This window comes from Pseudomonas sp. P135, from assembly GCF_020312125.1.
Taxonomy (GTDB): domain Bacteria; phylum Pseudomonadota; class Gammaproteobacteria; order Pseudomonadales; family Pseudomonadaceae; genus Aquipseudomonas; species Aquipseudomonas fragariae.
On sequence record NZ_JAGPYR010000001.1, the window covers coordinates 517,764 to 566,634 of the forward strand.

Genomic DNA, 48,871 nt, shown 5'->3' on the forward strand with positions numbered 1-48,871 from the left:
GGAACTGCGGTTCATCATCTCGCGCAGAATACCTTCGGTGTTTTGCCACAGCCGCGCCAGATAATCAGCGCTACGCTGTACATACTGGGCGAAGGCATCGGTCAACAGATCATCGATGTCCTTGAAGTAATAGGTGGTTGCCGACAGCGGCACACTGGCTTCGGCGGCCACTGCGCGATGGCGCACGGCGCGTACGCCGTCACGCACCACGATACGCATGGCGGCATCGAGAATGACCTGCCTGCGTTGCTCACTGCCCTCACGCGCAGCCTTGCGGCCCTGATACTTGACACTTTTGGCCACCGCGCTGGCTACTCCGGCGGCCCCTTCTCTGGCAATCGTCACGACAGCTTCCTTATAAGTCGCTCTGAAATGAGTCGATCTGAAAAACACTTAAAAAAAAGCCGCCCATTGAAGGCGGCTGTTTTTCCACTGGTTACGCTTGCGGGCGCATGTGCGGGAAGAGGATCACGTCGCGAATCGACGGCGAGTCGGTGAGCAACATCACCAACCGGTCGATACCGATCCCCTCGCCTGCCGTCGGCGGCATGCCGTACTCCAGCGCACGGACGAAGTCGGCGTCGTAGTGCATGGCTTCGTCGTCACCGGCATCCTTGTCGGCCACCTGAGCCTGGAAGCGTTCGGCCTGATCTTCGGCGTCGTTGAGCTCGGAGTAGGCATTGGCGATTTCGCGACCACCGATGAACAGCTCGAAACGGTCGGTGACGTTCGGATTTTCATCGTTGCGACGCGCCAGCGGCGACACTTCGAACGGGTACTGGGTGATGAAGTGCGGCTGTTCCAGCTTGTGCTCGACCAGCTCTTCGAAAATCATCACCTGCAATTTGCCCAGGCCTTCGAAGCCCAGCACCTTGGCACCGGCCTTTTTCGCAATGGCGCGCGCCTTGTCGATGTCCTGCAGGTCGGCAGCGGTCAGCTCAGGGTTGTACTTGAGGATCGAGTCGAACACCGACAGGCGCACGAACGGTTCGCCGAAGTGGAACACCTTGTCGCCATAAGGCACGTCGGTGCTGCCCAGAACCAGTTGCGCCAGTTCGCGGAACAGTTCCTCGGTGAGGTCCATGTTGTCTTCGTAATCGGCGTAGGCCTGGTAGAACTCGAGCATGGTGAACTCGGGGTTGTGCCGGGTCGAAACACCTTCGTTACGGAAGTTGCGATTGATCTCGAAGACCTTCTCGAAACCACCGACCACCAGACGCTTGAGGTACAGCTCCGGGGCGATACGCAGGAACATTTCCATGTCCAGCGCGTTGTGGTGGGTTTCGAACGGCTTGGCCGCCGCGCCGCCGGGAATGGTCTGCAGCATCGGCGTTTCGACTTCAAGGAAGTCGCGCTTCATCAGGAAGCTGCGGATGTGAGCGATGACCTGCGAACGCACGCGGAAGGTCTCACGCACTTCCTCGTTGACGATCAGGTCGACGTAACGCTGACGGTAGCGCTGTTCGGTGTCGGTCAGGCCGTGGTGCTTGTCGGGCAGCGGACGCAAGGACTTGGTCAGCAGGCGAACGCTGGTCATCTCGACGTACAGGTCGCCCTTGCCGGAGCGTGCCAGGGTACCTTCGGCGGCGATGATGTCGCCCAGATCCCAGGTTTTCACCTCGGCCAGGGTTTCTTCGGGCAGGGTCTTGCGGTTGACATAGACCTGGATGCGCCCGGTCATGTCCTGGATCACCATGAACGAGCCACGGTTGAGCATGATGCGACCGGCAACCTTGACCGGAATCGCTGCCTCTGCCAGTTCTTCCTTGGTCTTGTCGACGTACTGTTTCTGCAGGTCATTGCAGTAGCTGTCGCGGCGGAAGTCATTGGGGAAGGCCTGACCCTTGGCACGGCCTGCAGCAAGCTTTTCCTTGCGCAAGGCGATCAGGGTGTTTTCTTCCTGTTGCAGGGCTTGCGGGTCGAGTTGTTGGTCGCTCATGTCTTTAAATATTCCATCACAGGTTCGCCCTCGCCTGGCGACGAGGGACTTGAGGTGTCGGCTGACGGTTTACAGCCCTTGCTTGAGGCTCGCGATCAGGTATTCGTCGATATCGCCATCAAGCACCTTGTCGCAGTCGCTGCGTTCGATGTTGGTCCGCAGGTCCTTGATACGCGAGGCGTCCAGTACGTAGGAGCGAATCTGGTGACCCCAGCCGATATCGGACTTGGTGTCTTCGAGCGCCTGGGACGCCGCGTTGCGCTTCTGCACTTCCTGCTCATACAAACGGGCCCGCAGCATTTTCATGGCGGTGTCCTTGTTCGCATGCTGGGAACGCTCGTTCTGACAACTGACCACGGTGTTGGTCGGAACGTGGGTGATACGCACCGCAGAGTCAGTGGTGTTTACGTGCTGACCACCGGCACCGGAGGAGCGGTAGGTGTCGATGCGCAGGTCCGCCGGGTTGATGTCGATTTCGATGTTGTCATCGATTTCCGGCGAAACGAACACGGCCGAGAACGAGGTGTGGCGACGGTTGCCGGAGTCGAACGGGCTCTTGCGCACCAGACGATGAACGCCGATCTCGGTACGCAGCCAGCCGAAGGCGTACTCGCCCTTGATGTGCACGGTAGCGCCCTTGATACCGGCGACTTCACCGGCGGACAGTTCCATGATGGTGGCGTCGAAACCGCGCTTGTCGGCCCAGCGCAGGTACATGCGCAGCAGGATGTTCGCCCAGTCCTGCGCTTCGGTACCGCCGGAGCCGGCCTGGATGTCCAGGTAGGCGTTGTTGGGGTCCATGTCGCCGCTGAACATGCGACGGAATTCGAGCTTTTCCAGCGATTCGCGCAGGCGCTCGACTTCGGCAGCGACGTCATCGACGGCAGCCTGGTCTTCTTCTTCGGCAGACATCAGCAACAGGTCTTTGGCATCGGCCAGACCCGAGGACATTTCGTCCAGGGTTTCGACGATCTGCGCCAGCAGGGAGCGCTCGCGCCCCAGTTCCTGAGCGTAGGCCGGGTTGTTCCAGACGTTTGGATCTTCGAGCTCGCGGTTGACTTCGGTCAGACGATCATGTTTGTGATCGTAGTCAAAGATACCCCCGAATGGTTTCGGAGCGCTCGGACAAATCCTTGATGCTGTTTAGGATCGGGTTGATTTCCATGGTAGGCAGCACTCGCAGGCGAAATTTTCAAAGCCGACGAGTATACCCCAGGCAAGGCCACGAAAGCAGCCCGTCGGGCAGGCGTTGTGAGGCCTATTTTACCGGTCGCTGCCGGCGTCAGCCCGCTGCGACCTGATTGCGCCCGTTGTTCTTGGCCTGATAAAGCCCCTTGTCGGCATCCAGAATCAGCTGACGGCTGGGCATTCCGAGCTGTGGCGTCATGGTCGCCACACCGATACTCACGGTCAGGCTGGAGCCCGGCGCTGGCGCAATGTGCGGAATATTCATGCCTGAAACGCTCTGGCGCAGCTTCTCTGCAAGCAGACGTGCGCCGCCGGGCGAGGTATTGGGCAGGACCATGGCGAACTCCTCGCCGCCGTAGCGAGCCGGCAAGTCCGACGGGCGACTGCAACTGTTACGAATGGCCTTGGCGACCTGACGCAGGGCCTCGTCGCCCTCCAGATGCCCGAAGTTGTCGTTGTAGGGCTTGAAATAGTCGACATCGATCATCAGCAACGACAACTGGGACTGCTCGCGAATTGCCCGGCGCCACTCCAGTTCCAGATACTCGTCGAAATGGCGGCGATTCGACAGCCCCGTGAGGCCATCGGAATTCATCAGGCGCTGCAGCACCAGATTGGTGTCGAGCAGTTGCTGCTGGCTGACGCGCAGCGCGCGGTAGGCTTCATCGCGCTGCAGCAGGGTCATGTACGAGCGCGAGTGATAGCGAATGCGCGCCACCAGCTCGATGTTGTCCGGCAGCTTGACCAGATAGTCGTTGGCCCCGGCCGTGAACGCCGCGCTCTTGATCAGCGGGTCTTCCTTGGTGGACAGCACGATGATCGGGATATCGCGGGTCAGCGGGTTGCTGCGGTACTCGCGAACCAGCGTCAGCCCGTCGAGGCCCGGCATCACCAGGTCCTGCAGAATCACCGTCGGCTTGATCTGCACGGCCTGAGCAATCGCCTGATGCGGGTCGGCACAAAAATGAAAGTCGATAGACTCATGGCCGGCCAGGCCGCGCCGTACGGCTTCACCAATCATGGCCTGATCATCCACCAGAAGCACCATTGCGCTGTTTTCATCCGGTGTCTTGAGCTCATCCGTTTGCAGGTCATTCATGATCTTTCTCCTGATCGCCGACTGCCGCTGGGTTCAGCGGAGCAGTCATTGAGTAAATACCTCGATCAAGCGAGGTGCTATGGCGGGCAACGGACGGATTTCCACGGCAGCATCGATGGCTGCGGCGGCCTTGGGCATGCCATACACAGCAGAACTGGCCTGATCCTGAGCGATGGTCAGAAACCCCCGTTCACGCATGGCCTTGAGTCCCTGTGCACCGTCGCGCCCCATCCCGGTCAGCAGAACGCCGATCGCCTCGCCACTCCAATAACGGGTTACGCTCTCGAAAAACACATCAATCGAGGGCCTGTAAACTTCATTCACCGGCTCCGCCGTGTACGCCAGCGTGCCGTCCTTGAGCAAGCGGATATGATGATTGGTGCCTGCCAGCAACACCACACCCGGCTGTGGCGTTTCGCCTTCCCTTGCCAGACGTACCGGCAGGCCGGAGGCGGAACTCAACCAGTCGGCCATACCGGCGGCGAAGACCTGATCGACGTGCTGCACAAGGACGATCGCCGCCGGGAAGCTCACCGGAAGCGCCTTGAGCAGAATCTCCAGCGCGGCAGGCCCGCCTGCCGAGGAGCCGATCGCCACGAGCCGATCACGTCTCGAGGGCGCGGCGCGCGGTGTAGCCGCGACCCGTTCGAGGCCGACACGCTGGCCGATCAGCCAGTCGATATTGAGGATCTTGCGCAGCAGGGGCGCCGCCGCCTCTTTTGGATTGGGACCACCAATGGCCGGCGTGTCCACCACATCCAGCGCGCCGTGCCCCATCGCTTCGAACACGCGGCGCATGTTCTGCTCGTGGTCGACGGTCACGATGACGATGGCGCAGGGTGTTTCGGCCATGATCCGGCGCGTGGCTTCCACGCCATCCATCACCGGCATGATCAGGTCCATCAGGATCAGGTCCGGGGTCTGCTCGACGCAACGCTGCACGGCGTCGGCACCATTGGACGCCACCCAGATGATCTGATGCGCCGGCTCGAAGGCCAGCGCACGGCGCAGGGCTTCGATGGCCATGGGCATATCGTTGACGATGGCAATCTTCATCCTTGCGCGTCTCCTATCAATTCGACGACAGCGTCGAGCAAGGCATCATCGTGGAAACTGGCCTTGGCCAGGTAATAATCGGCGCCGGCGTCCAGGCCGCGACGCCGGTCTTCTTCACGGTCCTTGTAGGACACGACCATGACCGGCAAGGACTGCAAGCGGGTATCGCGGCGCAACAGGGTCACCAGTTCGATACCGTCCATACGCGGCATGTCGATGTCGGTGATCAGCAGGTCGAAGTCCTCGGCGCGCAGGGCATTCCAGCCATCCATTCCGTCCACGGCCACCGATACTTCGTAACCGCGACTGACCAGCAGCTTGCGTTCCAGCTCGCGAACGGTCAAAGAATCATCGACGACCAGCACGCGTTTGCGTGACACCTGATCTGCCTGACGAGCGCGCCGGTCGATGCGCTCCAGACGGCCGGTATTCAGGAGTTTTTCCACCGAGCGCAGCATATCTTCGACATCAATGATCAGCACCACCGAACCGTCGTCGAGCAAAGCCCCTGCCGATACGTCCTGGACCTTGCCAAGGCGCGCATCGAGCGGCATCACCACCAGCGTACGCTCACCGATGAAGCGTTCGACGGCCACGCCATAAACCGCATCGCGCTCGCGAATCACCACGACCTTGAGCGTTTCTCCGGCCTTCTGCGCGGGTGGCCGGTTCAACAGCTGGCTGGCCGAAACCAGACCGACATGCCGCTCTTCATCCCAGAAGTGCTGACGACCTTCCAGTTGCAGAATATCGTCAGGCTGCAGGTCGCGCATGCGCTCGATATGCGCCAGCGGAAAGGCATAGGCTTCACCGCCCACTTCCACGACCAGGCTGCGTACCACTGAAAGCGTCAGCGGCATTTCTATCCTAAAGCGACTGCCCTCGCCTGCCCATTGCTGCAGCTCGACGCTGCCGTGCATCTGGCGAACCATATGCTGCACGGCATCGAGGCCGACACCACGGCCGGAAATCTGCGTGACCTTGTCGCGCATGCTGAAGCCCGGCAGGAACAGGAAACTCAGCAGTTCCTCCTCGCTCAACTGCGCAGCGGTCTCGGCAGGAGAAAGCTTGCGGTCGACGATGCTCTGGCGCACACGTTCAAGGTCCACACCGCCACCGTCATCGCTCAACTCGACGACCAGCAAGCCGGCCTGATGCGAGGCCTGCAGACGAATCAGACCTTCAGGGTCCTTGCCGGACGCCACGCGCTTCTCGGGCGATTCGATGCCGTGGTCCACGGCGTTGCGCAACAGATGGGTCAATGGCGCATCGAGCTTTTCCAGCACATCGCGATCGACCTGCGTCTTCTCGCCTTCGATCTGCAAGCGGACCTGTTTGCCCAGTTCACGCCCCAGGTCGCGAACCATGCGCGCCTGGCCGTTCAGCACATCGGCGAAAGGTCGCATCCGGCAGGCCAGTGCCGTGTCGTATAACAACTGCGCACGTTGCGCCGACTGCCAGCCGAATTCATCCAGCTCGGCAGTGTGCCGGACCAACACCTGCTGCGCCTGGGACAAGAGGCTACGCGCGTCTTCCAGGGCTTTTTGCACATCAGCCGAAGGACCTTCCTCGCCGAAGCTGGCGCCCAGCACTTCAAGCGCACGATCACTGCTGCTTTGCAGACGCTTGAGCCGCTGCATACCGGCCAGCAGCGGCTTGAGTCGCTGAGTCTCGACCAGCGATTTGCTGGACATGTCCAGCAGCCCGTTGAGGCGCTCGGCGGTGACTCGCAACACGCGCTCGCCACCTTCGGCCACACGCCGTTCACGCAATGGCGTGAACGGTGCTTCAGGTTCCGCAGCCGGCATGGCGGCTGGATTGGCGGACGCAGGCAAGTCTGCGGCCAAGGGCTCGGGCACAGACTCCGGCACAACTGCCGCGCTGGGCGTCTCGAACTGCAGCATCGCGCTGGCGAGTAAAGCGTCCGAGGCCGGGTCCGGCAGTGGCGTACTGACCGTTCGCGCCGCGCCAGCACCGGAAGCCAGCAACGTATTGAGCCTTTCGACATAACTGTCGATATCAGGCTGACCAACGCTGTCGCCGCCAGGCGTGGCGATACGCATCAACAGGTCGGTCCCCGACAGCAGCGCATCGATATGCTCGGCCTGAAGCAGCAGACGCCCTTCCTGCGCGCTGACCAGACAATCTTCCATCACATGCGCGACGCTCACGCCGAAATCGACGCCGACAATCCGCGCTGCGCCCTTGAGCGAATGAGCGGCACGCATGCAGGCTTCCAGCTGATCCGCCTGGGTCGGGTTACGTTCGAGTGCCAGCAGGCCGGCACTCAATACCTGGGTCTGCGCGTCGGCTTCCAGCGTGAACAGTTCGAACAGCGAGGCGTCACGCATTTGATCTGGCGTCATGTGAGGCTCCGATACACCGCCGACAACAACTCATCTTCATCCAGCCAGCGCAGGCTGCGGCCCTTCCATTGCAGGACGCCACGGGTGAAACGGGCATTGGCGTGCGTGCCGGATGCCGAAGCGGCTTCCAGCTCCCGCTCGTCGATGGCATGAATGCCGTCCACCTCGTCGACCGGCACCACCACCGGGCCGCCCTCGACGCTGACGATCAGCATGCGCGGTACCACCCGCGTCGACGGGTTACTCACCGCGGTACTGTCCAAGCCGAGCAGCTCGACCAGCGAGATGCACGCTACCAGAGCGCCGCGTACATTGGCGACACCCAGCAACGCACGCGAGCGCTGGTGTGGCAGTGAATGGATGGTCTGGCTGGGGGCGACTTCCGAGAGGCAGCGCGACGCCAGCCCCAGCCACTCTTCGCCAAGACGAAATACCAGAATCGAGCGGGTCTCGAGGTCGCGCAGCAACACCGAGCCCTGAAAATGCTCGGGCGACTCCTGGGCCAGCGAATAGCGGTCCAGCAGACGGGTGGCGGCGGCCGAATAAACCGCGCAGTTGCGGCAGTGGATGTGCTCTGCGAGCAACGGGCAGGAGCGATCGCCATGAATGCCGATGCGGTTCCAGCAATCATCGATATCCAGGGCCTGATCATGGGTCAGACTGGAAAAACCGGACACGCCCGCCATCAGTGGTTTCCTTGTTTATTCGCGCCACGCGCAGCGCGGTCCTGCAAGCGGCGCGCGCCGGCAGTGTCACCCTGCGCAGCCAGCAATGCCGCCAGTTGGGCCAGCGATTCTGAGTGCTGCGGTTGCAGATACAGCGCCTTGCGATAGAAGCCCTGCGCCTGTGGCACACGGCCCTCCACTTCGCTGAGCAGACCCAGCCAGTAAAACACTTGCGCGACCGGCTCATGCTGCTGCAGGTAACGCTCGCATTCAGCCCGCGCCTCGGCACTTTTGCCTTCGTTGGCCAGCCCCGCAATCCTGTCGAGCACTGCCGATACCTCGGTGTTACCCGCCGCAGCGACGGGTTTTGCAATGGGCGCGAATGTCGCAGAGGGGCGCGGCGCAGGCCGTGGCGCGACAACTCTGGCAGGGGCATCGACGACCGGACGGGACGCAACGGGTGCAGGGACCTGCCGAGGCGTCGGAGCTGGCACCGCCGCATCGACAGGTGCGTGCCGGAAGGCGAACGACTGGGCGATCCCCGTCGAGCGCATGCCGATAGCGGCCAGCAGGTTGCCCTCCGCCGGGCCGATAAACAGCAGGCCGTCTTCACGGGTCAGTTGTTTGAGCACCTTGAACACATGTTGCTGGGTCTGCCGATCGAAATAGATCACCAGATTGCGGCAGAAGACGATGTCATAGGCCGCTTGCGAAACGAGTTTGGGGTCGAGCAGGTTGCCCGGCTGAAAACTCACACAGGCGCGAACACTGTCAGCGATTTCAAAGCCGTCAGCGATCGGATTGAAATACCGCTCGCGATAACTGATGTCGCTGCCACGAAACGAGTTTTTGCCGTAAATACCGTGCTCGGCCTTGGCAATCGAAACAGGGCTGATATCGATGGCATCGACCTTGAATTGCCTGGCATCGACCCCGGCGTCGAATAGCGCCATGGCGATGGAATATGGCTCCTCACCGGTCGAGCACGGCAGGCTGAGTATGCGCAAGGGGCGCGCACCGGCAAGGCTGGCGATACGCTCACGGGCCAGCATGCCCAGGGTGACAAACGATTCGGGATAACGAAAGAACCAGGTCTCGGGAACGATCACCGCTTCGATCAGCGCCTGCTGCTCCTGCGCCGACGAGACCAGAAGATGCCAGTAGGCATCGCTGTCAGCGCAGTGGGCGGCCGCCGCCCGCTGACGCAAGGCGCGCTCGATGATCGCTTCGCCGACGGACGTCACATCCAGGCCGATACGCTCCTTGAGAAAGCTGAAGAAGCGCGAATCATCCACCTTCATTGCGCGTCCTCGAGCAGTTCGAGGTCAATCGGCGGCACCGGGTACAACAACTCGCGCACCGGCTCGCTCAACAGCTCGTGAACATGAATCCACTGCAACAGGCCCTGCTCATCCTCACGCACCGGCCCCAGATAAGGCGACAGGCGATTGTCCAGCCCATAGGCCTTGAACTGCGCAACAGGGCAGCGCAGCGTCTCGGTCGCCTGTTCCAGAATCAGTCCGAGCAACTGCGCCGGGTGCGCGTCGTCGTAGCGATAATGCACCAGCACCATGCGCGTACTGGTACGCGAGCGCGCCGGCTGCCCGGAATTCAGCGCACTGATGTCGATCACCGGAACGATCTCGCCACGATGGGCGAAGATTCCCGCCACCCAGTGAGGTGCCCGGGCAATAGTCTTGAGCTTCACAAGCGGCAGGATTTCGGCGATCTCGGTCGCGTCCAGCGCATAGCGGTCTTCGCCGATGCAAAACAGCAGAAAGAGTTTGCTGGCGGTCAGTGGCGGGCCATTGCGCCTCGGCGAGTGATCGCTCATTGATCGTTCAGACCTTGAAACGCGAAACGCCACTGCGCAGCCCGACCGCGACCTGACTCAACTCGTCGATGGCGAAACTGGCTTGACGCAGTGATTCGACGGTCTGGCTGCTGGCATCCGCCAGTTGCACCAGCGCCTGGTTGATCTGTTCGGCGCCGGTGGCCTGAGCCTGCATGCCTTCGTTGACCATCAGCACACGGGGTGCCAACGCCTGAACCTGATGGATGATCTGCGACAATTGCTCGCCGACCTGAGTGACCTCGAACATGCCGCGGCGCACCTCTTCGGAAAACTTGTCCATACCCATCACGCCAGCAGACACCGCCGACTGGATTTCCCGCACCATCTGCTCGATGTCATACGTGGCGACGGCAGTCTGGTCGGCCAGGCGACGCACCTCGGTGGCCACCACTGCAAACCCGCGACCGTATTCACCGGCCTTTTCGGCCTCGATGGCGGCATTGAGCGACAGCAGGTTGGTCTGGTCGGCGACCTTGACGATGGTGACGACGACCTGATTGATGTTGCCGGCCTTCTCGTTGAGGATCGCCAGCTTGGCGTTGACCAGATTGGCAGCGCCCATCACCTGATGCATGGTGTCTTCCATGCGTGCCAGGCCCTGCTGGCCGGAACCGGCGAGCACCGAAGCCTGGTCTGCCGCCGAAGTGACTTCGGTCATGGTCCGCACCAGGTCCCGCGAAGTGGCGGCGATTTCCCGCGACGTCGCGCCGATCTCGGTGGTGGTTGCCGCGGTCTCGGTGGCGGTAGCCTGCTGCTGGCGGGACGTTGCAGCGATCTCGGTGACCGAGGTCGTGACCTGTACCGAAGAGCGCTGCGCCTGCGCTACCAGCGCGGTGAGCTCGGAGACCATGTCGTTGAAGCCGGTCTCGACCGCATTGAACTCGTCCTTGCGCGACAGGTTCAGCCGGGTACTCAGATCGCCCTTGCGCATGACGTCCAGAATACTCACGATCATCTGCATCGGAGAGGTGATCGAGCGCATCAGCAGCAGCCCGCAGGCCGCCGCCGCCATGACCGCGATCAGCAGAGAGAGCACCATGCTGATCTTGGCACCCAGCACAGCGTTGACGATATTGGTGGTGGACTGGTCAGCCAGTTGCTTGTTGGCAACGATCAGGTCTCTGAGCTGCAGACGGCCCTCGCTCCAGACCGGATTGAGCTCGTTGTAAAACTCATCGCGAGCGCCCGCATAATCACCGCGTTCGTACTTGGCGTGAACGTCGGCAAGCATGCGCGAATAGACCTCGCGGCGCTTTTCGAACACCGCGAAGCTGGCCCTGTCCGTGTCATCGAAGATGGATTTCTTGTAGCCGTCCATCTGCGACTGAAGGGCGTCTTCAAACCCCTTGAACTGATCCTTTTCCTGCTTGGTCAGCGGCCGCCCCTGCCCTTCGGCAATCAGCTCCAGCGTGCGGATGTAACTCTCGCCCCAGGCACTGCGCACCAGGGTGCTGTAGTAGACGCCGGGCAACGCATCGAGACGCACATCTTCCTCGCTGGACTCGATGGACAACAACCGTGAATAAGATACAACGACCATCAGTAGCATGATTGCGATGATGACGGCGAAACTCGCCAGAATCCGTTGGCGCAAGGTCCAGTTCTTCACAGTCAGCCCTCAAGAGTTCAACGACGGCGTCGGGCCGTGTTCAAGAAGCGGACCGACGGACGGCCCAAACGGCGTGAGTATAGCCCAGCCGTAAAACGTTACATGGGTAATACAGAACGAAGTCACGGCCGCTATCGATCGCCACTCTTTCGTCCCGCTTCATGTCTTGTCGGCCATCGCCACCACTACTTGAGCAACGGTCTTCAGAAACAGCGGGAGTACATAGATAGTTAGCACTTGCACGGCAAGTCGCGGCCGTAAGCTTTGTCGCCTGTTCATTCACGACAAGGCACTTAAATGCTGGATCTATCTCCGTCGGGCAAGGCTCCTGCACTCCCGCATCTGCAACTGATAAAAGACAAATCCCCCGAGTGGCTGCTTCAGGCCGAGCCGGCGACCCATGCAGCCTTGCGCAAGGCTTCGCGGCGCCCCGTGCAATGGCTGGCGAGCGCACGCAAGTCCAACCCTGATCAGCTCGCCGAGCTGCAGCGCCTGTACGCCGAGCACCGCGAGTACGAGCAACAGGTTCGTCCGACGCTGGATCGCCTGTCGACGCTGGAGGACTTCGCAAGGCCCCTGCTGACAGCCGCCATCAAGGATCGCTTCGGACTGCAGGTGGACGTCGCCGACACCTGGCTGTTCCATGCCAGTCGTGCGCGGGTCGACCAATCATTCAATACGGCATCCAGAGACCCGCTAACGCAGGCAAACATTGCCCTGAAGGCCGCGACCCAGAGCCTGCTCAAGGCCGCGTTGCAGAACTTCGAAGCCTGGGAAACAGTTCCGGGCGCAATGGATTCCAGCACCGGCCTCAAGGCCCAGGTGTTTTCTTCGTTTGAAATCATCGGCCCACAGATCAGCGGAAAGTCCCTGCCGCTCTCCCCGACCGGCTTTGCGGCGCTGTGCCGTGAGCTGGACCTGGGCGGCCAATATCAGGCGCATATCCAGGCCGTCTTCAGCAGGCCTTCGAGCCCCGACGAAACTGCAGACGCTGCGGCATCCAGACTGCGCCAGAGCTTCATGCAACTGGAGGCATCGTCGATCCGGCTGCAGTTGCAGATGGCCTCCCTGCAACAGCAGATCGGCCCGGATTTGCAAAGCGCATTACTGGAGTTTCTCGACGGCAAGCAACATGTCCGACTTGATAACAGGCCGGTCAACTGCAGCGTACTGTGCCTGGGCGATATCGAACTAACCGGTCTTCTGGTGATTGGCAAGGACCGGGATATTGCCACTCAGGCAGAAAGGATCGTGGTGTATATCCCGGATGACCCCGTTGCGCCGCTGAAGGAATACGACTCGGTCGAAGTCTTCATAAATGCGTTGCGTGAGCGGATGTTCATCAACGGCTACCTGAACTTCTTCATGCGCTTCGTACCTGCGCGCCATCGAAGTGCCTTGTTTGAAAAGTTGTCCGAACGCCTGTACCCCAAAGTCAAGAAAGGCGGCATTTTCGAACGTCAGTGGCTGGAGCGTGAAGCGGACCGAAACGCCCGGCTCGACCTGAGAGAAACCGTGCTGCAAGGCCCGCTGCTGGACAACCTGCATGAGCGCAAATGCGCAGCCTTGCGCAACGACGCACTGTTTCATGGTGTGCCGACTGCGGCACAGGACCAGAAGACCTTCGATGAGCGGGTGCAGTACTTCATGGACACCGCCTTCGACGTCTTGAATATCGCAGGCTTCGTCGTTCCGGTATTGGGCGAAGTGATGATGGCCGTCACCGCCATTCAGCTGGTTCACGAAGTGTATGAGGGCATGGAGAGCTGGGCCAGGGACGAGAAACGACAGGCGTTCGCCTACCTGTTCGATGTGATCGAGAACGTTGCGCTGATATCGGCCCTTGGTGCTGCGTCGACGGGCGCAACAGGCATCCCTGCGGTACAGGCGCCCGAGTTCGTCCAAGGCCTCAAGCCCGTGGATTTACCAGGCGGCACGACACGCCTGTGGAAGCCTGATCTGACGCCCTTTGCCCATGACATCGTCCTGCCCAAGGATCTGCAGTCCGATGCCACGGGCCTGTACACTTGGCAAGGCAAACAATGGTTGCCACTTGAAGGACGCATCTATTCCGTCAGTCCTGCCACGACCGGGAACGGCTACCTGATCGAGCACCCGACCCGCGCCGACAGCTATCGGCCCGCCTTGCGACACAACGGCGCCGGAGCATGGCTGCATGAGCTCGATCAGCCGCTGGAGATGGAAGGCCTGACCTTGTTTCGACGGCTGGGCTATTCCAGCGATACGTTTTCCGACAGCACCGCCAGGCGCATCGTCAACGTCAGCAACACGCCTGAATCGGTGATGCGCGAGGCACTGGCCGATCAGCGTCGCCCTCCGGCATTGCTTGAGGACACGGCGCGCCGGTTCAGGCTGGACCAGGAGATCGAGCATTTCATCGAGCAGCTCGAAGCCAACGATATAAACGCAGCGTCCCCCCTTCAACTTGAACTGCTGAGCCAGGACCGTGGCTGGCCGGGCAATCGCGCGCTGGTCCTGGTGGATGCCGAGGGCCACACGCTTCAGACATTCGCCCCGGCCTCTCATCCGGTGGCGGCTGCCAGCCTCGACATCACGGTGCGTGCCGACCAGCCGGATGCCCTGCGCCAGGTGCTGGAAAAGCTCGGCAACAACGAAATACGCACCCTGCTCAACGAAGAGTTCGGCGCGGGTCAGCTCGGCATGTCACCGCGACTGATCACACTACGGGCGCAATTGGCGGCACGCGCCCGAGCCACCCGAGGCTGGCTGTTCGAATCCCGTTACCGCGCATTGAGCGTCGCCGAGGCTGACGGCGTGCAGACCCTGCAGAAGGCATTTCCCGGCCTGCCACCGTTGGTTGCCGAGGAACTGGCCAGCCACGCCTTGCCGGCAGAGCGGCTGCAACTGACGACGGAGCGCCGGGTGCCGCTGCCCGTTGCCGAAGAGGCCAGCGCCTATTTACAGCAGGTGAGACTGGCGCGGGCCTATGAAGGGCTTTATCTGACCTCGGTCTCCAGCGCCGATACCGACTGTCTTGCGTTGCACAGCCTTGAAGCCCTGCCGCAATGGCCTGCACAGGTCAGGCTGGAGGTCCATGACCGGTATTTCGGTGGCCGGCTGATCGACAGCATCGGTCCCGAGGATGCGCCTGTACGCAAAGTACTGATCAAGGACGGCAATCGTTACGAGACCCGTGATGCTGACGACCAGCACCTGCACGGGCTGGACGATCTGTACTCGTCCGTGCTGCACGCCCTGCCCGATGCCGAACGCAACCAGTTGGGCTTTGCCCACACCGGGCAGGGTCAGGCGCTGGCAACGCTGATCCAGGACAACCCCCTGCCCCGCCAGCACCTCGCGCCATTGCTGAACATGCAGGCGATCAAGCCAGGCAGCAGATCCCCCATGCGCCTGGCTGACGGTCGCCTTGGCTACCCCCTGAGCGGTAGCGGCAGGGTCGACTGGCACATGACCGACGAGAGCCTGCTGGACAAGATCCGCATGCTTGAGCTGGAGGACGCGTTTCCCGAAGAGATCCTCGGCCGCCTGCGCCACACTGGCTGGGACAACAGAACCATCGATGCGCGACTCAACGACCTGCTGCACGAGCAAATGCTGTTGCGCGCAAGTCTCGACGCCTGGACCTATGAATCCGTGTCAATGCCGCCCATGACTCAGGCTCATATGGACAGTCGCGTGCGCATCAACGAAGCGATCTGGAGCCACTGGCGCCTCAACAACCTGCCCGAGATAGGACGGACGCTTGAGCCGCTAAGCCTGCAACATGTCTCGCTGAGTGACTTTCCGCACCATCTGCCGGACTTCGTCTTCAATCGCGTTACCGCGCTGCACCTGGAAAACATATCGGTCGAGCCCAGAGCACGCCCCGGTGCAATTGACCTGACGCCTGCCGGCATAAACCTGCCCCGGCAGTCGACCAACAGCGCCGAACTTGGAGCCTTCCTGCAACGTTTCCCGCATACCCGCGCACTGAACCTGATCAGTGAGCCAGCCGCCGGACTGGCCCCCGAGACCTCGGTCTTTCTCAACCTGCCTCAGCAAGTGTCCCGTGTGCTGCCCCAACTGACCGAACTGGCGCTGATCAACCAGGAGATTTTTCTGGATCAGGCGCAGATGGACCACCTGCGCAGCATGCCGGGCCTCAGGATGCTGAACCTCAGTGGCAATCGACTGGTCAGTGTGCTGCCCATGGACCTGAGCTGGCTGCACCTTGATCGGCTGGTGCTGGAGCGGGTTGGCATGAACCGCTGGCCGTCCTGGCTGACCGACATCATTCCGAACAACATTCGTGAGCTGTCGGTGGCTCACAACAACCTGACGGAACTGCCCGGGTGGATCCTTGACAATCCTCCCAGCCCTGAGCACCGGACCTTGATTGACTTGCGCGGCAATATCCTGTCCCGACACACCGCAATACACGCACGTATCAATGAAGCGGTAGCCGGCAGTTCCTTCAGTTTTGTCATGGACACTCCGGTTGCCGTGCAGGCCGCTGTAAACAGGCAACTGAACGAAGGTGCCGAATTATTTGCCGCCGTTGATCAATGGACGCATGCCTCCGGCTCGATGGCCGTACCGAGCGAGCAGACCATCGAATCACGCCAGCAAATCGGCAGGATACTGATCGATCACTGGCGAAATTTCAGCCTGGGGCAGCTCCATAGCCCCCTGCGCCTTGCAGACATCGCATTGATCGACTTTCCGCGACAGCTGCCTGATTTCTTTTATCGCCAGGTACGCTATCTGCACCTGAGCCGAATAACCGGCACGGCCTCTGATCTGGATCAACTGTTGCGCCGCATGACTGATCTGACCTCACTGGAAATAAGCGGACATGTCGCCCCCCTGCTGCAACTGCCACCGGCGCTGCTCGAGCTTCGATCACTTCGTTCGCTATCGCTGATGGATCAGGGAATGCTGGTAGAGCAACAGCACATCGATTTCTTCAGCCGGATTGCGACGCTTGAACGACTGGAGCTGGATGGCAACCGGATAGGCGCCATCAGCGACCTGACCAGCCTCAGTGGCACTGCACTCAACTGGCTGTCACTGAACAATGCCGGACTGGTCGAATGGCCAGCCTGGACAGAGAGCATGGTTCCAGCGCAAATCAGGACACTCTTGCTGGAGGGTAATCTGATCAGCGAATTGCCAGAGCACATACTCGCCAATCCCGGCAGCGAGTTTGCGCACACGGAAATAAGCCTGCTGAACAATCCGCTTTCCGAAGACACCATGCGGCAGGCGCATTTTTCAGAGCGTTATGGACGTTCTTTCACCTTCGACATGGACCTGCCGCCCGAGCTCAGCGCGATGGACTGGACGGAAAACCATGACTCGGACTCATCGTATTCAGAGTACCTGTCCTCAGAGGACAGCCGGGCATCGACTCCGGAACCCGTCACCGTCGAGCCCTGGCTGGACGACAGCAACCCGTTGAGCGCCGGGCGGCGCGAGATCTGGGAGCAGTTGGAGGCCCGCGAGCAGACCCGCAACCTGCTCGACCTGATCGACTCGCTCCGTCACAGCGCCGATTATCGCAACATCACCAGCCGTGCAGCGCTGCGCGAGCGCGTCTGGCGGGTACTGGTCACGGTGAGTCAGGACCCGCAACTCGGACTGACCCTCAACGCTATTGCCGAAGAACCGCTCAGGCTGTTTCGTGACAACCACACCTGCCCGGACGGCATCCTTCTGGAGTTCAACCAGATGGAAGTGCTGGTGTTCATCCGGCAGTCGTTGCAGGACGTCGTCGCGGAGCAGCGCGGTGCGCTGTTGTATCGACTGACCGTCCGGCTGTATCGCCTGTCCGAGCTGGATGCCGCAGCCCGCGAACAGACCGGCAGCCGTGATGAAGCCGAGGTACGTCTGGCGTATCGCACGCACTGGGCCAGCGCGCTGGACTTGCCCGTGCCGCCGGAAGGCATGCTGTACCAGGCCCACGCCGCCATCAGGCCGGGGGAATTCGACGCGGCACTGCTTCGCGTGCAAAACGGCGAACGCGGCGAGCCCTTCCTGCGTTTTGCCCAGCAGCAGGATTACTGGATCAGTTACCTGCGCGAAATCCATGCTGGACGCTTCGAAACACTCGAACGCACCTACAGGACTGAACTGAACCAACTCACCGACGAGTTCGAGCAACGCAATATCAGCCTCGAAGATCCGGAATACGAAGGACGGATTCTAGAGTTCGAAGCCAGGTTCAAGGAGCAGCAGACAGCGCTGATCAGGGAGCTGACCAACGCTGAAGGAATAGAACATCACTGATCGAGCGGGTTGCCTGACACAAGGCGTGTCAGGCAACCCGCTGCTGGAAGCGTCAGTTCACTGAGCGTTCCGCACCTGGCCTTCAAGCTCGGTCTTGAGGCCGGGTTCCAGCTTCAACTGACGCGCCAACTCATCGAGGTAGGCGCGTTCCATGAAATGCTCTTCATCCACCAGCATTACACTGGCGATGTACATCTCTGCCGCCATTTCCGGCGTGGTCGCGGCCCGTGCCACCTCTGCCGGGTCCAGCGGCTTGTTCAGCTCGGCGTGAAGCCACTGCTGAAGTGAATGATCACTATCCAGCTTGGTGAACTCACCTTCGATCAGTTCGCGCTCACGCTCATCGACATGGCCATCGGCCTTCGCGGCGGCGACCAGTGCACGCAGGATTGCCTGGCTATGCTGCTCGGCTTCAGCCTCGGGCAGCCGGTCGATGGTTTGTGGTTCGCGCTGAGCGGCGAGCCCCTGACTGGCCTGCCAGTTGTTGTAAGCTTTGTAAGCCAATACCCCCAGCGCCGCCAAGCCTCCGTAGGTCAACGCCTTGCCGCCCATCCCGCGTGTGCGTTTGCCACGCAGAAGGCTCATGGCACCTGCGGCCAGCGCACCACCGCCGGCGCCGGACAACAGACCACCCAGCCCATTCTGGGAAGCGCCCTGCCCTTTACCACCGCCAAGCAGGCTGCCGAGGCCATTGATCAGTGAATCGCCGCCCGACGATTGCTTGCCGGATTTGCCTTTGTTCTTGTCCTGCAACATGCTTTGTCCGGACTTGAGCAATTGATCGAGTAAACCACGCGTATTCACAGGAAGCCTCCTACAAGGTTTGTCAGATGAGTGATTGACCAACAAGTTGAAGAGAAGTCACTGCCAGGCCCTTACCGGTGTGCTTCCGGATGTTACGGAGTTGCACCGATACCCGTTCGTCAATCTGCCCCGCTTATCGGCGAAATGCGTGCAACCCGCGCCTGTGGCAAAGAGTCAATAAGGACAGGCTGCAGGTAAAGTCAGGTACGCAGCCTCTTTCCTGGACTGATCGAACACACATCCATATTCATATGAATGCCACTGCCCCTCCATGCAGATTTTCAGGAGCTTGTCCGAAGTGATATCGCCCACTGGTTTCCCGACCGCTCACGGCAAGGCCGCCGGGATTATCCGATCCAGGGACTGGAGCCAGACTTCACTCGGACCGATCGAGCACTGGCCGGTATCGCTGAAAAACACCCTGAATCTGATCCTCAATTCCCCGGAGTCCATGTACCTGCTCTGGGGGCCGGATCTGGTGTTTTTCCACAATGACGCCTATACGCCGATTCTCGGCCCGCGCAAGGACAACGCTATCGGCGCACTCATTCCGGATCTGTGGGCTGACGTCTGGGATCAGGTCGCGCCGCTGGTGATCGATGCGTTTGCCGGCAAGCCCTGCCGCTACACGGATATGCCGCTGACCATGGCACGCTACGGCGAGGTCGAACAGACATGGTGGTCATTTTCGTTTTCACCGGTAATCGACGAACACGGCGTGGTTGTCGGCATGTTCTGCATCACCAACGAAACCACCGCGCATGTCCTCAACCAGCAGGCGCTGCAGGATAGCGAACGCAAACGCCTGAAACTGATCGATGACCTGGTCAGCCTGGAACGACAGCAGACCGCCAGACTGGAGCAACGCACGCTGGAGCTGGACACGTTTTGGGAGATATCTCCGGACCCGCTGGCGATACTCGATTTCAACGGTATCTTTCTGCGGGTAAACCCGGCCTGGACAGCGCTGCTGGGCCACCCGGAACACGAGCTGCTGGGCACCTCCATCATGACCCTGCTGCATCCGGATGATGTCAGCGGCACCCAGAATGCTCTGAAACACACCATCAACCATGTGCTGCCGCTGTTTGAAAATCGTTATCAGCACGTCGACGGCAGCTATCACTGGTTCGGCTGGACCGCGGCACCCGGCAATGGAATCATTTTTGCGCTGGGCAAACACCTGACCCACGAAAAGGACCGCATCAAGGCACTGCGTATCGCCGAAGAGGCCTTGATTCAATCGCAGAAAATGGAAGCGGTCGGGCAATTGACCGGCGGTCTGGCTCATGACTTCAACAACCTGCTGATGGGCGTGACCGGCAACATGGAGCTGCTCCTGTCGAGGATCAGACAGGAACGCTTCACAGAGCTGGACCGCTACATCAACGCCGCACTGGAAGGCTCGCGACGCGCGGCATCCCTGACACATCGACTGCTGGCATTTTCGCGCCGTCAGACACTGGCGCCCAAGGCTACCGATATCGACCTGCTGGTCGCGGGCATGGACGAGCTGATCCGACGCACCGTAGGTCCGGCCATCGATATGCAGGTCAATGCCTCACGCGGGCTGTGGGCGACCCTGGTTGACCCGCATCAACTGGAAAATTCACTGCTCAACCTGTGCATCAACGCCAAGGACGCCATGCCCGATGGCGGAAAGCTGCTGATCCAGACGGGCAACCGTCACCTGACTGCAGTCACGGCGACCCGGTATCAGTTGCCTGCAGGCCGCTATGTGGAACTGTCCGTCAGCGACTCCGGCACGGGCATGAGCAACGACGTCATGGCGAGGGCCTTCGACCCGTTCTTCACCACCAAACCGACAGGCATGGGCACCGGACTGGGGTTGTCGATGATTTACGGTTTTGCACGGCAGTCAGGTGGCGGCGTCTACATCACGTCAAAGGTTGGCGAGGGTTCGAAAGTCAGCATTCTGCTGCCGATGCACGAAGGCGAAGCTGAAACAGTGGCCTTCGATGACAGCCCGCTGCAAGTCCCCGCCTCCAGCACCGGCGACGAAACCATTCTGGTGGTCGATGACGAGCCCGCCGTGCGCTTGCTCATCACGGAGTTGCTCGAAGACCTTGGCTATATTGTTTTGCAGGCTGAACGAGGCGCCGATGCGCTGACCATTCTGCAGTCCAAGGCGGCCATCGACCTGCTGATCACCGACGTCGGTCTGCCGGGCGGCATGAACGGTCGGCAGGTCGCAGACGCGGCGCGGGATGTCCGGCCCGACCTGAAAATCCTGTTTGTGACCGGTTATGCTGAAAACGCCGCGTTGGCGCATGACACGCTGGAGCCGGGCATGCACGTGCTGCCCAAGCCCTTTGCGATTGCCGAACTGATCGGCCGCGTCACCGAGCTGCTGGAAGGCGAGTAACAAAAAATGAGCGCCCTACGGCGCTCATTTTTCGGGTATTGCTATCCGTGAGCCGACTGGCGATCAGTCGCGCAGATCTGACTCATGAATCGGCTGATCACGGTGTGTGGCGCGCTGGTACTGCGCAGGCCAGGTTGCCAGGCGCCCACCCAGGTCTTCATCGGCACGCAGCGGCCAGTACGGATCACGCAGCAGCTCACGCGCCAGCAGGATGATATCGGCCTGCCCGGTGCGCAGAATGTGCTCTGCCTGCGCCGGATCGGTAATCATGCCCACCGTGCCCGTTGCGATCTCGGACTCCTTGCGAACCCGCTCGGCAAAGCGCGTCTGGTAGCCTGGGCCGACCGGAATTTCCGCCTTGGCTGACGTACCGCCTGACGATACATCGATCAGATCGGTCCCGATGGCTTTCAACCGACGCGCCAGCTCGACCGTTTCATCGGCGTTCCAGCCGTCTTCCACCCAGTCGGTGGCGGACACGCGAACGAACACTGGCAGCTCTGCAGGCCACACCGCACGCACGGCTTCGGTGACTTGCAGCGTAAAGCGAATGCGGTTCTCGAATGAACCGCCATACTCGTCGGTGCGCTGGTTGCTCAGGGGCGACAGGAACTGATGCAGCAAATAGCCATGGGCAGCGTGGATTTCCACAACTTTGAAGCCTGCCTCCAGGGCACGCCGTGCGGAATCGACAAACGCCTTGATCAACTCCTGGATCTGCGTCTCGCTCAATTGCACAGGGGCAGTGTGCTGCGGATCGAAGGCGATCGCCGAAGGCCCGACCGGCGTCCAGCCACCTTCATTGAGGGAGATACTGCCGTGCTTGCCAAGCCACGGGCGCCAGGTGCTGGCCTTGCGGCCGGCATGCGCCAGCTGGACGCCGGCAACCGCGCCCTGAGCGTTGATGAAGCGGGTGATACGTTGCAGCGGTTCGATCTGCTCGTCATTCCACAGCCCGAGGTCTTCGGGAGTGATGCGGCCGTCCGGCGTCACCGCCATTGCTTCGGTGATGACCAGGCCGGCACCGCCGACAGCACGACTGCCCAGGTGAACCAGGTGCCAGTCGTTGGCCAGGCCGTCGACACTGGAATACTGGCACATCGGCGATACGGCAATGCGATTGCGAAGGGTCAATTGACGCAGGGTATAGGGTTCAAGCAGCAGGCTCATGGCAACCTCTCGTAATGAAAATTCAGGTGTCCAGGTTCCGTTCATTCAAAGAACAGGTTTGACAGACCGTGTAGTGTCGACACCCCGTTAGCGAGAGGGGTTCCTGCTATCGTCAGCGTGGCGCGATATGCACCACCATCAATTGCACGGTTTCGTTACCGCGAAACTCGTTGAGATCGAGTTTGTAGGCCAGCTCGACCCAGCGGATATTCGGATTGGGCCAGATATCCCGGTCGACGCCGAACGCAATGCCATCGAGCTTGACGCTGCCGCATTCGGTCTTGAGCACCATCTTCAAATGACGCTCGCCCACCACCCGTTGCTCGACCAGCTGAAACACGCCGTGGAACAAAGGCTCCGGGAAGTGCTGCCCCCAGGGACCGGCATTGCGCAGTGCACGGGCCAGCTCCAGATGAAACTCCTCGACGGCCAGCGAGCCGTCGGACAGCAAACGCCCGGTCAGGTCCTGCTCATCGAGCTGACGACGCACCTCCTGGTCGAACGCTGCGGCAAATGCCGGGAAGTTCTCTTCAGGCAGCGAAAGACCTGCCGCCATCGCGTGGCCGCCGAACTTGCTGATCAGGTGCGGATGACTGGCCGCCACGGCGTCCAGCGCGTCGCGAATGTGAAACCCTGGCACCGAGCGGGCCGAGCCTTTGAGCACGCCCTCCCCGGCGCTGGCGAACGCGATGGTCGGGCGGTGGTAACGCTCCTTGAGACGCGAAGCGAGGATGCCGATGACACCCTGGTGCCATTCGGCATCGAACAGGCAGAGGCCAAACGGCATCGACTCCAGCGGCAGGTCCTTGAGCTGGGCGAGTGCTTCACGCTGCATGCCCTGCTCGATGGATTTGCGATCCTGGTTCAACTCATCCAGTTGCACGGCCATTTCCCGCGCCAGTGTCGGGTCGTCGCAGAGCAGGCATTCGATGCCCAGGCTCATGTCATCCAGGCGCCCTGCCGCGTTCAGGCGTGGCCCGAGAATGAACCCCAGGTCGGTGGAGGTGATGCGCGAAGGTTCACGTCGTGCCACTTCGAGAATGGCGCGCAGCCCCGGTCTGGCACGCCCGGCACGGATACGCATCAGCCCCTGATGGACCAGAATGCGGTTGTTGGCGTCCAGCGGCACCACATCGGCCACACTGCCCAGCGCGACCAAATCCAGAAGCTCGCCCAGATTGGGCTGGGCACGCTGATTGCTCTCGAACCAGCCGGTCTCGCGCAGACGCGCCCGCAAGGCCATCAGTACGTAGAAAATGACCCCGACACCGGCCAGCGACTTGCTGGGAAAGGTACAGCCTGGCTGATTCGGGTTGACGATGGCGTCTGCGGCCGGAAGCTCATGCCCAGGCAAATGGTGATCGGTCACCAGTACCTGCAAGCCGGCCGCCTTGGCCGCTGCTACACCCTCGACGCTCGAAATGCCGTTATCCACGGTGATCAACAGCTGAGGTTCGCGCTGCAATGCCACTTCGACGATTTCCGGCGTAAGGCCGTAGCCATATTCAAACCGGTTGGGCACCAGATAATCCACATGCACTGCGCCCAGCAGACGCAGTCCCAGAACACCCACGGTGCTGGCGGTCGCGCCATCGGCGTCGAAATCGCCGACGATCAACATGCGCTGGCCCTCACGCAGCGCAGTGACCAGCAGGTCTACTGCCGCATCGATCCCCTTGAGTTGCTGATAAGGGATCAGCCGCGCCAGGCTTTTGTCCAGTTCAGCCTCGCAGGCCACACCTCGTGCTGCGTACAGACGGGTGAGCAAGGGCGGCAGGTCGCCAAGGAACGGCAAGGTGTCGGGCAATGGACGAGGTTCGATGCGCATGCGGGTCAGCTGATTCTCTGTGCAGTGTCGATGAATGTTTTTCGAACGGAACCGGCGGCTGTCAGCCGCGCTCGCCCGCAAGCCATTGCAACTGGACCTCGTGCTGGCCACGGTCGTCAGTGACGAACACCGTCCCTTCACTGATCATCACATCCCACTTGATGACCCGCGGCATGTCTTTGGCCAGCACTTCCAGCACTTCCTGCGGGACGGCGGCGATATTGACGTTTTTCAGGTTCTTGATCGCCGGGATGACCTTGCCTTCCCAGACGCGCAAGCTGCCATAGGCCAGCAGGCTGGTGCGTTCGGTACGGCGCGAGCACCAGGTCAGCCGGTCGGCATCCGGCTGCCCCACTTCGATCCAGTGCAGAACCCGGTCATCCAGGCTTTTTTCCCACAGTGCGGGTTCGTCCACATCTGACAGGCCACGACCGAACGACAACTGTTCGTTGTACCAGAAGGCATAGGCCAGCAGACGCACAGTCATGCGCTCTTCGGTTTCCGAAGGATGGCGGGCAATGGTCTGCTTGACGCTCTCGTACACGCCGCGATCAAGGTCGGTGAGATTGAGTTCGAATTTGTAGGTCGTGGACGGCTGGGCCATGAACGGGCTTCTAGAGTCTGGAGGGAAGACGGCAAGTCTACCCGATGCCGGGCCTGTGAACGAACTTGCTCGCGCAAGGGTGTGTTTGCCCCCCTCATTTGCAGGACGAACAAAAATCGATAGTTTGAAACAAATTTCTGATACATATCTGTGCTAAAGACGATCTGCAGCGAGCACCCGGACTCCCAACCGGGGCACCTGAATGTGACGCCACTGGCGCAGCGCCGTTCAAAGAGCTGCCACCCCTACCTCAGACCGTTGAACCCTTTTCGAGGATGACACCCGCGAATGCCCCTTCCTGCCTCGCACTGCACAACGGCTCGATTGATGCTCGCCCTGTCGCTGGCTGCCACGTCGTGCGTCAGCCAGGCCAGGGAGACGCTGACCTGGCTGATGCGCGACATCCCCCCTTCGACGATTTTTTCCGGTGCCATGCGCGGGCAAGGTGCAATTGATCAGCTCATGCCATTGCTGACTGCGCAAATGCCCGAATACGATCACGTGCTGATGCGGGTCAACCGCGCCAGGGCTCTGCAAATGCTGAGCGACGAGACGTCTCTCAGTTGTGATCCCACCATGCTGTGGACGGCAGAAAGAGCCAGAACCCTGCTTTTTTCCATACCGATCGGTGCGGTACTGAGCAGCGGTCTGATTGTACGCAAGGAGGAGATGTCGAAGTTCGAGCCCTACGTAGAAGACGGAAAAATCGACGTGGCGGCGTTGATGGCCAGCCGGAAGATCAAATTGGGCATCGTTGCCGAACGCAGCTATGGAGAAGTGATCGACCACACGTTGCACGACGTCGATGAAGACGTCCTTGTGCCGCACTACGGTAACGATGCCGTCGGCAGCCTGCTGCAAATGGAGCGTCTGGAGCGTCTGCAGGCCTTTATCAGCTTCTGGCCGGAAGCGCGCTATCACGCCATGCAACAAGGCATAAGGCCCGAGGAGCTGGCCTTCTTGCCGATCAAGGGCAACCCTGCATACCAGTTCGTCTATGTCAGTTGCAGCAACTCACCCAAAGGCCAGCAGGCCATTGCGCTGATCAACCGCGAGATGCGCGTGCTGCGCGAAACCAGCCTGATGGGCTTTTATGCGCAGTGGCTGGAACCCGCGCAACGGGCCAGCTACCTGGAGGACGTCAAGGCGCTGCTGGACAAGGAATGAGCGGACAAAAGAAACCCCGGGCAGAGGGGGACCTGCCCGGGGTAAACATGACCATGCTGGTCAGTACGTCAGCCCTTGATCACCGGAGCACAATGATCAAGTCTGACGTAATGGATAGGAGTGCATAGAACCCGTCAGGTTCCAGAATCGTTGTCGCCGGTTAAGCAACTGTTAAGCAAATGATGGGGTGCCGACAAACGTGCGACTGATTGCAGCATTGCGCATGGCAGCGATGACACAGGGTTCGATTCGACCCTCGGCAACCATCAGATCGCGGCGCAGGCCGTCTACCACGTCGGTGAGCTGACGCTTGTCGCTCAGCTGATCAGCGCCGAATGCGCGCTCGATCACACAGGTGCCCGCTTTATCTTTCAGAGTCACCAGACGTTCGCCCCGAGAACCGGCCGGGCCAATACTGGCCTGATAGGGAGCCAGCGCTTCGCTTAGCAGTAAGCTGATATTTTCCATCCGGATCACCACTCAACAGTTTGAATGCAAAGGTGCTAACCAATGACCATCGGCGACAGCAGAAAGTTCTTTCTATCGCCAGATCGCAGCACCTGTCTGTCATTTCGAGCATGCCTGTTGAATGTGACAAGGAAAAAACCGGACGCCGATGACAACAGAAAGTCAGCTTGTAGGAAGAATCCAACATAATTCCGCTACGCGTCCTACAAGGTGCCTATGCTCTTGATCACTGCGTTAAACACCTCTATCGCATGCAATACCCGTATAGCCTTTTTCACGGAGCCACCTCTTGAGCGATTCCGCTGATCGCCCGTTGCGGGTCATCGTGGCTGATGACCACCCGATTTTTCTCATCGGCCTGCGGGTCGTACTGGAGCAGAACAATCTGGCCAGCGTCGTCGCCGAGGCCTGCAATCCGGACGAACTGCTTCAGGTACTCGAACGCCACGCCTGCGATGTGCTGGTGACTGACTTCATGATGCCCGTTGAACGGCAGAACGATGGCCTGCGTCTGCTGCAGCGCATCCGCCGGGACTTTCCGGCGCTGCCGGTGATCGTTGTCACGACCCTGAGCAATGCCGGACTGTTTCAGTCCATGCTTGACCTGGATGTCCGGGGTCTGTTGAGCAAGGCCAGCCTTGCCGGAGAACTGCCTGCTGCCATCCAGGGGGTCAGGCGCGGTGAGCTTTTCGTCGCCCAATCCGTACGCAGGGTACTCAGAGAGGCCCGGCAGCACGGACACGACACACTTGTGCCGGCAGATCGCTTGTCGCCGCGGGAACTTGAGGTGTTACGCCTGCTCTCGGCCGGCCATACGGTTGGCCAGATCGCTGCGCAACTCAATCGCAGCAAACAGACCGTCAGCGCCCAGAAAGTCGCCGCCATGCGCAAGCTCGGACTGGCCAATGACGCAGCCCTGTTCATTTATTTGCAGGAAAGCGGCATGTCCTGAGGCCGGTCGTCCTTCGAAACGGCGTGCAGGTGGCTGCTATCATGCTCAGCCATCCAGCGCATGAACGCCGAGGCAGGCATCGGGCGCGCAATGAAATACCCTTGAATGGCCGGATCGCCCAGCGCCAGCAGACTGTGGACGTCTTCAATCGTCTCGACCCCTTCAACCACGACCGACATCGACAGCCGCTGCGCCATGAGCAAGGCACCGGCCACTACCGCCGATTTACGCGCGTCGTCGGCCATGCCGCGCACGAACTCGGTCGGTATTTTCAGTTCGCTGAAAGGTAATTGCAGAAGCCGGTCCATATTCGAAGCGCCCATGCCAAAGTCATCGATGGACAACTTGCAACCCTGCATGCACAACCTCAGCAGGCCTTCGAGCTGCCAGGTTTCCGGCCGTGCGGCGTCCTGCTCGATAATTTCCAGGGTCAGCGCGGTGGCCGGCACGCCATGACGGGCAAGCGCCTGCGTGATCTGCTCGGCGAAATCCAGTTGTTGCAGCACTTGTGGATCAATGTTGACGGCAACCGACAGCGGCTCGCCCTGCTCGCGCATGACCTGCGCAGAGAACTGCAGGGCCTGATCCAGCACCCGCCAGGTCAACGCAACGGTCAGCCCTTCAGCCTCGATGGCCTCGATGAATCGCCCGGGGGCCAGCAGGCCATACACCGGATGCTGCCAGCGAACCAACGCTTCGGCCCCCAGCAACTCGCCCTGCAGACTGACCTTGGGTTGAAAGTAGGTGATCCATTGTTCGGCAATGGACGCCACGTCTATCGGTCCGCTGCCTGTCGGGTCAAACAATTCGATGGCGGAAAGAGCTCTGAACGCGCTGCCCGGCGATGCCTGCTCTATACAGTCCGAGCGGCCGGGCCCATACGCCTCGAGCAGCTCGTACAATGCCCCGGCGGAAGCAGGTTTCTGCACATACCCCAGAACATTCAGACCTTGGGCGAGCGCCAGCTGCGCGGCCCCTTCCAGCACGCAGGCGGCGGAACAGCTGACAATGATCAGCGCTCGCGCCAGGCCGTTCTCAGCCATGAAGCGGATCAGTTCCAGACCATCAGGCCCTTCCATCTGCAGGTCGCAGATCGCGATGTCGACAGGACCGCGGGTTTGCAGGGAAAGCCTGGCGACCTCGACGCTGTCGGCCACCAGCACATCGAACACTTGATTGGCGTTGAGCATCTGATGCAGAGCCATCAGCTGGAAGGGATGGTCTTCGAGAATAAGAACCTTGAGTGAGTGCACGATCACGCCTGCGGAGTCAGAGCCATCGGCCCGGGATAGCATTAACTGTAGCTCGTCCCGCAGACCCGCCCCATAGGACATGTCCTAAACACGCCACAGGTTTTCCGCAGGATTCAAGCGCCTGGCACCGCGGTCTCGGGCACGGCCACCAGTTGCAATTCGATATCCGCGCGCAGACCGGTCATGGCCACTTCCAGTACCTGCCAGCGTTCGGCCAGCCTGGCTGCGCTCTGCAGCCGTACACTGTCGTCCAGCGCGGCACACGCCTTGGCGAGCGGCACAGCGTCGACCAGACTCGCCGCGCCCTTGAGCCGATGCAGACAGGCGCCCAGGGTCTTCCAGTCATTGGCCGACACTGCGGGCTCCAGCAACGCGTGCTCATGCCTGAGGTTCTTCCATAACTCGCTCAGCAACCGTTGCATTTGTTGCGGGTTGGCCTGAGTCATGGCTTGCAGCGTGCCGATGTCGAACGTCGGCTCGCGTACCCGATCCGCCAGCTCTTGGGCCAGACGCGCCAGTGACAGCGGCTTGATCAGCAGGCCGTCCATGCCTGCCTGCTCGCAACGTGCCGCCTCGTCACTCATCGCGTTGGCGGTACAGCCAATCACCGGGCAGCGCTGACGCTGCTCTTTCTCTTCGATCTGGCGAATGGCCTGGGTCAACGCGTAGCCGCTGATACCCGGCATATTGCAATCGGTGATGACCGCATCGAACGCCCCTTCACACCAATTCGACAACGCCGCCTTGCCATCTTCGACAGCCGTTACCTGATGGCCAAGAAACTCCAGCTGGCGGGTCAATACCAGGCGATTGGCGGACATGTCATCGACCACCAACAGATGAAGACTACGCGTGTCGACAGGCGCATCCGTCACATCGTCCGCTGGCAAAACCGGCTCGCTCACCCTGGTCAACGGCAGGTCGATGGTAACCAGGGTCCCCTTGCCCGGCTCGCTGTGCAGGCTGATATCGCCCTTCATCAGCGCCACCAGTTGCCGGGTGATGCTCAACCCCAGCCCGCTGCCCCCGTAGTGTGCGGCCGTGTCGTCGTTCGCCTGAGTGAAAGGTTGAAATACCTGCTGCTGACGCTGCGGATCGATACCTTCGCCACTGTCCTGGATACCAATGCGCACATGCGTGGAGTCAGGCGAATCGCTGGTCACATCGAGCCTCACGACCACCGCACCTTGACGGGTGAACTTCAAGGCGTTGCCCAGCACATTGTGCAACACCTGACGCAACCTCAAGGGATCCAGCCAGTAGTCGCCGCGCGCCTGCGCGGAGAGTTCCAGGCGTAGCTCCACCCCCTTTTCCCGAGCCTGTGCGGAAAAAAGCTCGATCACACCGTCGAAAAGCCCTTGCAGGGAGGTGACAGCCAGTGACAACTGCATGCCGCCCGCTTCGATTCTGGCCAGATCAAGACTTTCGCCAATCAGCGCGACCAGCTCCGTAGCCGAGCGGTGAGCCACTTGCAGGCCTTGCGACGGCATCGTGCCCAAGCGCAAGGCCTGTTCGCATTCCAGTTCCAGCAAGCCAATGATTGCCCCCATCGGCGTACGAATTTCATGGCTCATGCTGGCCAGAAAAGCGCTTTTTGCCTCGTTGGCCTGAGCGGCCAGTCGCATGGCTTCCTGAAGCTGCTGTTCCAGTTGCTTGCGTTCGGTGATATCGATCCAGCCGCCGAGCAGCCCCTGCAGCTGACCATCGGCGGCGAAGAAAGGCACCGTCCATTGCCAGACATCCATACGTTTGCCAGGCAGTTCGATGGTGCGATCGGAAAAGACCGGCTGATGATTTTCCAGCAGATTGAGGTAATCGGTATGCATCTGCTCGGCCAACGCACGCGGAATCAGATTGACGTCCGTGAGGCGTCGGCCATTCATCTGTTCGAAACTGATGCCCAGACTCTGCTCGTAGCTGCGGTTGCAGGAAATCAGGCGCCCTTTGAGATCGCGCACATAGATCGGATTGGGGATACCGTCGAGCAGCGCGTGCTTGAAGGCCAGTTGATCATTGAGCTGTCTTTGCGCCCTTTGCCGCTGGCGAATCTGCACCTTGAGGCGACTGCTCCAGGTCAGCGACACCAGCCCGGTCAGCAGCGCCAGGGACACCACCCAGAATACCCACGGCGGTATGCGCGCCCAGAGCGACGGCTGAGGCAGCGCCGATCCCAGCCACTTCAGACGGATCGAGCGCAATTCGGCCACCGGGAACTCCTCCAGCGCCTTGTTCAGAATCCCCAGCAGTTCGGGCTGGGTCTTGATCACTGAAAATCTGTCGGGTGACCATTGACCTTCAACACTTCTGGCGACCTTCAATTCTCCGGACGGAAACAGGTAGGCCCCCACTTCATTCTGAATGGTCGCGTCGGCAGCACCACTTTCCACCAGCGCGCGAGCCTGATCATAGGTATTGACCAGCCGCAGCTGGATCAAGGGGTGTTCGCGCCTGATCAGGTCTTCGAGCGCATGCCTGGCCGGCAGTGCCAGTACTTTCCCGGCCAGACTGTCGAGCGATATGCGGGACGAGTGGTCGGAGCGCACCACGAACATCCAGCTATTGCCGCCGAACGAATAGGTAAAGTCCAGAAACCTTCGGCGCTCGGTATTTTCCGCGAGCGTGGTGTTCATGTCGGCCTGGCCGGCGCTCAGCATGTCGATGCTCTGCTGCGTGGAAAGTGATTCCTGATGGACGAACTGCAAGCCGGTCATGCGCGAGATACGTGACAGCACATCTGCGTTCAACCCTACCCAGTGGCCGTTATTGTCTTTGTAGATATACGGTGGGTGCTGCACGGTCGCGATGGTCACACTCGGATGCTTGAGCAGCCAGCGTCGCTCGGCACTGGTGAGGCGAATGCGTTGTCCTTCCACGTCGGCGCCCAGCCCCATGGTCCAGCGGCCGAGCACTTCACGACTGGTCGAAGGTGCGATGCTGTCCAGGGCCCGATTGATGAAGTTCAGCAAGCGCTGCTCATCATCCCTGACCGCAAAGGAAAACCCCACCGGGGGCAGACGACTTTCGAATTTGATCTGCAAACCGAGATAGGGCCGCAGGGCAGTGTAGGTACGGACGATGACTTCGTTACCGATGAACACGTCCACTTCACCCTGACTCAGGGCTTCCAGAGCACTGTAGAGGTTAGGCGCAATAATGATCTGGCTGTCAGGATAAATGCGGTGCAGCACGTCCGAATCGGCATAGCCATCAAGCAGTACGACCTTCTTGCCGGCCAGGCTCGACGACGGGCTCAGATCGTTGCCGCGGCCAACCACTACCGATCGATCGGGCATGTATTCGGTTGAGAAGGACAGTCCTTTCACACCCCGTTCGAAACCATTGGCACTGGTCAGCAGATCTATCTTGCCGTCGCGCAGCGCCTCGATAGCCTCGTCACGCTTGGCAAAACCGGTGACCTGCACCGGGAGGTTCAACTGGTCGCTGACCAGCCCCAGATAGTCGGCACTGATGCCCTGATAACGGTTGCGGTCACTGGTGATGTCGATCGGTTCGTAGTCTGCGATCGCAATGCCGACCTGAAGCACCTTGCGCTGATCGAGCCAGGCCCGGTCCTGATCTTCGAGAACCATATCCGCTGAAGCCACAAAAGGAGCTGTCAGTGAAAACGGCAGGCTTTGCGCCGCATTGGCTGCCCCGGCAAAAACCAGCGCCAGCAACATCCACACCCGGCGCCATGCGCGGCATCTCGATGTGCTGCCTGTCTCCCTGACTACGCTTTGCATACTTGCCTGCTTCACTACGAATGACCCGACTCTATGGTTCGAAAAACCAGCGAAGTTTGGCACGTAGAAACAGAAAGGCCCGCCAGATGGCGGGCCTAAAGTTGTTACACAACGCTTCTGTCAGAGCGGTTTGCCGCGATTGCCGTGCTGGCTGACAAACGCCTGTATGGCTTTCAGGTCATTTGGCAGAACCGTACAGCGCTCGTCGCGCTCGAACAAATCAGACAAATGTGCAGGTAGTTCAAGCGCTTTTCCTACACCGGCTTTCTCAACTGCTTCCGGAAACTTGACCGGATGCGCGGTGCCCAGAATCACCATCGGCGTGTCCAGACTGCGCCGGCATTCGCGCGCAGCCTTCACCCCGATAGCAGTATGCGGGTCGAGCAACTCGCCAGTGCTGGCGAACACTTCGGCGATGGTCGTGCAGGTGTCCTCGTCACTGACCGCCAGCGAATCGAACAGTTTGCGGGTCTCGGTCCAGCGCTCTTCCTCGACGCTGAAACCGCCACCCTGGCGGAACGTGCTCATCAACTCGGCAATGGCAGCGCCGTTGCGACCGTGCATGTCGAACAGCAGGCGCTCGAAGTTGGACGACACCATGATGTCCATGGAAGGCGACAGCGTGGCGTGCAGGGTTTCCTTGACGTACTGATTGCCGCTCATGAAGCGGTGCAGGATGTCGTTGCGGTTGGTGGCAACGATCAACTGGTTGATCGGCAGGCCCATGTTGCGCGCCAGATAACCGGCAAAGATGTCGCCGAAATTACCGGTCGGCACCGAGAACGACACCGAACGCGCAGGTCCGCCCAACTGCAGCGACGCGTGGAAGTAGTAGACGATCTGAGCCATGATCCGCGCCCAGTTGATCGAGTTGACCGCGACCAGAGGAGTGCCCTTCAGGAAGCTCTGATCAGCGAAGCTGGCCTTGACCATTTCCTGGCAGTCGTCGAAGTTGCCTTCGACTGCGATGTTATGAATGTTGTCGCCGAAGAGCGTGGTCATCTGCCGACGTTGTACATCGGACACCCGGTTGTTCGGGTGCAGGATGAAGATGTCGACGTTGTCGCAGCGACGGCAGCCTTCGATGGCCGCAGAACCGGTGTCGCCCGAGGTCGCGCCGATGATCACGACACGCTGGCCACGCTTGGCCAGAATATAGTCGAGCAGGCGGCCGAGCAGTTGCAGTGCGAAGTCCTTGAACGCCAGCGTCGGGCCATGGAACAGTTCGAGTACCCACTCGTTGCCATGCAGCTGGCGCAGCGGCGCAACAGCGCTATGGGCAAACACGCCGTAGGTCTCTTCGAGAATCTTTTTGAAGTCGGCATCCGGGATGCTGCCCGCCACGAAGGGGCGCATCACCCGGAAGGCGAGTTCGTGATAAGGCAGACCTGCCCAGGAAGCGATCTCTTCCTGCGTGAAGCGCGGCAGGTTTTCCGGCACGTAGAGGCCACCATCGCTGGCCAGACCAGTCAACAGCACGTCTTCGAAATTCAATGCAGGCGCTTGCCCGCGAGTACTGATATAGCGCATGGGATCAAACCTTCGGTTCGAGCTGCAAGCTGCAAGCTGCAAGCTGCAAGTCCAAAACGATCGGCGTCTGACTTGTAGCTTGTAGCTGACCGCTTGCCGCTGCCTTAATTAAGATGTTCGACGCGAATACGGACTACCGGGCCCACCACATCCTGCAACGCTTCCAGGGCCTGGATGGCGTCATTGATACGCTGCTCCACTACCCGGTGGGTCAACAGGATCATCGGCACCAGGCCATCATGTTCTTCGACATCCTTTTGCATGATCGATTCGATGTTGATGCCGCGCTCGGACAGGATGCTCGCGACCTGAGCCAGCACGCCCGGGTGATCCTTGGCCTGAATGCGCAGGTAGTAGGCGCTTTCGCAGGCTTCGATCGGCAGAATCGGGTGGGCGGACAACGAATCGGGCTGGAAGGCCAGATGAGGGACCCGGTTTTCCGGATCGGAGGTCATCGCACGGACCACATCGACCAGATCGGCCACCACCGAAGACGCGGTAGGCTCCATACCGGCACCCGCGCCGTAAAACAGCGTCGAGCCGGACGCATCGCCATTGACCATCACGGCGTTCATGACGCCGTTGACGTTGGCGATCAGGCGATCGGCCGGGATCAGGGTCGGGTGTACACGCAGTTCGATGCCTTGAGCCGTGCTGCGTGCAACGCCCAGGTGCTTGATGCGATAGCCCAGTGCTTCGGCATAGTTGACGTCTGCAGTGGTCAGTTTGGTAATGCCTTCGGTGTAGGCCTTGTCGAACTGCAGCGGTATGCCGAAGGCAATGGAGGCCAGAATCGTCAGTTTGTGCGCCGCGTCGATACCTTCAACGTCGAAGGTCGGATCGGCTTCGGCATAACCCAGGGCCTGAGCTTCGGCCAGAACATCGGCAAAGGTACGGCCCTTCTCGCGCATTTCGGTGAGGATGAAGTTGCCGGTGCCGTTGATGATGCCCGCAACCCAGTTGATACGGTTCGCCGACAGGCCTTCACGAATGGCCTTGATGACCGGGATGCCACCGGCAACCGCTGCTTCAAAAGCGACGATCACGCCCTTCTCACGCGCCTTGGCGAAGATTTCGTTGCCATGCACCGCGATCAGCGCCTTGTTGGCGGTCACCACGTGCTTGCCGTTTTCGATGGCCTTGAGGACCAGCTCGCGGGCGACGGTATAGCCGCCGATCAATTCTACGACGATGTCGATTTCAGGGTTGGTCGCAATGGCAAACACATCGCTGGTGGTCGGCGTACCGGTAATCTGGCAATTGGGATTTGCTGTACGAACCGCAATTTGCGCCACTTCGATTCCACGCCCGGCACGGCGGGCAATCTCCTCGGCGTTACGCTGAAGTACGTTGAAGGTACCGCCACCGACAGTACCCAGCCCACATATGCCTACTTTGACCGGTTTCACTGATGAACTCCCCGAAAAACAGCCGAACCTGAATCGGCTGTGGAAAAACTGCCGCATGGCGCCATGCGGCTGAAATTTTGACGACACTTCGGCCACTTGCCCCCTGTCTGCACAAGGCGCGCCTGAAAACACCGGTTTATTTGGCGCTCAATGCCAGCTTGGCAACCTGAGCCGCAGGCTGATAACCCGGAATCACCTGACCATCAGCGAGGACAATCGCAGGCGTGCCGTTGACGCCGATCGACTGACCGAGCTCATATTGCTTGCTGACCGGATTGTCGCATTTGGCGGCCTTGATGTCCTTGCCATCGACCATACGGTCCATCGCGCCCTTGCGATCCTTGGAACACCACACGGCCTGCAACTGCTCGTCACCCGGAGAACCAAGCCCCTGACGCGGGAATGCCAGGTAACGGACTTCGACACCCATCTTGTTCAGCTGGCCGACTTCTTCGTGCAGCTTGTGGCAATACGGGCAGGTCGTGTCGGTGAATACGGTGATGTGCGACTTGGTCTCGCCCACCGCCGGATAGATCACCATCTCGGACGCAGGAATGGCGTTGATGGTCTTGGAAATGGCCAGACGTTCGGTCTTCTCGGTCAGGTTGACCGGCTTGCCGTTCTGCACCTGAAACAGATAGCCCTGAACCACGAACTGACCGTCGGCGCTGGCGTACAGGACGCGGCCGCCCTTGAGCTTCACTTCATAGAGGCCATTGAGCGGGCTCGGCGAGATACTCTCGACCGGCAGCTGCAATTCCAGCGAGTCGAGCGTCTTGCGGATAGCCTGATCGGGGGCTGCATCAGCCAGGGCAGACATACTGAAGGTGCCGGCCAGCATCAAAGCCGCGGCAGCGAAAATCTGTGGCAAACGCATGAAAACTCCTATGACGGCGGACAGGCTGGCAACTGTCGAAAAAAAGCGCGCCAGCCTTGATAGGCGAAACCGGCAAAGCCTACCACATAAGGCTCGCGGGGCCGACAGGCCGTCATGATTCGGGAGGTTTCCCTGATGAATTGCAGATTTTTCTTGTGCAGATCGGGATAGGGCTGTCACAGCCCCTATCCCCGGCAAACGCTTTACCCGCGCCTTACTTTTTGACCGAGCCGTCTGCGTTGTAGCGCTCGATGATCGTCAGCTTCAGTAGCGCATCGGTGCCGTCGCAATCAGTCATCCAGGCGAACCATGACCCGCCTGGAAAATCTTGACGTTTGTAAGTCTGCATGAAGTTCTTGCTTCGCCACGACTTCAAATAAACGTCTTGAGCATCCGTGCGGTCAATCGAGAACTTACTGCTTCCACCATCTGCTATCCCGGCCAGATAAGCATATCCAGATTCTTTTGTTTTATGGACCCAACCGCCGTCGCTAACGGCTAAGTAAATGGGCGGCTCTGGCTCGGGGGATTGAGAGGCCGTTATTTGGTTTACCTGCAGCAGCGCTCCGCCTTCTGAATATTCCCCTGAAGTAACGCCTGTATTTAAGGCAACGCCAGACGACGAGTTAGATTTAACGTCCACTTCTAGCCCTGAGTCCACCTGCGAATCGAGAATTTTCCGAACGAGCCCCATCGAATATTTAGTCTTATGAGGTATTTTATCTGCCGCCGCAAACCCTTTGAAAAACATAACGTAGTAACCCTCATCATTGGGTTCAAAGCGAATCTTGATCGATTGTGTGAGCAATGAATTGGCACACAGCTCCTCCACCTCTTCCGTATCGCTTCCTCCCACAGTAATTTTGGAAAACCCCAGCTTGGTACCGTCCTTGAGGTCCAGCGTCGCCAGAAATGAACGCTCTTTTTTTTCGTCAGACATGTCAATCATCCTTGATAATGAGTTTCAGATAACCTCACCCTGATAGTAGTTGTTCGAAGAAACATCGCCCGCACGTCTCAATAACGATTGAAAATAACCGGCATAAAAACCATCGCACTCCTTCATGCCGCTGACATCAGAACATTAACCTCGAGGATGATGCGTCACATGCATACCCTGCAACCGCTGATACCGGGGCTGCACCAGCCAGGGCAGCATACTGAAGGTGCCAACCAGCATTTAAGCCGGCGGCAACGAAAATCCGGAGCAAAACCTGAAAACGTCTATAACGGCGGACAGGTTGGCACTGTCGAAAAAAAGAGTGCCCACCTTGACAGGCGAAACCGGAATGGGGGCTGTCACAACCCTCATGCCCGGCAAACGCTTTACCCGCGCCTTACTATTTGACCGAGCCGTCTGCGTTGTAACGCTTGATGATCGTCAGCTTCAGTACCGCATCGGTGCCGTCGCAATCAGTCATCCAGGCGAACCATGACCCGCCTGGAAAATCTTGACGTTTGTAAGTCTGCATGAAGTTCTTGCTTCGCCACGACTTCAAATAAACGTCTTGAGCATCCGTGCGGTCAATCGAGAACTCAATATTTTTATAACCTGATATCTGCGCCAGATAAGCCATCGCGGCATTCGTTGTTTTATTGACCCTCCCATCAGCATTGACGCCTATGTATATCGGCGAATCTTGCTCAGCGGCCTGCATCGGATCAATAGCCTTTTCAGCGAGGGGTTGTGGCTGGTAACGTAACGTTAAGTCCGGTGCAAACCCTTTAAACAACATAGCATATCCACTGTCACTTCCCGCCCGGAAATAGACTTCTATCGAGCGACTAGCCAAGGAACTCGCACACAGATAGTCATGCCCCTCAACTTTGGTTCCCCGCTCCACTGTCTTGAAAAAGATAATTTTGTTCCATCTGCAAGATCCAGAATTGCAAGAAACGAAAGCGCTTTCTTTTCACTGTCCATGCCAATCATCCTTGATAATTAGTTTTAGAAACCTCACCTGAATATTAGCTACCTGCGGACACTGCGCGCATACATCAGTAGATCGATTGGTAATAATCATTCATAAAAACACCACCCGACTCTCGAATCCATCAACAGACCACTAACCGCGCGGATGATGCCTGGCATGCATCTCCTGCAATCGCGCACGCGCCACATGGGTGTAGATCTGCGTCGTCGAGAGATCACTGTGCCCGAGCAACATCTGCACCACACGCAAGTCGGCGCCGTGATTGAGCAGATGGGTGGCGAAGGCGTGGCGCAGGGTGTGCGGTGACAGGGATTTGCCGATGCCCGCAACCGTCGCCTGATGCTTGATACGGTGCCAGAAGGTCTGGCGGGTCATCTGGTCGCCACGGGTGCTGGGGAACAGGACGTCGCTGGGCTTTCCGCCCAGCAACTCGTCGCGGGCACCGCGCAGGTAACGCTCGACCCAGACGATGGACTCTTCGCCCATGGGCACCAGTCGCTCCTTGCTGCCTTTGCCCATCACGCGCAGCACGCCCTGGCGCAAGTTGACCTGTTCCAGGGTCAGGCTGATCAATTCGGTCACGCGCAGACCGCAGGCATACAGCACCTCAAGCATGGCGCGGTCACGCTCGCCGATGGGCTCGCTCAGGTCGGGAGCAGCAAGCAATGCTTCGACGTCAGCTTCGGAAAGCGATTTGGGCAACGGTTTGCCCAATTGAGGCATGTCAATCTGCAGGGTGGGATCAACGGCAATCAGCTTTTCGCGCAGCAAGTAGCGGTAGAAGCCACGTGCGCCGGACAGAAAACGCGCAGTGGAGCGTGGCTTATAGGCATTGTCCACGCGCCAGGCAAGATGATCGAGGATGACTTCACGCCCGGCACTGATCAGGTCAACGTTGCGCTCCTGCAGCCAGCCGTTGAACAGCGCCAGATCACTGCGGTATGAGTCGCGGGTATTATCGGACAGGCCCTTTTCGAGCCAGAGCGCGTCGAGAAACCGGTCAATCAGCGGGTGGTCGATGGCAGCCATGTTTACTCAGTGCATGTGTTGGTAGACAAGGGGTGAATCATCAAACAGCAGGCAGCAAAAAGGCAGCCCTGAGGCTGCCTTTTTTATGCATCGAAAAACTGTATCAGGACAGTTTTTCCTTGATGCGCGCTGCTTTACCGGACAGGTCACGCAGGTAGTACAGTTTGGCCTTGCGAACGTCACCGCGACGTTTCACAGCCATGCTGTCGATTTGCGGGCTGTAAGTCTGGAAAGTACGCTCAACGCCAACACCGTTGGAGATTTTACGAACAGTGAAAGCACTGTTCACGCCACGGTTACGCTTGGCAATGACAACGCCTTCGAATGCTTGCAGACGAGCGCGGTCGCCTTCCTTCACTTTAACCTGGACGACAATGGTGTCGCCTGGTGCAAAGGTAGGGATCTCTTTGGTCATCTGCTCTGCTTCGAGGGCAAGAATGATTTTGTTAGTCATGCTGGTGCTCCTAAGGTAATCCGTCTGGATCGACCATCGATACGTTAACTATCGTCCCGCTCGCGGATGTATTCCGCCAGCAGCTTCTTCTCTTCTCCAGAAAGCGAGCGGCTTTCCAGAAGATCAGCGCGTCGTTCATAGGTCCGCCCAAGGGACTGCTGTAAACGCCAACGCCGGATGTGCGCGTGATTGCCACTTAGCAACACGTCGGGAACACGCTGATCCGCATACACCTCAGGTCGGGTGTAATGCGGGCAATCCAGCAGACCGTCCGTGAAGGAATCTTCCTCCGCGGAGTCCACATGCCCTAAAGCTCCAGGCAGCAGCCGCGTAACCGCGTCAATCAGGACCATCGCCGGCAGCTCGCCACCGGAAAGAACATAGTCACCAATCGACCACTCTTCATCGACATGAGCATCAATAAAACGCTCGTCAATGCCTTCATAACGACCGGCGATGAGAATAATCGCTTCCTCCTGCGCCAGTTCGCGTACCGCAGACTGATTCAGCTGGCGGCCTTGTGGCGACAGGTAAATCACCTTCGCCGCATCCCCTGCCGCTTGCCTGGCCTGAACCAGAGCATCTTCAAGGGGCTTGATCTTCATCACCATGCCCGGACCACCGCCAAATGGGCGATCATCCACAGTGTGATGGCGATCAGTGGTGTAATCCCGCGGATTCCAACAAGTGAGCTGCAACAGCCCTTGTTTCACCGCACGGCTGGTAATGCCGTATTCGCTGATGGCGGAAAACATCTCGGGAAACAGACTGATGACTTCTATGCGCAGGCTGGCCATGGCATTCAGAAGTCCGCGTCCCAATCCACCTTCATCTCGCCAGCAGCCATATCGATTGCCAACACGCATTGCTCCGTATAGGGCAACAGGCGTTCGCGATCATCCAGGCTACCCGCGCAGGGCTTTACAACCATTACATCGTTCGAACCGGTTTCGAGCAGGTGATCGATTTTCCCGAGCAGTTGCCCGAGTTGGTCGATGACCTTGAGGCCTTCAAGCTGGTACCAGTAGTACTCACCATCGTCCAGATCAGGGAACAGGTTACGCGGCACGCAGATTTCGTAACCGGACAGAAGACGCGCTTCTTCACGATCATCGAGACCCTTGAGCTTTGTGACCAGAAACTTGCTTTGCAAGCGTCCGCTGACCAGCTCCACCTGTTTATCAACGCTGCCTTCGCGCCGAAGCGTCCAGGTTTTGTAGTCCAACAGGTTTCCAATCGGATCAGTAAAGGAATAAACCTTCACTTCGCCGCGAACGCCATGAACCGAGTAAATCTTGCCAATGACGATCAGATCGTCGGCAGATGCAGGCGTCGCGTTCATAAGACTCAGGCCGCGGCCTTGGTCTTGTTGTGCTCTTTGAGCAGCTGGGCAACGCGCTCGGAAGTTTGTGCACCCACGCTCAACCAGTAGTTGACGCGTTCTTCGTTAACGGACAGACGGATTTCCTGACCACGGGCAACCGGGTTGAAGAAACCAACCTGTTCCTTGTGGGAACCGTCACGAGCGTTGCGGCTGTCGGTTACGGTCAGGTGGTAAAACGGGCGCTTTTTGGAGCCGCCAAGGGCAAGACGGATGGTTAGCATTGAACATCGTTCCTGTAGTCGGTGCTGCAAATCTAAGATGCACAGCGGGCATAGGTGCCCGAAAGGCCGCATATTCTAAGGAATATCCCGACTTTTGCAAATGTCTTTTTCCGGCGCCTATCGGCATGCCTTCCAGATTTGCGAGGGAGCTGTCGGTATGACAGCCGGTAAAAGCCCGCATAGCGCGGGCTGACTGGGGGTCACCCCCCCAGATGGGAAGCGTGCAAAGCGTCTTGCACGCGACGCAATTACATTTTTGGCATGCCGCCGCCGGGGAACATTCCCCCCATGCCGCGCATCATTTTGGCCATTCCGCCCTTGGCGGAGAATTTCTTCATCATCTTCTGCATCTGCTTGTGCTGCTTGATCAGACGCCCGATGTCCTGAACCTGAGTGCCCGAACCCATGGCAATGCGGCGCTTGCGCGAACCGCTGACCAGATCCGGATCACGGCGCTCGGCAGGGGTCATCGAGTTGATGATGGCTTCCATCTGCTTGAACTGTTTTTCCGCTGCGCCCTGGGCGTTGCCCATCTGCGACAGGTTGACGCCGCCGATGCTCGGCAGTTTGTCCATCAGGCCGCCAAGGCCACCCATGTTCTTCATCTGCTGCAGCTGGTCGCGGAAGTCTTCGAGGTCGAAGCCCTTGCCCTTCTTGAGCTTTTTCGCCAGCTTGTCAGCCTTGTCCTTGTCGAGAGTCTGTTCGGCCTGCTCGATAAGGCTGAGCACATCGCCCATGCCGAGGATGCGTGAGGCGATGCGGTCCGGGTGAAACGGCTCCAGCGCCTCGCTCTTCTCGCCCATGCCGATGAACTTGATCGGCTTGCCGGTAATGGCACGCACCGACAGCGCCGCACCACCGCGGGCATCACCGTCGACCTTGGTAAGGATCACACCGGTCAGCGGCAGTGCATCACCGAAGGCCTTGGCGGTGTTGGCCGCATCCTGGCCGGTCATGGCATCGACCACGAACAGCGTCTCGGCCGGCTTGACCGCCGCATGCAGCGCCTGGATCTCGCCCATCATCTCGACATCGACGTGCAAACGACCGGCGGTGTCGACGATGACCACGTCAATGAACTTGAGCCTGGCTTCTTTAATGGCCGCCTGGGCGATGTCCACCGGCTTCTGGCTGATGTCGGAGGCGAAGAACGTCACGCCGATGTCGTTGGCCAGGGTTTCGAGCTGTTTGATGGCTGCGGGACGGTAAACGTCGACCGACACCACCATTACGGTTTTCTTCTTGCGCTCTTTAAGGAAGCGCGCCAGCTTGCCGGCAGTGGTGGTCTTGCCCGCGCCCTGCAAACCCGCCATGAGGATGACGGCAGGCGGCGTGACATTGAGCACCAGGTCTTCGTTGGCGGCGCCCATCAGGCTTTCGAGTTCGGCCTGGACGATCTTCACGAACGCCTGACCTGGCGTCAGGCTGCGCGACACCTCGGTGCCGACGGCGCGTTCCTTGACGTTATTGACGAAGTCTTTGACCACCGGCAAGGCGACGTCGGCTTCGAGCAACGCCATACGCACTTCGCGCAAGGTATCTTTGATGTTGTCCTCGTTCAGCTTGGCCTTGCCAGTAACATGGCGCAGCGTCTGCGAGAGGCGGTCAGTCAGATTTTCAAACATGCGCGATCCTTTCAGGCTCTCGTCGAACCCCGGTTGATGCGGCCCGGCCCGTAATGCAGAAATGGCGCTCGGCGAGCCTGCGGCTTGAGCAGGTCGCGGATTATAGCGAAGACTCCGTCGCACGGACACCACGCAGACTGCTTCTGTGGTCTTTCGTGATTTGCCGGTTCTATGCCAAACTCAGCGTCTTTTCAGGCCCGTCCATCAGGATCTATGTCCCCTTTGCCACCCAGCCTGCTTCCCAGCCTCGCCGCCGCCATCATTTATGCCGCTGCGACCGTCTATCAGAGCCTGCGTCTGAGCCAGGCCGTCAAGCCCGACAAGCGGCTGCTTTGCCTGCTTGGAGCGTTGGCGGTCATCGCACATGCCATTGGTCTGTTTTCCCAATTGACGCATTCCGTCGGTCTTGGTCTGGACTTCTTCAATTCGGCCAGCCTTATCGCGGCGTCGGTGATCGTCGTCACCCTGATCGCCACATCGCGCATCCCGGTGGAAAACCTGCTGGTGTTGTTGTTCCCTTTAGGGATGGTCACTGTACTGCTCGCCCAGTTCGCCCCTAGCGGCACTGTGCAGCCGATCATGGAAGAGCCCGGCATCCTCAGCCATATCCTGCTCTCTCTGCTGGCTTACGGGATGTTTACCATTGCTGCATTCCAGGCGCTGCTGTTGCTGTTGCAGGACTACCGCCTCAAGCACAAGCACCCTTCCGGGCTGATCAAGAACTTCCCGCCGCTGCAAACCATGGAAAGTCTGCTGTTCGGCTTTCTGTGGGCTGGCTGGTCGTTGCTCTCGCTGTCGCTGATTTCCGGCTGGCTGTTCGTCGAAAACCTGTTTGCCCAGCATCTGGTGCACAAGACCCTGCTGGCCTGTCTGGCCTGGATAGTGTTCAGTGTGCTGCTGTGGGGGCGTAACCGCCTTGGATGGCGTGGACACAAGGCCATTCGCTGGACGCTGGGCGGTTTCTGCCTGCTGATGCTCGCCTATTTCGGCAGCAAGCTGGTACGCGAATTCATCCTGCACATCTGACGGGCCCTGATCATGGATAATCTGCCCCTGGGCCCGTTGCTCGGAGTCCTCGCCCTACTGCTGCTGTGGGCCGGCCTGCTGACTGCGGTCGAAGCCGCTCATCATCAAGTCAAGGCGATGCGCTCTGCCAGCCGCCCGGAAAAGTCGGCGCCGCTCCCCGAACTGGCCTTCAACCTGAACAGCGTGATTCTGGGCAATACGCTGATCCGAGTACTGATCAGCGTGATCGCAACGCTGATCGCCGCCAATTACTGGCTCTACAACGGTCCGACCGTGGCATGGCTCGCTACCGTGAGCATCATGCTGGTCTTCGCCGAATACATGCCGCGCCGCCTGGCGAACCGCCACCCTGTCTCGACGCTGCTGCTGGGCAACGGTGTGCTGCGCATCCCGATGAAGATCATCTGGCCGCTGGCCTACGTGTTCAATGTTCTGGCCAAGACACTGCTGCGTCCCTTCCTGTCTCGCGCCGTACAGCAGCAGGATCAGGACTTCGAAGACGACACGCAAAATACTCCGCGCAACGATGCCGCCCAGGAATACTCTCCGCGTGCCAGCGTGCTGTCAGGCATTCGTGCGCTGGACAGCATTACCGTCAATGACATCCTGATCCCGCGCAACGAAGTGGATGGCGTCAACCTTGATGACCCCATGGAAATGATCATCGAGCGTCTGATCATTTCACGGCACACGCGCCTGCCGGTCTATCACAACGATATCAATCAGGTACAAGGCGTCATCAATACCCGAGACATCAGCCACCTGCTGCCCAAGGGCACTTTGACCAAGGAGCAGTTGCTGGCGGTCTGCTACGAGCCTTATTTCGTACCGGAAAGCACCCCGCTGCAGTTGCAGCTGCTGAATTTCCACAAACAGCAGCGGCGTCTCGGCGTGGTGGTCGATGAATACGGGGAAGTGCTGGGCATCGTTACCCTCGAGGATATTCTCGAAGAGATTGTCGGCGAGTTCGAAAGCGAGCAGCGGCTGGATAACCCGCACGTCAAACAACAGGACGACGGGCGTCTCGAAGTCGAAGGCGCAGCGTCCATCCGCGATTTGAACAAGAGCCTTGGCTGGCACCTGCCGTCAGACGGCCCGAAAACCGTCAACGGACTGGTTACCGAGGCACTGGAAACCATCCCGGACGCTCCGGTGTGCTTGAAAATAGGGCCTTACCGGCTGGAAATCCTCGAAACCGAGGACAACCGCGTCAAGCGTGTCGCCATGTGGCAGAACACGCTGGTCCGCACTTTCAAATAGCTGTCTGCGTTCAAATAGATTCCTGAACCGCCCTTGCCTCTCGACCCATTCGGGTTACTCTGCTCGACGCCGCACCCACAATCACAATAAATGCACGCTTGCCGGAATACGGTCGATGCCGACCGGCGAGTCGACTGTCAGGAAATCCGCATGACCAGCACCCCGCTCTCTCGCGAAGATCACGACGCGCACGCAAAGCCGGTGAATTCGACGACCCGCGTCGCCACGGCCAGCTTTATCGGCACGGCCATCGAGTTCTACGACTTTTACGTGTATGCCACCGCCGCCGCCCTGGTGATCGGTCCGGTATTCTTTCCACAGACCTCGGGCACCGCCCAGATGCTGTCGTCATTTCTGACCTTCGGCATCGCCTTTCTCGCTCGCCCTCTGGGGTCGGCGCTGTTCGGTCACTTCGGTGACCGGATCGGGCGCAAGTCGACCCTGGTGGCCTCGCTGCTGTTGATGGGGATCTGCACCACGCTGATCGGCGTATTGCCCGGCTACGCGACGATCGGGGCGTGGGCGCCGATTCTGTTGTGTGTGCTGCGTTTCGGTCAGGGGCTTGGCCTGGGTGGCGAATGGGGTGGCGCGGCGCTGTTGGCGACCGAGAATGCCCCGAAAGGCAAGCGCGCCTGGTTCGGCATGTTTCCGCAACTGGGCCCTTCGATCGGCTTTCTCGCCGCCAACGGCCTGTTTCTGGCGCTGGCCATGACCCTCGATGACGAGCAGTTCCGCGCGTGGGGCTGGCGGATTCCCTTTCTGCTCAGCGCCGTACTGGTCATGGTCGGGCTGTACGTGCGCCTGAAGCTGGAAGAGACGCCCGTGTTCGCCAAGGCCATGGCTCGCCACCAACGGGTCAGCCTGCCCATCGTGGAAACCTTCAGCCAGCACTGGAAACCCATGCTGCTCGGTGCGGCTTCGATGGTGGTCTGCTACGCGCTGTTTTATATCTCGACGGTGTTCTCGTTGAGCTACGGCGTGGCCACGCTGGGCTATACCCGTGAAACGTTCCTGGGGTTGTTGTGCTTTGCGGTGCTGTTCATGGCAGCGGCCACACCACTGGCCGCATTGGCGAGCGATCGCTTCGGGCGCAAGCCGGTGCTGATTGCGGGAGGCGTGCTGGCGATCCTGTCAGGTTTTACCATGGAGCCACTGTTGACCCACGGCAGCACCTGGGCTGTGGCGCTGTTTCTGTGCATCGAACTGTTTCTGATGGGCATCACGTTCGCGCCGATGGGTGCGCTGCTACCGGAGCTGTTCCCGACACAGGTTCGCTACACCGGCGCATCGGCGGCCTACAACCTGGGCGGAATCGTCGGAGCGTCGGTCGCCCCCTTCTTCGCCCAGAAACTGGTGGCGATGGGTGGCCTGAGCTGGGTGGGCGGGTATGTGTCTGCTGCAGCGCTGATCAGCGTGCTGGCGGTGTTGAGCCTGAAAGAGACGAGAGATAGAGAGCTTTGAGCTGCAAGCTGCAAGCTGCAAGCTGCAAGCTGCAAGCTGCAAGAAGAAGCGTGGTGCTCTTTCTTGCAGCTTGAGCCTTGAGGCTTACCGCTGCGCCCCTACAGCTTTACGTTTACCGCCTGCGATGCCCGGGTCGCTTTGGCCCGAGCGGCTTCGATGGACTCGTCACGCGCCAGGGCAACGCCCATGCGCCGCTGACCGTTGACTTCCGGCTTGCCGAACAGACGCAATGCGGTATCAGGCTCGGCCAGCGCAGCGCCGAGGTTGGCGAAAGCGGTTTGCGTGGACTGGCCTTCGACCAGGATCACTGCCGAAGCCGAAGGGCCGAACTGACGGATCAACGGAATCGGCAGCCCCAGAATCGCGCGCGCGTGCAGGGCAAACTGCGACAGGTCCTGAGAAATCAGCGTCACCAAACCGGTGTCGTGCGGGCGCGGCGAGACTTCGCTGAACCACACCTGATCGCCCTTGATGAACAGTTCGACGCCAAACATCCCGCGCCCACCCAATGCCTCGGTCACCGCCTTGGCAACACGCTCGGACTCTGCCAGCGCAACCGGGCTCATGGCCTGCGGCTGCCAGGACTCCTGATAGTCGCCCTTTTCCTGACGATGCCCAACCGGCGCGCAGAACGTGGTGCCACCGATGTGACGCACGGTCAGCAGGGTGATTTCGTAATCGAAGTCGATGAACCCTTCGACGATGACACGCCCTTTACCAGCGCGACCACCCTCTTGCGCGTAATCCCAGGCTTTCTGCACGTCATCGGTGCTCTTGAGCAGGCTCTGCCCTTTGCCCGAAGAACTCATGACCGGCTTGACCACACACGGGAAACCGAGGTCTTCGACCGCCTTGCTGTACGCCTCGAAGGTGTCGGCAAAGTGGTAAGGCGAGGTCGGCAGCTTCAGCTCTTCAGCTGCCAGACGACGAATGCCTTCGCGGTTCATGGTCAGTTGCGCGGCGCGCGCGGTCGGGATCACGGTGAAGCCTTCGGCCTCGAGCTCGACCAGCGTTGCGGTGGCGATGGCTTCGATTTCCGGAACGATGAAGTGCGGCTTCTCGGCCTCGATGACTGCGCGCAGTGCCGCACCGTCGAGCATGTTGATCACATGGCTGCGATGAGCGACCTGCATGGCTGGCGCGTTCTCGTAACGGTCAACAGCGATCACTTCAACGCCTAGGCGCTGCAGCTCGATCACGACTTCCTTGCCCAGTTCGCCGCTACCGCAAAACAGTACGCGCGTCGCGGTGGGCGACAGTGGAGTTCCGATTTGAGTCATCTCAGGTCCTCGTGAAGCAGATGTCGAGGGCTGCCCGCCGTATGCAAGCAACCGCTGTGAAGAAAGGCGCGCAATTTACCACGAAGCCCCGGCAAATGGGCGCTCAGCCTGGACACGCACTGTTGCGCGCCCGCCAGGCCATGATCATCCAGACAATGGTCACGCCAGCGAACTTCGATGCCAGCGCGGTGAGCACGACCGGCGCCGTCAGGGCGTCGATCATGCCGAAGAAGATAAAGGTATCCAGCGGAATGCTGAGTGCCGAGCTGATCCACAACCGATCACGCAACGGGCGTCTGGTAATGCTGAACACCAGCCAGTCAATGCATTCGGAAACCGCAAACGCCGTGGCGCTGGCCAAGGCAATGGTGGGGTCGCTGGTGACATAGGACAGGACCAGCGCCACCAGCATGGCAATGATCGCACCATGGCCAAAGCGAATCTGCACCATGTCCCGCAACACGAACACCAACCCGCCCCAGGCAGACCAGATCATGTCCAGGTGCGGCGCACTGGAAAAGGCGAAGTTGATCAGCACGACACTGCTGATGTAGGCGATCAGGAAAAGCATGGAGGGTTTGGGCCTGTGCAAGCGAGCGGCAATGATAGCAAACGCGGACAAGAGCCGCGCCCAAGCGAAAACGAAAGCATTATTCCTGACGCAGGAAATGCATCGACTGCACCGCCCCCTTCGCGAACAAGTTCGCTCCTACAAAAGCTCGCGGATAACCTGTAGGAGCGAACTTGTTCGCGAAAGCACTATTCCTGACGCAGGAAATGCATCGACTGCACCGCCCTCTTCGCGAACAAGTTCGCTCCTACAAAAGCTCGCGGATACCCCCTGTAGGAGTGAACTTGTTCGCGAAAGGGCTATTCCTGACGCAGGAAATGCATCGACTGCACCGCCCTCTTCGCTAACAAGTTCGCTCCTACAAAAGCTCGCGGATAACCTGTAGGAG

36 protein-coding genes and 1 pseudogene (1 of these 37 running past the window's edge) are annotated in these 48,871 nt (G+C 59.8%); 7 read left to right on the top strand and 30 right to left on the bottom strand.

Translation table 11 applies throughout. The annotated features are described in order from the left end of the window. The 10 genes from KBY08_RS02275 to KBY08_RS02320 all read right to left on the bottom strand — a co-directional run. Nucleotides 1-345: the 5' portion of a TetR/AcrR family transcriptional regulator gene (locus tag KBY08_RS02275; RefSeq protein ID WP_011266953.1), read on the bottom strand. The gene continues 381 nt to the left of window position 1, outside the view; the window shows 345 of its 726 coding nt (coding positions 1-345); it begins with the start codon at nt 343-345; its stop codon lies off the left edge, out of view. Nucleotides 346-436: 91 nt separating this feature from the next. Then, on the bottom strand, nt 437-1,939 hold the full coding sequence (gene lysS / locus KBY08_RS02280; RefSeq protein ID WP_024639883.1) for a lysine--tRNA ligase: 1,503 nt from the start codon (nt 1,937-1,939) through the stop codon (nt 437-439). A gap of 69 nt (nt 1,940-2,008) precedes the next feature. After that, a protein-coding gene (gene prfB / locus KBY08_RS02285; protein WP_096102164.1) for a peptide chain release factor 2 occupies nt 2,009-3,104 on the bottom strand; the annotation gives its coding sequence in 2 pieces (ribosomal slippage) (nt 2,009-3,031 and nt 3,033-3,104; 1,095 coding nt in all). Nucleotides 3,105-3,221: 117 nt separating this feature from the next. Next, complete coding sequence (locus tag KBY08_RS02290; RefSeq protein ID WP_004406328.1) at nt 3,222-4,226, bottom strand: response regulator; 1,005 nt, start codon at nt 4,224-4,226, stop codon at nt 3,222-3,224. 45 nt (nt 4,227-4,271) lie between these two features. Further along, nucleotides 4,272-5,282: a chemotaxis response regulator protein-glutamate methylesterase gene (locus KBY08_RS02295; protein WP_011266950.1), complete on the bottom strand. Its 1,011-nt coding sequence runs from the start codon at nt 5,280-5,282 to the stop codon at nt 4,272-4,274. Next, the gene (locus tag KBY08_RS02300) at nt 5,279-7,648 is read right to left on the bottom strand and encodes a hybrid sensor histidine kinase/response regulator (RefSeq protein WP_011266949.1); all 2,370 of its coding nucleotides are present in this window, start codon (nt 7,646-7,648) and stop codon (nt 5,279-5,281) included. The genes KBY08_RS02295 and KBY08_RS02300 overlap by 4 nt, the downstream gene beginning before the upstream one ends. Further along, on the bottom strand, nt 7,645-8,334 hold the full coding sequence (locus KBY08_RS02305) for a chemotaxis protein CheW (protein WP_004406331.1): 690 nt from the start codon (nt 8,332-8,334) through the stop codon (nt 7,645-7,647). The genes KBY08_RS02300 and KBY08_RS02305 overlap by 4 nt, the downstream gene beginning before the upstream one ends. Beyond that, a complete protein-coding gene (locus KBY08_RS02310) occupies nt 8,334-9,614 on the bottom strand; it encodes a CheR family methyltransferase (protein WP_024641280.1) in 1,281 nt (426 codons plus the stop codon). The genes KBY08_RS02305 and KBY08_RS02310 overlap by 1 nt, the downstream gene beginning before the upstream one ends. Further along, entirely contained in the window at nt 9,611-10,147 is a 537-nt protein-coding gene (locus KBY08_RS02315) for a chemotaxis protein CheW (RefSeq protein ID WP_024661009.1), read from the bottom strand. The genes KBY08_RS02310 and KBY08_RS02315 overlap by 4 nt, the downstream gene beginning before the upstream one ends. A gap of 7 nt (nt 10,148-10,154) precedes the next feature. Next, complete coding sequence (locus tag KBY08_RS02320) at nt 10,155-11,777, bottom strand: methyl-accepting chemotaxis protein (RefSeq protein WP_003409235.1); 1,623 nt, start codon at nt 11,775-11,777, stop codon at nt 10,155-10,157. A gap of 297 nt (nt 11,778-12,074) precedes the next feature. On the opposite strand from KBY08_RS02320, the gene KBY08_RS02325 reads away from it, so the two are divergent. Further along, nucleotides 12,075-18,047 carry an NEL-type E3 ubiquitin ligase domain-containing protein gene (locus tag KBY08_RS02325; RefSeq protein WP_111522030.1) on the top strand — a complete coding sequence of 1,991 codons (5,973 nt, stop codon included), beginning with the start codon at nt 12,075-12,077 and terminating at the stop codon, nt 18,045-18,047. A gap of 57 nt (nt 18,048-18,104) precedes the next feature. Here the strand turns inward: KBY08_RS02325 and KBY08_RS02330 are convergent, their stop codons facing one another. After that, nucleotides 18,105-18,851 (bottom strand): tellurite resistance TerB family protein, encoded by a 747-nt coding sequence (locus KBY08_RS02330; protein WP_024639879.1) that lies wholly within the window; start codon nt 18,849-18,851, stop codon nt 18,105-18,107. A gap of 298 nt (nt 18,852-19,149) precedes the next feature. Here KBY08_RS02330 and KBY08_RS02335 point away from each other — a divergent pair, with 298 nt between their 5' ends. Continuing rightward, a complete protein-coding gene (locus KBY08_RS02335) occupies nt 19,150-21,237 on the top strand; it encodes a response regulator (protein ID WP_024661012.1) in 2,088 nt (695 codons plus the stop codon). A 63-nt stretch (nt 21,238-21,300) separates the two neighbouring features. Here KBY08_RS02335 and KBY08_RS02340 read toward each other — a convergent pair whose 3' ends face one another. The 3 genes from KBY08_RS02340 to KBY08_RS02350 form a co-directional block, all read right to left on the bottom strand. Next, on the bottom strand, nt 21,301-22,407 hold the full coding sequence (locus tag KBY08_RS02340) for an NADH:flavin oxidoreductase/NADH oxidase (RefSeq protein WP_011266942.1): 1,107 nt from the start codon (nt 22,405-22,407) through the stop codon (nt 21,301-21,303). 112 nt (nt 22,408-22,519) lie between these two features. After that, on the bottom strand, nt 22,520-24,235 hold the full coding sequence (gene recJ, locus KBY08_RS02345; RefSeq protein ID WP_011266941.1) for a single-stranded-DNA-specific exonuclease RecJ: 1,716 nt from the start codon (nt 24,233-24,235) through the stop codon (nt 22,520-22,522). A gap of 61 nt (nt 24,236-24,296) precedes the next feature. After that, a complete protein-coding gene (locus KBY08_RS02350; protein ID WP_003314240.1) occupies nt 24,297-24,839 on the bottom strand; it encodes a YaeQ family protein in 543 nt (180 codons plus the stop codon). 327 nt (nt 24,840-25,166) lie between these two features. Here KBY08_RS02350 and KBY08_RS02355 point away from each other — a divergent pair, with 327 nt between their 5' ends. After that, nucleotides 25,167-26,006, top strand: a complete 840-nt coding sequence (locus KBY08_RS02355) for a TIGR02285 family protein (protein ID WP_032608041.1) — start codon at nt 25,167-25,169, stop codon at nt 26,004-26,006. Nucleotides 26,007-26,177: 171 nt separating this feature from the next. Here KBY08_RS02355 and KBY08_RS02360 read toward each other — a convergent pair whose 3' ends face one another. Continuing rightward, entirely contained in the window at nt 26,178-26,474 is a 297-nt protein-coding gene (locus KBY08_RS02360; RefSeq protein ID WP_004406361.1) for a DUF3509 domain-containing protein, read from the bottom strand. A 289-nt stretch (nt 26,475-26,763) separates the two neighbouring features. On the opposite strand from KBY08_RS02360, the gene KBY08_RS02365 reads away from it, so the two are divergent. After that, nucleotides 26,764-27,426, top strand: coding sequence for a response regulator (locus KBY08_RS02365; protein ID WP_024639877.1), 663 nt, complete (start codon nt 26,764-26,766; stop codon nt 27,424-27,426). On the opposite strand, the gene KBY08_RS02370 is transcribed toward KBY08_RS02365, so the two are convergent. The 13 genes and pseudogenes from KBY08_RS02370 to ffh form a co-directional block, all read right to left on the bottom strand. Beyond that, nucleotides 27,399-28,721, bottom strand: a complete 1,323-nt coding sequence (locus KBY08_RS02370; RefSeq protein ID WP_024639876.1) for an EAL domain-containing protein — start codon at nt 28,719-28,721, stop codon at nt 27,399-27,401. The genes KBY08_RS02365 and KBY08_RS02370 overlap by 28 nt on opposite strands. A gap of 71 nt (nt 28,722-28,792) precedes the next feature. Beyond that, the gene (locus KBY08_RS02375) at nt 28,793-32,359 is read right to left on the bottom strand and encodes a transporter substrate-binding domain-containing protein (RefSeq protein WP_177410914.1); all 3,567 of its coding nucleotides are present in this window, start codon (nt 32,357-32,359) and stop codon (nt 28,793-28,795) included. 183 nt (nt 32,360-32,542) lie between these two features. Then, the gene (gene thrC, locus KBY08_RS02380) at nt 32,543-33,952 is read right to left on the bottom strand and encodes a threonine synthase (protein ID WP_004406380.1); all 1,410 of its coding nucleotides are present in this window, start codon (nt 33,950-33,952) and stop codon (nt 32,543-32,545) included. Nucleotides 33,953-34,056: 104 nt separating this feature from the next. After that, the gene (locus tag KBY08_RS02385) at nt 34,057-35,361 is read right to left on the bottom strand and encodes a homoserine dehydrogenase (protein ID WP_004406381.1); all 1,305 of its coding nucleotides are present in this window, start codon (nt 35,359-35,361) and stop codon (nt 34,057-34,059) included. Nucleotides 35,362-35,497: 136 nt separating this feature from the next. Beyond that, complete coding sequence (gene dsbC, locus KBY08_RS02390) at nt 35,498-36,238, bottom strand: bifunctional protein-disulfide isomerase/oxidoreductase DsbC (RefSeq protein ID WP_004406382.1); 741 nt, start codon at nt 36,236-36,238, stop codon at nt 35,498-35,500. Between the two features lie 214 nt (nt 36,239-36,452). Continuing rightward, on the bottom strand, nt 36,453-37,178 hold the full coding sequence (locus KBY08_RS02395) for a hypothetical protein (protein WP_111522032.1): 726 nt from the start codon (nt 37,176-37,178) through the stop codon (nt 36,453-36,455). 400 nt (nt 37,179-37,578) lie between these two features. Next, nucleotides 37,579-38,162 (bottom strand): annotated as a pseudogene (locus tag KBY08_RS02400) (hypothetical protein). Between the two features lie 142 nt (nt 38,163-38,304). Next, on the bottom strand, nt 38,305-39,201 hold the full coding sequence (gene xerD, locus KBY08_RS02405; RefSeq protein ID WP_032656396.1) for a site-specific tyrosine recombinase XerD: 897 nt from the start codon (nt 39,199-39,201) through the stop codon (nt 38,305-38,307). Between the two features lie 103 nt (nt 39,202-39,304). Next, nucleotides 39,305-39,655 carry a 50S ribosomal protein L19 gene (rplS, locus tag KBY08_RS02410; RefSeq protein ID WP_002552524.1) on the bottom strand — a complete coding sequence of 117 codons (351 nt, stop codon included), beginning with the start codon at nt 39,653-39,655 and terminating at the stop codon, nt 39,305-39,307. A gap of 44 nt (nt 39,656-39,699) precedes the next feature. Continuing rightward, nucleotides 39,700-40,452 (bottom strand): tRNA (guanosine(37)-N1)-methyltransferase TrmD, encoded by a 753-nt coding sequence (gene trmD / locus KBY08_RS02415; RefSeq protein WP_002552523.1) that lies wholly within the window; start codon nt 40,450-40,452, stop codon nt 39,700-39,702. 5 nt (nt 40,453-40,457) lie between these two features. After that, nucleotides 40,458-40,997 carry a ribosome maturation factor RimM gene (gene rimM / locus KBY08_RS02420; protein WP_004406396.1) on the bottom strand — a complete coding sequence of 180 codons (540 nt, stop codon included), beginning with the start codon at nt 40,995-40,997 and terminating at the stop codon, nt 40,458-40,460. Nucleotides 40,998-41,002: 5 nt separating this feature from the next. Then, on the bottom strand, nt 41,003-41,260 hold the full coding sequence (gene rpsP / locus KBY08_RS02425) for a 30S ribosomal protein S16 (RefSeq protein WP_002552521.1): 258 nt from the start codon (nt 41,258-41,260) through the stop codon (nt 41,003-41,005). Between the two features lie 248 nt (nt 41,261-41,508). Beyond that, nucleotides 41,509-42,885 (bottom strand): signal recognition particle protein, encoded by a 1,377-nt coding sequence (gene ffh, locus KBY08_RS02430; protein WP_004406399.1) that lies wholly within the window; start codon nt 42,883-42,885, stop codon nt 41,509-41,511. 213 nt (nt 42,886-43,098) lie between these two features. Between ffh and KBY08_RS02435 the strand changes: the two genes are divergently transcribed. The 3 genes from KBY08_RS02435 to KBY08_RS02445 all read left to right on the top strand — a co-directional run bounded on the left by KBY08_RS02435 (nt 43,099) and on the right by KBY08_RS02445 (nt 46,632). After that, entirely contained in the window at nt 43,099-43,911 is an 813-nt protein-coding gene (locus KBY08_RS02435) for an inner membrane protein YpjD (RefSeq protein WP_004406400.1), read from the top strand. Nucleotides 43,912-43,923: 12 nt separating this feature from the next. Continuing rightward, a complete protein-coding gene (locus KBY08_RS02440) occupies nt 43,924-45,171 on the top strand; it encodes a transporter associated domain-containing protein (RefSeq protein ID WP_111522034.1) in 1,248 nt (415 codons plus the stop codon). A gap of 150 nt (nt 45,172-45,321) precedes the next feature. After that, entirely contained in the window at nt 45,322-46,632 is a 1,311-nt protein-coding gene (locus tag KBY08_RS02445; protein ID WP_032656394.1) for an MFS transporter, read from the top strand. 98 nt (nt 46,633-46,730) lie between these two features. Here the strand turns inward: KBY08_RS02445 and purT are convergent, their stop codons facing one another. After that, complete coding sequence (gene purT / locus KBY08_RS02450; protein ID WP_046269421.1) at nt 46,731-47,912, bottom strand: formate-dependent phosphoribosylglycinamide formyltransferase; 1,182 nt, start codon at nt 47,910-47,912, stop codon at nt 46,731-46,733. A 103-nt stretch (nt 47,913-48,015) separates the two neighbouring features. Continuing rightward, on the bottom strand, nt 48,016-48,483 hold the full coding sequence (locus KBY08_RS02455) for a preQ0 transporter (RefSeq protein ID WP_003391204.1): 468 nt from the start codon (nt 48,481-48,483) through the stop codon (nt 48,016-48,018). Between the last annotated feature and the right edge of the window lie 388 nt (nt 48,484-48,871).

Bases quoted from the DNA above. Each gene is read 5' to 3' on its own strand.
- KBY08_RS02375 (WP_177410914.1), bottom strand. From the start codon at position 32,359: ATGTTGCTGGCGCTGGTTTTTGCCGGGGCAGCCAATGCGGCGCAAAGC.
- KBY08_RS02305 (WP_004406331.1), bottom strand. From the start codon at position 8,334: ATGGCGGGCGTGTCCGGTTTTTCCAGTCTGACCCATGATCAGGCCCTG.
- KBY08_RS02435 (WP_004406400.1), top strand. From the start codon at position 43,099: ATGTCCCCTTTGCCACCCAGCCTGCTTCCCAGCCTCGCCGCCGCCATC.
- KBY08_RS02290 (WP_004406328.1), bottom strand. From the start codon at position 4,226: ATGAATGACCTGCAAACGGATGAGCTCAAGACACCGGATGAAAACAGC.
- trmD (WP_002552523.1), bottom strand. From the start codon at position 40,452: ATGGCCAGCCTGCGCATAGAAGTCATCAGTCTGTTTCCCGAGATGTTT.
- KBY08_RS02440 (WP_111522034.1), top strand. From the start codon at position 43,924: ATGGATAATCTGCCCCTGGGCCCGTTGCTCGGAGTCCTCGCCCTACTG.
- dsbC (WP_004406382.1), bottom strand. From the start codon at position 36,238: ATGCGTTTGCCACAGATTTTCGCTGCCGCGGCTTTGATGCTGGCCGGC.
- purT (WP_046269421.1), bottom strand. From the start codon at position 47,912: ATGACTCAAATCGGAACTCCACTGTCGCCCACCGCGACGCGCGTACTG.
- KBY08_RS02350 (WP_003314240.1), bottom strand. From the start codon at position 24,839: ATGGCCCAGCCGTCCACGACCTACAAATTCGAACTCAATCTCACCGAC.
- rplS (WP_002552524.1), bottom strand. From the start codon at position 39,655: ATGACTAACAAAATCATTCTTGCCCTCGAAGCAGAGCAGATGACCAAA.
- KBY08_RS02295 (WP_011266950.1), bottom strand. From the start codon at position 5,282: ATGAAGATTGCCATCGTCAACGATATGCCCATGGCCATCGAAGCCCTG.
- xerD (WP_032656396.1), bottom strand. From the start codon at position 39,201: ATGGCTGCCATCGACCACCCGCTGATTGACCGGTTTCTCGACGCGCTC.
- lysS (WP_024639883.1), bottom strand. From the start codon at position 1,939: ATGAGCGACCAACAACTCGACCCGCAAGCCCTGCAACAGGAAGAAAAC.
- KBY08_RS02340 (WP_011266942.1), bottom strand. From the start codon at position 22,407: ATGAGCCTGCTGCTTGAACCCTATACCCTGCGTCAATTGACCCTTCGC.
- KBY08_RS02310 (WP_024641280.1), bottom strand. From the start codon at position 9,614: ATGAAGGTGGATGATTCGCGCTTCTTCAGCTTTCTCAAGGAGCGTATC.
- KBY08_RS02300 (WP_011266949.1), bottom strand. From the start codon at position 7,648: ATGACGCCAGATCAAATGCGTGACGCCTCGCTGTTCGAACTGTTCACG.
- KBY08_RS02325 (WP_111522030.1), top strand. From the start codon at position 12,075: ATGCTGGATCTATCTCCGTCGGGCAAGGCTCCTGCACTCCCGCATCTG.
- rimM (WP_004406396.1), bottom strand. From the start codon at position 40,997: ATGAACGCGACGCCTGCATCTGCCGACGATCTGATCGTCATTGGCAAG.
- KBY08_RS02355 (WP_032608041.1), top strand. From the start codon at position 25,167: ATGCTCGCCCTGTCGCTGGCTGCCACGTCGTGCGTCAGCCAGGCCAGG.
- KBY08_RS02315 (WP_024661009.1), bottom strand. From the start codon at position 10,147: ATGAGCGATCACTCGCCGAGGCGCAATGGCCCGCCACTGACCGCCAGC.
- recJ (WP_011266941.1), bottom strand. From the start codon at position 24,235: ATGCGCATCGAACCTCGTCCATTGCCCGACACCTTGCCGTTCCTTGGC.
- ffh (WP_004406399.1), bottom strand. From the start codon at position 42,885: ATGTTTGAAAATCTGACTGACCGCCTCTCGCAGACGCTGCGCCATGTT.
- KBY08_RS02360 (WP_004406361.1), bottom strand. From the start codon at position 26,474: ATGGAAAATATCAGCTTACTGCTAAGCGAAGCGCTGGCTCCCTATCAG.
- KBY08_RS02445 (WP_032656394.1), top strand. From the start codon at position 45,322: ATGACCAGCACCCCGCTCTCTCGCGAAGATCACGACGCGCACGCAAAG.
- KBY08_RS02370 (WP_024639876.1), bottom strand. From the start codon at position 28,721: ATGCTATCCCGGGCCGATGGCTCTGACTCCGCAGGCGTGATCGTGCAC.
- rpsP (WP_002552521.1), bottom strand. From the start codon at position 41,260: ATGCTAACCATCCGTCTTGCCCTTGGCGGCTCCAAAAAGCGCCCGTTT.
- KBY08_RS02455 (WP_003391204.1), bottom strand. From the start codon at position 48,483: ATGCTTTTCCTGATCGCCTACATCAGCAGTGTCGTGCTGATCAACTTC.
- KBY08_RS02395 (WP_111522032.1), bottom strand. From the start codon at position 37,178: ATGTCTGACGAAAAAAAAGAGCGTTCATTTCTGGCGACGCTGGACCTC.
- thrC (WP_004406380.1), bottom strand. From the start codon at position 33,952: ATGCGCTATATCAGTACTCGCGGGCAAGCGCCTGCATTGAATTTCGAA.